This window comes from Pseudomonas sp. P1.8, from assembly GCF_001269805.1.
GTDB lineage: Bacteria > Pseudomonadota > Gammaproteobacteria > Pseudomonadales > Pseudomonadaceae > Aquipseudomonas.
Genome location: NZ_LHVM01000014.1, coordinates 57672 through 114847, shown reverse-complemented (window position 1 = coordinate 114847; position 57176 = coordinate 57672). Strand labels below are relative to the sequence as shown.

General features: G+C 57.7%; 55 protein-coding genes and 3 pseudogenes (2 of these 58 cut by a window edge). 35 read left to right on the top strand and 23 right to left on the bottom strand.

Translation table 11 applies throughout. The features are described from left to right. The 3 genes from AD668_RS15050 to AD668_RS15040 form a co-directional block, all read left to right on the top strand. Positions 1 to 325 carry the 3' portion of a lipopolysaccharide assembly protein LapB gene (locus tag AD668_RS15050; RefSeq protein WP_053160090.1) on the top strand. It extends 731 nt beyond the left edge of the window, so 325 of the gene's 1056 nt are visible here — the last part of the coding sequence; the start codon falls outside the window, past its left edge; its stop codon occupies positions 323 to 325. Between the two features lie 104 nt (positions 326 to 429). After that, positions 430 to 1932, top strand: coding sequence for an ATPase domain-containing protein (locus AD668_RS15045; RefSeq protein ID WP_053160088.1), 1503 nt, complete (start codon positions 430 to 432; stop codon positions 1930 to 1932). After that, a complete protein-coding gene (locus AD668_RS15040; RefSeq protein ID WP_053160086.1) occupies positions 1929 to 3599 on the top strand; it encodes a response regulator in 1671 nt (556 codons plus the stop codon). The genes AD668_RS15045 and AD668_RS15040 overlap by 4 nt, the downstream gene beginning before the upstream one ends. 3 nt (positions 3600 to 3602) lie before the next feature. Here the strand turns inward: AD668_RS15040 and AD668_RS15035 are convergent, their stop codons facing one another. The 5 genes from AD668_RS15035 to AD668_RS15015 all read right to left on the bottom strand — a co-directional run bounded on the left by AD668_RS15035 (position 3603) and on the right by AD668_RS15015 (position 10131). Further along, complete coding sequence (locus AD668_RS15035; protein ID WP_053160081.1) at positions 3603 to 3980, bottom strand: response regulator; 378 nt, start codon at positions 3978 to 3980, stop codon at positions 3603 to 3605. Between the two features lie 78 nt (positions 3981 to 4058). Continuing rightward, positions 4059 to 5240 (bottom strand): hybrid sensor histidine kinase/response regulator, encoded by a 1182-nt coding sequence (locus AD668_RS15030; protein WP_053160079.1) that lies wholly within the window; start codon positions 5238 to 5240, stop codon positions 4059 to 4061. Further along, positions 5234 to 5827 (bottom strand): chemotaxis protein CheB, encoded by a 594-nt coding sequence (locus tag AD668_RS15025; RefSeq protein ID WP_053160078.1) that lies wholly within the window; start codon positions 5825 to 5827, stop codon positions 5234 to 5236. Before AD668_RS15025 ends, AD668_RS15030 begins: the two co-directional genes overlap by 7 nt. Further along, positions 5824 to 6639: a protein-glutamate O-methyltransferase CheR gene (locus tag AD668_RS15020; protein ID WP_053160076.1), complete on the bottom strand. Its 816-nt coding sequence runs from the start codon at positions 6637 to 6639 to the stop codon at positions 5824 to 5826. Before AD668_RS15020 ends, AD668_RS15025 begins: the two co-directional genes overlap by 4 nt. After that, positions 6640 to 10131 (bottom strand): response regulator, encoded by a 3492-nt coding sequence (locus AD668_RS15015; protein ID WP_053160074.1) that lies wholly within the window; start codon positions 10129 to 10131, stop codon positions 6640 to 6642. Positions 10132 to 10388: 257 nt separating this feature from the next. On the opposite strand from AD668_RS15015, the gene AD668_RS15010 reads away from it, so the two are divergent. From AD668_RS15010 to AD668_RS14990, 5 genes are all read left to right on the top strand, one after another. Further along, complete coding sequence (locus tag AD668_RS15010) at positions 10389 to 10748, top strand: response regulator (RefSeq protein WP_053160072.1); 360 nt, start codon at positions 10389 to 10391, stop codon at positions 10746 to 10748. A 73-nt stretch (positions 10749 to 10821) separates the two neighbouring features. Beyond that, positions 10822 to 12117 carry a glycosyltransferase gene (locus tag AD668_RS15005; RefSeq protein WP_053160070.1) on the top strand — a complete coding sequence of 432 codons (1296 nt, stop codon included), beginning with the start codon at positions 10822 to 10824 and terminating at the stop codon, positions 12115 to 12117. A 145-nt stretch (positions 12118 to 12262) separates the two neighbouring features. Continuing rightward, positions 12263 to 13126, top strand: a complete 864-nt coding sequence (locus AD668_RS15000; RefSeq protein WP_053160068.1) for a phospholipase — start codon at positions 12263 to 12265, stop codon at positions 13124 to 13126. A 163-nt stretch (positions 13127 to 13289) separates the two neighbouring features. After that, positions 13290 to 14234: a carbohydrate kinase gene (locus AD668_RS14995; protein WP_053160066.1), complete on the top strand. Its 945-nt coding sequence runs from the start codon at positions 13290 to 13292 to the stop codon at positions 14232 to 14234. 191 nt (positions 14235 to 14425) lie between these two features. Next, positions 14426 to 14692 carry a DUF2790 domain-containing protein gene (locus AD668_RS14990; protein WP_053160063.1) on the top strand — a complete coding sequence of 89 codons (267 nt, stop codon included), beginning with the start codon at positions 14426 to 14428 and terminating at the stop codon, positions 14690 to 14692. A gap of 90 nt (positions 14693 to 14782) precedes the next feature. Here the strand turns inward: AD668_RS14990 and AD668_RS14985 are convergent, their stop codons facing one another. Beyond that, entirely contained in the window at positions 14783 to 15049 is a 267-nt protein-coding gene (locus tag AD668_RS14985) for a DUF1652 domain-containing protein (RefSeq protein ID WP_053160062.1), read from the bottom strand. Positions 15050 to 15329: 280 nt separating this feature from the next. Between AD668_RS14985 and eco the strand changes: the two genes are divergently transcribed. After that, positions 15330 to 15812, top strand: a complete 483-nt coding sequence (gene eco / locus AD668_RS14980) for a serine protease inhibitor ecotin (RefSeq protein WP_053160060.1) — start codon at positions 15330 to 15332, stop codon at positions 15810 to 15812. Between the two features lie 37 nt (positions 15813 to 15849). On the opposite strand, the gene ilvA is transcribed toward eco, so the two are convergent. Continuing rightward, positions 15850 to 16863: a threonine ammonia-lyase, biosynthetic gene (ilvA, locus tag AD668_RS14975; RefSeq protein ID WP_082344482.1), complete on the bottom strand. Its 1014-nt coding sequence runs from the start codon at positions 16861 to 16863 to the stop codon at positions 15850 to 15852. 221 nt (positions 16864 to 17084) lie between these two features. On the opposite strand from ilvA, the gene AD668_RS14970 reads away from it, so the two are divergent. Next, a complete protein-coding gene (locus AD668_RS14970) occupies positions 17085 to 17447 on the top strand; it encodes an abscisic acid-deficient protein Aba4 family protein (protein WP_371259805.1) in 363 nt (120 codons plus the stop codon). A gap of 28 nt (positions 17448 to 17475) precedes the next feature. On the opposite strand, the gene AD668_RS14965 is transcribed toward AD668_RS14970, so the two are convergent. Both AD668_RS14965 and AD668_RS14960 read right to left on the bottom strand, forming a co-directional pair. Beyond that, positions 17476 to 18630, bottom strand: a complete 1155-nt coding sequence (locus AD668_RS14965) for a PQQ-dependent sugar dehydrogenase (protein ID WP_053160056.1) — start codon at positions 18628 to 18630, stop codon at positions 17476 to 17478. A 51-nt stretch (positions 18631 to 18681) separates the two neighbouring features. Then, on the bottom strand, positions 18682 to 19026 hold the full coding sequence (locus tag AD668_RS14960; RefSeq protein ID WP_053160054.1) for a hypothetical protein: 345 nt from the start codon (positions 19024 to 19026) through the stop codon (positions 18682 to 18684). 194 nt (positions 19027 to 19220) lie between these two features. On the opposite strand from AD668_RS14960, the gene AD668_RS14955 reads away from it, so the two are divergent. Then, the gene (locus AD668_RS14955) at positions 19221 to 20081 is read left to right on the top strand and encodes a Ku protein (RefSeq protein WP_053160052.1); all 861 of its coding nucleotides are present in this window, start codon (positions 19221 to 19223) and stop codon (positions 20079 to 20081) included. Positions 20082 to 20132: 51 nt separating this feature from the next. Here AD668_RS14955 and lpxO read toward each other — a convergent pair whose 3' ends face one another. After that, positions 20133 to 21032: a lipid A hydroxylase LpxO gene (gene lpxO / locus AD668_RS14950; RefSeq protein WP_053160050.1), complete on the bottom strand. Its 900-nt coding sequence runs from the start codon at positions 21030 to 21032 to the stop codon at positions 20133 to 20135. Positions 21033 to 21522: 490 nt separating this feature from the next. On the opposite strand from lpxO, the gene AD668_RS14945 reads away from it, so the two are divergent. Then, positions 21523 to 23109: an ABC-F family ATPase gene (locus AD668_RS14945; protein WP_053160048.1), complete on the top strand. Its 1587-nt coding sequence runs from the start codon at positions 21523 to 21525 to the stop codon at positions 23107 to 23109. A 404-nt stretch (positions 23110 to 23513) separates the two neighbouring features. Further along, entirely contained in the window at positions 23514 to 24701 is a 1188-nt protein-coding gene (locus AD668_RS14940) for an MFS transporter (RefSeq protein ID WP_053160046.1), read from the top strand. 82 nt (positions 24702 to 24783) lie between these two features. On the opposite strand, the gene AD668_RS14935 is transcribed toward AD668_RS14940, so the two are convergent. Next, entirely contained in the window at positions 24784 to 25821 is a 1038-nt protein-coding gene (locus AD668_RS14935; RefSeq protein WP_053160044.1) for a dienelactone hydrolase, read from the bottom strand. Between the two features lie 169 nt (positions 25822 to 25990). After that, the gene (locus AD668_RS14930) at positions 25991 to 26602 is read right to left on the bottom strand and encodes an FMN-dependent NADH-azoreductase (RefSeq protein WP_053160042.1); all 612 of its coding nucleotides are present in this window, start codon (positions 26600 to 26602) and stop codon (positions 25991 to 25993) included. A 129-nt stretch (positions 26603 to 26731) separates the two neighbouring features. Here AD668_RS14930 and AD668_RS14925 point away from each other — a divergent pair, with 129 nt between their 5' ends. Together AD668_RS14925 and AD668_RS14920 are read left to right on the top strand one after the other, a co-directional pair. Continuing rightward, a complete protein-coding gene (locus AD668_RS14925; protein WP_053160041.1) occupies positions 26732 to 27640 on the top strand; it encodes a LysR substrate-binding domain-containing protein in 909 nt (302 codons plus the stop codon). After that, a complete protein-coding gene (locus tag AD668_RS14920) occupies positions 27637 to 27999 on the top strand; it encodes an MmcQ/YjbR family DNA-binding protein (RefSeq protein WP_053160039.1) in 363 nt (120 codons plus the stop codon). Before AD668_RS14925 ends, AD668_RS14920 begins: the two co-directional genes overlap by 4 nt. Here AD668_RS14920 and AD668_RS14915 read toward each other — a convergent pair whose 3' ends face one another. After that, positions 28000 to 28428 (bottom strand): DUF1294 domain-containing protein, encoded by a 429-nt coding sequence (locus tag AD668_RS14915; protein WP_053160036.1) that lies wholly within the window; start codon positions 28426 to 28428, stop codon positions 28000 to 28002. Next, positions 28425 to 29255 (bottom strand): undecaprenyl-diphosphate phosphatase, encoded by an 831-nt coding sequence (locus tag AD668_RS14910; RefSeq protein ID WP_053160035.1) that lies wholly within the window; start codon positions 29253 to 29255, stop codon positions 28425 to 28427. The genes AD668_RS14915 and AD668_RS14910 overlap by 4 nt, the downstream gene beginning before the upstream one ends. Positions 29256 to 29535: 280 nt before the next feature. Between AD668_RS14910 and AD668_RS30370 the strand changes: the two are divergent. The 10 genes and pseudogenes from AD668_RS30370 to AD668_RS14865 form a co-directional block, all read left to right on the top strand. After that, positions 29536 to 30264: pseudogene (locus tag AD668_RS30370) on the top strand (cache domain-containing protein); the annotation flags it as partial. Positions 30265 to 30435: 171 nt separating this feature from the next. Further along, on the top strand, positions 30436 to 31170 hold the full coding sequence (locus AD668_RS30365; protein WP_371259806.1) for a methyl-accepting chemotaxis protein: 735 nt from the start codon (positions 30436 to 30438) through the stop codon (positions 31168 to 31170). Between the two features lie 199 nt (positions 31171 to 31369). Further along, a complete protein-coding gene (gene pnuC, locus AD668_RS14900) occupies positions 31370 to 31933 on the top strand; it encodes a nicotinamide riboside transporter PnuC (RefSeq protein WP_053160031.1) in 564 nt (187 codons plus the stop codon). Continuing rightward, positions 31930 to 32454, top strand: coding sequence for an AAA family ATPase (locus tag AD668_RS14895; RefSeq protein ID WP_053160029.1), 525 nt, complete (start codon positions 31930 to 31932; stop codon positions 32452 to 32454). The genes pnuC and AD668_RS14895 overlap by 4 nt, the downstream gene beginning before the upstream one ends. Positions 32455 to 32783: 329 nt before the next feature. Then, entirely contained in the window at positions 32784 to 33221 is a 438-nt protein-coding gene (locus tag AD668_RS14890; protein WP_053160027.1) for a hypothetical protein, read from the top strand. Between the two features lies 1 nt (position 33222). Next, a complete protein-coding gene (locus AD668_RS14885; RefSeq protein ID WP_053160026.1) occupies positions 33223 to 33795 on the top strand; it encodes a hypothetical protein in 573 nt (190 codons plus the stop codon). Between the two features lie 51 nt (positions 33796 to 33846). Continuing rightward, positions 33847 to 35436, top strand: a complete 1590-nt coding sequence (locus tag AD668_RS14880; protein WP_053160024.1) for a hypothetical protein — start codon at positions 33847 to 33849, stop codon at positions 35434 to 35436. Between the two features lie 62 nt (positions 35437 to 35498). Beyond that, positions 35499 to 36179, top strand: a complete 681-nt coding sequence (locus AD668_RS14875; RefSeq protein ID WP_053160022.1) for a C39 family peptidase — start codon at positions 35499 to 35501, stop codon at positions 36177 to 36179. Between the two features lie 32 nt (positions 36180 to 36211). Beyond that, positions 36212 to 36964 carry a hypothetical protein gene (locus AD668_RS14870; RefSeq protein ID WP_053160020.1) on the top strand — a complete coding sequence of 251 codons (753 nt, stop codon included), beginning with the start codon at positions 36212 to 36214 and terminating at the stop codon, positions 36962 to 36964. A gap of 46 nt (positions 36965 to 37010) precedes the next feature. Continuing rightward, on the top strand, positions 37011 to 38291 hold the full coding sequence (locus AD668_RS14865) for a hypothetical protein (RefSeq protein WP_053160018.1): 1281 nt from the start codon (positions 37011 to 37013) through the stop codon (positions 38289 to 38291). A gap of 55 nt (positions 38292 to 38346) precedes the next feature. Here the strand turns inward: AD668_RS14865 and AD668_RS14860 are convergent, their stop codons facing one another. After that, positions 38347 to 39672, bottom strand: a complete 1326-nt coding sequence (locus tag AD668_RS14860; RefSeq protein WP_053160016.1) for a sigma-54 dependent transcriptional regulator — start codon at positions 39670 to 39672, stop codon at positions 38347 to 38349. Between the two features lie 344 nt (positions 39673 to 40016). Here AD668_RS14860 and AD668_RS14855 point away from each other — a divergent pair, with 344 nt between their 5' ends. The 3 genes from AD668_RS14855 (at position 40017) to nhaB (ending at position 43426) form a co-directional block, all read left to right on the top strand. Then, a complete protein-coding gene (locus AD668_RS14855) occupies positions 40017 to 40283 on the top strand; it encodes a hypothetical protein (RefSeq protein ID WP_053160014.1) in 267 nt (88 codons plus the stop codon). Between the two features lie 273 nt (positions 40284 to 40556). Further along, a complete protein-coding gene (locus tag AD668_RS14850) occupies positions 40557 to 41846 on the top strand; it encodes a hypothetical protein (protein ID WP_053160012.1) in 1290 nt (429 codons plus the stop codon). 77 nt (positions 41847 to 41923) lie between these two features. Beyond that, positions 41924 to 43426, top strand: coding sequence for a sodium/proton antiporter NhaB (nhaB, locus tag AD668_RS14845; RefSeq protein ID WP_053160010.1), 1503 nt, complete (start codon positions 41924 to 41926; stop codon positions 43424 to 43426). Between the two features lie 118 nt (positions 43427 to 43544). Here the strand turns inward: nhaB and zwf are convergent, their stop codons facing one another. Both zwf and gnd read right to left on the bottom strand, forming a co-directional pair. Next, positions 43545 to 45068: a glucose-6-phosphate dehydrogenase gene (gene zwf, locus AD668_RS14840; protein WP_053160008.1), complete on the bottom strand. Its 1524-nt coding sequence runs from the start codon at positions 45066 to 45068 to the stop codon at positions 43545 to 43547. Continuing rightward, positions 45065 to 46045 (bottom strand): phosphogluconate dehydrogenase (NAD(+)-dependent, decarboxylating), encoded by a 981-nt coding sequence (gene gnd / locus AD668_RS14835; protein ID WP_053160006.1) that lies wholly within the window; start codon positions 46043 to 46045, stop codon positions 45065 to 45067. Before gnd ends, zwf begins: the two co-directional genes overlap by 4 nt. A gap of 273 nt (positions 46046 to 46318) precedes the next feature. On the opposite strand from gnd, the gene AD668_RS14830 reads away from it, so the two are divergent. The 3 genes from AD668_RS14830 (at position 46319) to AD668_RS14820 (ending at position 48884) form a co-directional block, all read left to right on the top strand. After that, a complete protein-coding gene (locus AD668_RS14830) occupies positions 46319 to 46501 on the top strand; it encodes a DUF6026 family protein (RefSeq protein ID WP_053160003.1) in 183 nt (60 codons plus the stop codon). Positions 46502 to 46700: 199 nt separating this feature from the next. Next, a complete protein-coding gene (locus AD668_RS14825) occupies positions 46701 to 48437 on the top strand; it encodes a phosphoethanolamine transferase CptA (RefSeq protein WP_053160001.1) in 1737 nt (578 codons plus the stop codon). A gap of 237 nt (positions 48438 to 48674) precedes the next feature. Further along, positions 48675 to 48884, top strand: coding sequence for a hypothetical protein (locus AD668_RS14820; protein WP_053159999.1), 210 nt, complete (start codon positions 48675 to 48677; stop codon positions 48882 to 48884). A gap of 129 nt (positions 48885 to 49013) precedes the next feature. On the opposite strand, the gene AD668_RS14815 is transcribed toward AD668_RS14820, so the two are convergent. The 3 genes from AD668_RS14815 to zapE all read right to left on the bottom strand — a co-directional run bounded on the left by AD668_RS14815 (position 49014) and on the right by zapE (position 51339). After that, positions 49014 to 49505, bottom strand: a complete 492-nt coding sequence (locus AD668_RS14815) for a GNAT family N-acetyltransferase (protein ID WP_053160413.1) — start codon at positions 49503 to 49505, stop codon at positions 49014 to 49016. A 118-nt stretch (positions 49506 to 49623) separates the two neighbouring features. Continuing rightward, positions 49624 to 50205 (bottom strand): DinB family protein, encoded by a 582-nt coding sequence (locus tag AD668_RS14810; RefSeq protein ID WP_053159997.1) that lies wholly within the window; start codon positions 50203 to 50205, stop codon positions 49624 to 49626. Between the two features lie 15 nt (positions 50206 to 50220). Continuing rightward, entirely contained in the window at positions 50221 to 51339 is a 1119-nt protein-coding gene (zapE, locus tag AD668_RS14805) for a cell division protein ZapE (RefSeq protein WP_053160411.1), read from the bottom strand. Positions 51340 to 51514: 175 nt separating this feature from the next. On the opposite strand from zapE, the gene AD668_RS14800 reads away from it, so the two are divergent. Then, a complete protein-coding gene (locus tag AD668_RS14800) occupies positions 51515 to 52567 on the top strand; it encodes an aldo/keto reductase (RefSeq protein ID WP_053159995.1) in 1053 nt (350 codons plus the stop codon). Between the two features lie 54 nt (positions 52568 to 52621). On the opposite strand, the pseudogene AD668_RS28810 reads toward AD668_RS14800, so the two are convergent. Next, positions 52622 to 52799 (bottom strand): annotated as a pseudogene (locus AD668_RS28810) (agmatinase); the annotation flags it as partial. A gap of 2 nt (positions 52800 to 52801) precedes the next feature. On the opposite strand from AD668_RS28810, the pseudogene AD668_RS29490 reads away from it, so the two are divergent. The 3 genes and pseudogenes from AD668_RS29490 to AD668_RS14790 all read left to right on the top strand — a co-directional run. Continuing rightward, positions 52802 to 52945 (top strand): annotated as a pseudogene (locus AD668_RS29490) (LysR family transcriptional regulator); the annotation flags it as partial. Between the two features lie 157 nt (positions 52946 to 53102). Beyond that, complete coding sequence (locus tag AD668_RS14795; protein WP_053159993.1) at positions 53103 to 54209, top strand: enoyl-CoA hydratase/isomerase family protein; 1107 nt, start codon at positions 53103 to 53105, stop codon at positions 54207 to 54209. A 3-nt stretch (positions 54210 to 54212) separates the two neighbouring features. After that, positions 54213 to 55364, top strand: a complete 1152-nt coding sequence (locus AD668_RS14790; protein ID WP_053159990.1) for an acyl-CoA dehydrogenase family protein — start codon at positions 54213 to 54215, stop codon at positions 55362 to 55364. Between the two features lie 92 nt (positions 55365 to 55456). On the opposite strand, the gene AD668_RS14785 is transcribed toward AD668_RS14790, so the two are convergent. Then, on the bottom strand, positions 55457 to 56230 hold the full coding sequence (locus AD668_RS14785) for an enoyl-CoA hydratase (RefSeq protein ID WP_053159988.1): 774 nt from the start codon (positions 56228 to 56230) through the stop codon (positions 55457 to 55459). Between the two features lie 120 nt (positions 56231 to 56350). Then, positions 56351 to 57176: the 3' portion of an acyl-CoA dehydrogenase gene (locus AD668_RS14780; RefSeq protein WP_053159986.1), read on the bottom strand. It continues 302 nt past the right edge of the window; the window shows 826 of its 1128 coding nt (coding positions 303-1128); its start codon lies beyond the right edge, outside the window; it ends in the stop codon at positions 56351 to 56353.

The following is a 57176-nucleotide window of genomic DNA, read 5'->3' as shown; positions in this document are numbered from 1 at the left end:
TCTGCAACATGCGCTGGGGCTTTGGTTGCTGCATCACGGCCAAAGCGAATTCGCCCTCCTCGGCCTGTCCAAAGCCGTTGAGCTGGAGCCGGACAACAAGGATTACCGCTACGACCTGGCCACCACGCTGCATGGCGAACAGGAGCTGGAAGCTGCACAAAAGCAGTTGCAGGAAATCGTTCAGCGCCACCCTAACGACCGCAAGGCGCGGGTTCTGCTGATCAACTACTGGAAGGAAAGCGGCCAACTGCAAAACGTGCAGATACTCCTGGCGCAACTCGAACAGCTCAATCCCGATGATCCGGCCCTTCAGCAAGGGCTTTGATACTGCGTAAATTTCGTTGAACCGTCGTCTCGGCCAACGGTCAAGAGAACAGGCAGCCACTCAGTTTGGCTGCCTCGTTTCCCCTGGTCATGAGAGGGCAGTACTTGTCTACATTCAACGAGTTGACTCGTGTAAAAGCGGCCACCGGTATCGAAGGCCTTGACGATATCCTTGATGGCGGCCTGTCGCGCAGTCATGTGTTTTTGCTGGAGGGTGAGCCGGGTACCGGCAAGACCACCGTCGCGCTGCAGTTCCTGATGGCCGGTGCGCGAGCCGGCGAGCGGTGTTTGTACATCACACTGTCCGAAACCGAGCGCGAGTTGCGCCAGGGCGCCCGCTCCCATGGCTGGGAGCTGGACGAAAATGTCCACATCTTCGAACTGACGCCCCCGGAAAGCCTGCTCAACGCCGAGCAGCAACAGACGCTGCTTTACTCCTCCGACCTGGAACTGGGAGAAGCCACCCGCCAGATCTTCGAAGTGGTCGAACGGGTCAAGCCGACGCGCGTGGTCCTCGACAGCCTTTCCGAAATTCGCCTGCTGGCCCAGAGCTCACTGCGCTATCGCCGGCAGATTCTGGCGATCAAGCACTATTTCGTGCGCTACGACGCCACGGTGTTGCTGCTCGATGACCTGACCGCCGAATCCCTGGACAAGACCGTACACAGCGTCGCCCACGGGGTCATTCGCCTGGAAGAACTGACGCCCAATTACGGCGCGGAACGGCGCCGGATCCGCGTGGTGAAGTACCGGGGCCAGAAATACCGGGGCGGTTATCATGATTTCACTATCATGAGCGACGGCGTGCATGTGTTCCCGCGCCTGGTCGCGGCCGAGCACCGCGGGACTTACATCCGCCAACAGTTGACCAGCGGCATCCGCGAGATGGACGCCCTGCTCGGCGGCGGCATCGAAACCGGCTCCAGCACACTGATCCTCGGCCCGGCGGGCACCGGCAAATCCTTGATCTCGATGGTCTTCGCCGCCGCAGCCGTCGCACGAGGCGAAAAAGCCGCTTTGTTTATCTTCGATGAAGAGCTGGGGCTGCTGTTCGAGCGCATGAAAAACATCGGCATCGACCTCAAGGCATTGCAAGACACCGGTAACCTGCTGATCGAACAAGTGGACGCTGCGGAGCTGTCACCCGGCGAATTTTCCCATCGGGTCCGACGTTGCGTGGACGAAGGCAAAATCAAGACCGTGGTGATCGACAGCATCAATGGATATCAAGCCGCGATGCCGGAGGAAAATGCCCTGGTGCTGCACATGCATGAGCTGTTGCTGTACCTCAACCGTCAAGGCGCGGCGACGTTCATGACCGTTGCCCAGCACGGACTGGTTGGCGATATGCAAGCTCCGGTGGATATCACCTACCTGGCCGACACGGTCATCCTGCTGCGTTACTTTGAGGCGTTGGGCAAGGTTCGCCGGGCGATTTCGATCATCAAGAAACGCACCGGCAGCCATGAATCGACTATTCGCGAATACCGCATCAGCGCGCAAGGCATGACCATCGGTGAACCACTGGAAGCCTTCCAGGGCGTCTTGCGTGGTGTGCCCACGTATCTGGGCGCGAGCAATCCATTGCTCGAGGATGAAACCCGGTGACGGCTGTGCAAGCAACGTCCGAGCGCGCCATCATTCTCGCGCCGCTGGGTCGTGACAGCCAGATAGCCTTGATGATGCTCAAGGAAGCGGGTTTCGACGGGGTAATCAGTGGCGACCTGCTCGGCCTGTGCGCCGAACTGGAATACGGTGCCGGTCTGCTGCTGATCTCGTCCGAAGCCTTGCTGGGCCGTGATGTCGAACCACTGGTGCGACTGATCGAACAACAACCGGCCTGGTCGGATCTGCCAATCGTACTGATGACCCACCACGGCGGTCCGGAGAACAACCCTGCGTCCCGTTTTGGCCCGCAATTGGGCAACGTCACCTTTCTCGAACGCCCTTTTCATCCGGTCACCCTGATCAGCCTGATCACTACCGCCCTGCGCGGACGACGACGACAGTACGAAGCCAGGGACCGGCTGATCGACCTGAGCCAAAGCGAGCTGCGCTTGCAAAACACGCTTGAAACCCTTGAGCAGCAGGTGGAAGAGCGCACGGCTCAATTGCGGCATAACGAAGAAGTATTGCGCCAGTCGCAGAAAATGGAAGCGGTCGGACAATTGACCGGCGGCATCGCCCACGACTTCAACAACATGCTGACCGGCATCATCGGCAGCCTGGAACTGCTGCGTCGCCGCCTGGCCCGTGGACGCACTGAAGACCTGGACAGCCTCATCGATCTGGGCGTGACTTCAGCCAACCGCGCAGCCGGCTTGACCCATCGCCTGTTGGCGTTTTCTCGTCGCCAGTCGCTCGACTCCAAACCGGTAGAGATGAACACCCTGGTGATCGCCATGGACGAACTGCTGCAACGCAGTATCAACGAGAGCATTCGTCTGGACATGCAGCTCAACGATCAGCTGTGGGTTGCCGAAGCCGATCCCAATCAACTGGAAAGCGCCCTGCTCAACCTGGTGATCAACGCCCGTGATGCCATGCCCAATGGTGGAAATCTGCTGGTCAAGACCTGGAACCAGCAACTGGACAGTCAGTTCACCGAAGCCCACAGCAATCTCGAACCGGGGGATTACGTCGTGCTCAGCGTCACCGACACGGGATGCGGCATGCCGCAAAGCATCATCAACCGTGCCTTCGACCCCTTCTTCACCACCAAGCCAATTGGCCAGGGCACCGGCCTCGGGTTATCGATGATCTACGGCTTCAGCAAACAATCGGGTGGTCACGTCGCCATTCAGAGCGCGGTTGGAGAAGGCACTACGGTGAATCTGTATCTGCCGCGCTTTGGAGGCGACCTGCCCCAGGATAACCCGATCAATATCCAGCACGCCCCCTACGCGCAAAATGGCGAAACCGTGTTGATCGTCGAGGACGATCCGGCGGTGCGCGTGCTGGTGGGAAGTGTGTTGAGTGACCTGGGTTACGCCTTTGTAGAGGCCAGCGATGCCGACAGCGCGGTGCCGATCCTGGATTCGACCCAGCGCATCGATCTGCTGATCAGCGACGTCGGCCTGCCGGGCATGAATGGCCGGCAACTGGCGGAGATTGGCCGCCAGCTGCGTCCTGACCTGCGGGTGTTGTTCATCACCGGCTATGCCGAACATGCGGCGGTACGCGGTGGGTTCCTCGATCCGGGCATGCAGATGATCACCAAGCCCTTTACCTTCGATTTATTGACGGCGAAGGTGAGGGAGATGATCAGAGTTTGATGCTTACGAAAGCATGTCGTGCATCAGCTCTTGCAGCTTGTCCAGATCAAATGGTTTGTCGAGAATCGGCGCCTTGCGCGTGATCGGGCTGTCGGTCTCGCGGATTTCCTGGGCGTAGCCGCTGATGAAAATCACCTTGAGTTCCGGTCGTAGCTTCACGGCAGGCTCGGCGATCTGCACGCCGGAGATTCCACCCGGCAGGCGGAAGTCGGTGATCATCATGTCCAGGTGCGGTTTGCTCGCGAGGATTTCAAACGCCTGTTCACCGTTTTCGGCCTGCAGGACGCGGTAGCCCTCGCCCGATAGATAAGCCGACAACACCATCAGAATCGACGGATCGTCCTCGACAACGAGTACTACATCTTGCGCATCTTCACTCATGGGGAAGCCTTTGTTCAGTCAATTGCTGCTGATACGACCCTGCGGGCGCTCAGAGGTTGCGTTTATCGGGCTGTTTTCCTACAGCGGCAGACAAACGCGAAACAAGGCGCCTTCGCCAATCCTGCTCTGGACGGTAATAGTACCGCCATGGGCGGTCACAATCTGTTCTGAAATAAACAAACCCAGCCCCAGCCCGACGACGGCATGTTTGGCCGACACTCGCTCGAACTGCTGGAAAATCCGCTTCTGGTTGTCTTCGCTGATGCCGATGCCTTGATCCTGCACGTCCACCACCGCCTGCCCCCCTGCACTGTACACCCGCACCGCGATCGGGCTCTTGGCCCCGTAACGCAACGCATTGGTCAACAGATTGGAAATCACTTGTTCGATCCGGAATTCATCCCAGCTGCCGATTACCGCTTGCGCGGCGTCAAGGCTGACCGAGGCTTCAGCGGCTTCAATCTGCTGGGCGAAATTCTGCAACAGATCGCGAACCAGCACTGCAAGATCAAAGTGTGTGGGCCGGATCGACAACTTGCCGGTGCGAATGCGCGACACGTCGAGCATGTCCTCGATCAAGCGGATCAGGCTTTTGATCTGCCGCTCGTCGCGGTCGACCATGGCGTGCATTTTGTCCAGGGTGAACGCGTCGGCATTGTCCCGGGCGAGGTGCATTTTGCGCAGCTGGGTCTCGAGGATCAGACCATTGAGCGGGGTGCGCACTTCGTGGGCGACGATAGACATGAAGTCATCGCGCATACGCACCGCCTGCTCCAGTTCCAGTTGAGTGTTCTGCAACTTGACCAGTAACGCTTCCTGCTCGCGGCGGCTTTGCTCCAGGGCGAGGACCTGCTCTTTCATCGCCTTGCTCTGGCGATAAAGTTCGACGAACACGTTGACCTTGCTCTTGACCGCCTGGATATCCAGCGGTTTGTGCAAAAAGTCCACGGCGCCACTTTCGTACCCCTTGAAGGCGTAGTTCAACTCACGGCCGGCCGCGCTGACGAACACAATCGGGATGTTTTTGGTCTTTTCGGTACCGCGCATCAACTCGGCCAGCTCGAAGCCGTTCATGCCGGGCATCTGCACGTCGAGAATGGCCATGGCAAACTCGTGCTGCAACAGCAGCGACAAGGCTTCATCGGCAGACAACGCCTTGAACACCGTACGGTCTTCACGCTTGATCAGCGCTTCAAGCGCCAGGAGATTCTCCGGCAGATCGTCAACGATCAGCAGTTTGGCCTGGATAGTACTTAGCATGCGATTTGTTCCAGCTCGACAAGCAGACGGCCGATGCCGCGTATAGGGAGAATGTGGTCCGGCTGATGCATATCCAGCGCCGCCAGCGGCATGGTGGCGACATGCGCCTCTTGAGGGTCTTGCACAATGGTCAGCCCTCCATGCTGTTTGACGTGCGCCAGCCCGCTCGCGCCGTCGCGGTTGGCGCCGGTCAGCAGCACGGCAGCCAGGTGCACACCGTAGACATCGGCAGCCGATTCGAACAGGTAATCGATGGCCGGGCGCGAGTGATGCAGCCGGGGCTCCAGGCTCAGGGAAAAACTGCGATCCTGCTCCACCGACAAGTGATAACCGGGCGCTGCGAAATACAAGGTGCCGGCGTCGACCGGCGTTTTGTCGCACGCCTCCAACACCGGCAAGGCGACCCTCCTGGCGAACACTTCGGCCAATTGGCTGCGGCGCTCATCGGGCAAGTGCAGAACCACGATGATCGGCAAAGTGAAGCCTTCGCGAAGCGGGCCGAGAATGCTCAGCAGCGCTTCGACGCCCCCGGCGGAGGCGCCGATCACGATGGCTTCGATAGCAGGTAGCCCTGATGCGCTGTTCATGATTTACGGTAGATCCGTTCCTGTTTGACCAAGGGCTCGAACTGATCGCCGAAGGCCGAAAAATCCGGAGTTTCCTTGCTTCCCAACACCAGGAATCCGCGATGGCAAAGGGATTCATGGAACAAGCCGAATGCCCGATCCTGAAGCTTTTTATTAAAATAAATCAATACGTTACGACACGATATTAATTGTGTTTCTGAAAATACGCTGTCGGTTGCCAGGCTGTGATCGGCGAAAGTCACGTTCTCACACAATGACTTGTCGAAAATCGCGTACCCGTACGCGGCGGTGTAGTAGTCGGCAAACGAATGCTGGCCACCGGCCTGCTGATAGTTAGCAGTGTAGGCACGGACGTTCTCCATGGAGAAAATCCCTTGCTTGGCTTTTTCCAGTGAGCGCGGATTGATGTCGGTGGCATAGATGATGGTGCGGTCCAGCAACCCCTCTTCACGCAGGAGGATCGCCATCGAATAGACCTCTTCTCCCGTACTGCAACCGGCGATCCAGACCTTGATCGAGGGATAGGTGCGCAGCAGCGGCACCACTTCCTTGCGGATCGCCAGGAAGTGCGATGGGTCTCGGAACATTTCGCTGACCGGGATCGTCAGCAATTGCAGTAACTGCATGAAGGCTGTGGGGTCGTGCAGGACTTTTTCCTGCAACGCCGAGATGGTGTTGCACTCGAACTGGCTCAACGCATGAGTGACCCGGCGCTTGATCGACGCGCCGGAGTAATCACGAAAGTCATAGCTGTATTTGAGGTAGATTGCCTCGATCAACAACCGCAATTCGATTTCGCTATTTCTCTGCACTTAGATTCGTTCCATTTTCGGTAACCACACGCGTATCAAGGAAAACAGCCGATCCAGGTCGATGGGCTTGGCCAGGTAATCGTTGGCGCCGGCCTGCAGGCAGCGCTCCTGATCATCCTTCATCGCCTTGGCCGTCACGGCAATGATCGGCAGCTTGCGCCAGCGCGGATCCTTGCGGATCTCGAGAGTGGCCTCGAAGCCATCCATCTCCGGCATCATCACGTCCATCAACACCAGATCGATGTCTTCGACTTCATTCAATTTATCGATCGCTTCGCGGCCGTTTCGACCAATCACCACCACCGCCCCCTTGTGCTCCAGCGCACTGGTCAGGGCAAAGATATTGCGCACATCGTCATCGACCAGCAGTACCTTGCGCCCTTCGAACACTTTGTCGCGACTGCGTGCGACCTTGAGCATCGTCTGCCGCTCATGGGACAGCCGCGATTCGACTTTGTGCAGAAAAAGTGTCACTTCATCAAGCAGACGCTCGGGTGAGCGTGCGCCCTTGATGATGATCGAGCGCGAGTACTTGCGCAGTTCGGCCTCTTCGTCCCGGGTGAGATTGCGTCCGGTATAGACAATCACTGGCGGAAACGAGCAAATGTCCTCGGTCGACATGCGCTTGAGCAAATCGTTGCCGAGCATGTCCGGTAACTTGAGGTCGATGATCATGCAATCGAAAACCGACGCACGCAGGAGGTCAAGCGCCTCTTGTGCAAGACCAACGGCGGTGATTTCGATGTCATCGTCGCCGATCAGGCGGGCAATGCTGTCGCGTTGCAAATCGTCGTCCTCAACCAGCAGCACACGTTTGACCTTCTGGGTCAGCTTGGCCTCCAGTCGGGCAAACACGTCCTTGAGTTCGTCGCGAGTGGTCGGCTTGACCGCATAGCCAATGGCGCCCATGTGCATTGCGGCTTCGACACGGTCCTCGACCGAGATCACATGCACCGGGATGTGCCGGGTTTCCGCGTGTTCTTTCAAGCGTTGCAGCACGGTCAAACCGGAATGGTCAGGCAGGCGCATGTCCAGCAGGATGGCGTCGGGAATGAACGCCCTGGCCAGGTCGTAGCCCTCATCGGCACCATGGGCTACCAGGCAGTGGTAACCCAGTTCGTGGGCCAGGTCATAAAGGATATGGGCGAAATTCGATTCATCTTCCACCACCAGAATGCAGCGGCTGGAAAACGGCCCCTTGTGTCGATCATCATCAAAACGCGGAATGTCGACCTCGGCAATCAGCGGTGATAGCACTATCGGTGTAACGCTTACCGGCGCCGCGACCGCAGCAAGTCGCATGGGCTCGACCGGCACTTCCCCCGGCTCCAGATATTGTTGCGGCAACACCAGCGTAAACACACTGCCCTGGCCCGGTGCGCTGCTGACGCTGATCGAACCGCCCAGCAAAGTCGCCAGGTCACGGGAGATCGACAGGCCCAACCCGGTGCCGCCGTAACGGCGGTTGGTGGTGCCATCGGCCTGGCGGAATGCTTCGAAAATGCTTTCTTGCTGGTCCCCGGCAATGCCGATTCCGGAATCACGGATATTGAACGCAATACCCTCGTTTGGCGCCCGGTCGACCGTCAGGCTGACGCTGCCTTTTTCAGTAAATTTCACCGCGTTGGACAGCAGGTTCTTGAGCACCTGCTCCAGACGTTGGCGATCGGTGAACATCATCTGCGGCGCACCGTCCTGCAAAATGATCTGGAAATCCAGCTGTTTGTCCGTGGCCAATGGCTGGAACATCCCGCGCAAGCCATCCACCAGACGCGCCACGCTGGTATTTTCCGGACGAATCTCCAGCTTGCCAGCCTCGACCTTGGAAATATCGAGAATGTCGTTGATCAGGTTGAGCAGATCATTACCCGCGGAGTAGATCGACTCGGCGAACTTGACCTGCTCGGCGCTGAGGTTTTCCTGTGGGTTTTCCGCCAGTAACTTGGCCAGGATCAACGAGCTGTTTAGCGGCGTGCGCAGTTCGTGGGACATGTTGGCGAGGAATTCGGACTTGTACTTGCTCGAACGCTGCAATTCGTCGGCGCGGTCTTCGAGCTGGAGCTGCACCTGATTGAGTTCGGTGTTCTTCTGGTCCATGGCGTCGCGTTGTGCGGCCAGAACCTCGGCCTGCTCGGCGAGTTGTTCGTTGGTTTGCTCCAGCTCCACTTGCTGGGTTTCCAGGTGCGCCTGGGATTCCTTGAGAATCCGCGACTGCTCTTCAAGTTCTTCGTTGGCGGTCTTGAGCTCTTCCTGTTGTACCTGCAACTCTTCGTTGAGTTGCTGGGTCTGGGCCAGCACTTCCTGCAAGCGCTGACGGTAACGTGCGGCCTCGATGGACGTGCCGATGTTACCGGCAATCAGCTCCAGCAACTCGATGTCACGGTCGCCCAGAGCACGCAGGAACCCCAGTTCGATGACGCCGTTGACCCGATCGTCGTCGCTGGTCGGCACCACCAGCACACTGCGTGGCAAGCCTTCGCCGAGACCCGAGCTGACTTTGAAGTAATCGCCTGGAACCTCGTCCAGACGCACCAGGCGTGCCTGCTGCGCCACTTGCCCGATAATGCCCTCGTTGCTGTCAATCTGTTGGTCGAGGGCCTCTTGCTCACGGGAAAAACCGTAGCATGCAACGCGCTTGAGGTCGCCGTGCTCTTCGCGCACGTAGATTGCACCCACGGCCATGCCAAGGTACTGCGCGCAAAACTGCAGAATGTTGCGTCCCAACAGGTTCAGGCTCAGTTGTCCCAGCACTTGCTCGGCCAGTTCGGTCTGGCCATTACGCAGCCATGCCTGCTGCTCCAGACGCAAGGCGCTGGCTTTTTGCGCGGCGAGGTTGGTGCTGTAGCTTTGCGAAAGGTTGAGCAAATCCCGGCGTCCGATGTAGGACAACAAGCCACTGACCCCGGCGATAAACAGCAGATAAAGGCTGATGCTCATGATGGTGGTGCGACGGACTTCCTCGTTGCGTGCGGTGCGCAACTGCTGCTCGGTGCCGATGACGTCTTCATACTGCTTGCGAATTTCATCGGTCAGCCGCTTACCGCGTCCCGACCTGACCGCGCTGCGATAATCGCCGCTGGCGCGCTGCAGATCGATCATGGTTTGCGCGTAGTCCGTCCATTCCTGCTGCAACGCCTTCAAACGGCGCAAACGGTCGGTCTGCACCGGATTGTCAGCGGTCAGTTCGAACAGCGTATCCAGGGCAACGTTGATGCGCGGCTTGGCAGTCTCGTAAGGATCGAGGAAATGCTCGTCGCCGCTGAGCAGGAAACCGCGCATGCCGGTCTCCAGGTCGACGGTCAGCTTGACCGCTTCGTTGGCGTTATTGATCACCCGATCGGTATGTTCTACCCATTGAATCGTCGTTAACAGATAGGTAATCAGCGAAACGAAGAACACGGCGCTGATGACGCCCAGGCCCAACGGCAGGCTGATGTTGCGGCTCAGGAGTTTACGAAATCGTTGCTCATCAACCGAAGAACCGGAGGTCATGGGGCAGGCCTTGTCGAACTGTCAGAATGCAGCGAGTTTGCCCCAAAAACGGCCTCGGGATCCAATTTTCTGACATGTTTTCGCGCAAAGTCCTACGTTACAGTGCTACCGCTCAAAGCGACGGGTTATCCTTGAGAGCCCTGTACCGCTGTTCTTTTTTTACGCCGTAGGGAACTTGTCGGGATGCGCCACTTACTGATGCAAGAGGCCGGCGATTTCGACCGGACCGACCAGCCATTTTTTCAGGAATGCCCACTATGCCCTCCTCCCCGTCCACTATCCTTGTCGTCGAAGACGACAACATCGTGCGCATGCTGATTGTCGACGTACTGGAGGAGTTGGAGTTCAGGGTGCTTGAGGCGGACGGCAGCGAGCAGGCGCTGGAAACTCTCGAGGATAAAGACCGGGTCATCGACCTTATGATGACCGATGTCGGGTTGCCTGGGATGGATGGCCGCGAGTTGGCTAACCGGGCGCGGGCACTACGCCCCACGCTGCCCATTTTGTTCGCCAGCGGTTATGCCGAGAGCATCGATGTACCCGCTGACATGCACGTGATCGGCAAACCGTTTTCCATTGATCAGTTACGCGACAAGGTAAAAAGTATCCTCGACTGACCCACCTGCCTGATGTGGTTAAATGACGCCTTTTTTCAGGCCTGCCCTGTGCCCGCGTCAAGGAACCCTTTTCATGAGTCAACCCCACCCTACCAAAGTCCTGGTCATTGGTTACGTCTGGCCCGAGCCTCGCTCCTCGGCCGCCGGTGGGCACATGATGCAAATCCTCGACATTTTCCTGCGCCAGGGTTGGGACATCACGTTCAGTAGTCCGGCTGGCGACGGTGAACACCCGGCCGATCTGTCCGCTGTGGGCATTCGCCAGGTTCCCATCGAGCTCAATAGCAGCAGCTTCGATACGTTTGTCGCTGAACTGGCCCCGGATATTGTTCTGTTCGATCGTTTCATGATGGAAGAACAGTTCGGCTGGCGTGTAGAAAAACACTGCCCGGATGCGTTGCGGGTGCTTGAAACGTCGGACCTGCAATGCCTGCGCGACGCTCGGCATCACCGGCTCAAGGAGCGGCTGAAGGCCAGCGACGACGTAAACGACTTCACGGACCTTTTTGCACCCGCGTTACGCGAAGAGTTTCAGTTGATGGCCGATACCGACGTGGCCAAACGGGAAATCGCGGCGATCTATCGTTGCGACTTGAACCTGATGATCTCTGAAGTGGAAATCGAACTGCTGGTAGAACACTTCAAGGTGCCGCGCGAGTTGTTGCACTGGAACCCCTTGATGGTGGACTTGCCGACAGTGCCACCTGCAACGTTCGAAGATCGGGCGCACTTTCTGCATATTGGCAATTTCCGCCATGCCCCTAACTGGGATGCCGTGCTCTGGCTGAAAACCACGATATGGCCAATGATCCGGGAGCAAATTGCGGGGGCCCAATTACATATCTACGGCGCCTACACACCACCAAAGGCGACGGCGTTGCATAACCCGGCCCAAGGCTTCCATGTCATGAACTGGGCAGAAGACGCGCTGCAAGTCATGTCCGCCGCGCGGATTTGCCTGGCGCCCTTGCGTTTTGGTGCCGGCATCAAAGGCAAGATCGTCGATGCGATGCTGTGCGGTACGCCGAATGTCACGACCCCGATCGGTGCTGAAGCGATGCATGCTCAAGAGCCATGGCCAGGTGCCATCGCTCTTACAGCCAGGGAGTTCGCCGACCGCGCCGTACAGCTTTATACCGACAAATCGCAATGGCTCAGCGCTCAGACACAGGGGCAGGCGCTACTGGCCGGTCGTTACCTGCAAGCCGCCCACGGCCCGGCATTGATCGAAAGGCTGGTTGACTGCCAACAACACCTGCCGCAACTCAGACGAAACAACTTTACCGGTAGCATGTTGCGTCACCATCATCACAAAAGTACCCAGTACATGGCGCAGTGGATTGAAGCGAAAAACCGCCATCAAACCTGAGTTCGCCGCAGGCTATGCCGTTAACACAGGCAGTGCCCAGACACGCGATATATAACTACCGCCTCTCGCCGAATCTGTCCGAATAACCTCGCCCACTTCAATCAACCCTCTCACGAGTGAGGGGTAATAAGAGAAGGAAAAGGCGATGGCAGACAATGAAATCAGGCAGTTCGACAACAGTGCATGGATGAGCAGCGTTCCGGGCATTGACAATCTAAAACTCATAGACATCGTCTGGCCCGGCGCCCATAACGCCGGGATGGATAAAAAAGCCCCCAATCATGATGCGGCAGTCGGCATTTGGACGAACTGTCAAAACGACTCTTTCTCCTGGCAGCTGGTCAATGGTGCGCGTGCCTTCGACATTCGACTGGGATATGCAGCAAACCGTAAGCAGCCCTTTTACTTTCATCACAACGGTTTTCGGTCCCCTCGCGAGCTCAATGAACTGATCGACGCAGTCATCATGTTTCTGGCTCGAAACCCGGATGAATTCATCGTGCTGGATTTTCATCAATTAGGCGATGGCGCTAAAGATTTCGACTACAAGGCACTCAGTGAACTGTTGGTACACCGACTTGGACCTCGTGTCCTGCGCCGGTCCGATGCCGCAAAAACACTTGGAGAAATCAAACGATCAAGTACCCTTCGCCGAATTATCATGGCCGCACTCGTCCAACCGGAAATGGACATTGATTACTTCTGGCCACCCATTCCGCACAAGTGGCACAAAAGCACCTTCAGCAGTGTTGCCGAGGTTCGGCGGCTCGTCGCTAAAACGGTAGAAGAAGCACCCTATCGAACACCTTTTCTATGGTCACTTTCGGTGACCAGCTATTCCGTGATTGGTCCGGTTCGCATCCCGAGCGTTATCGATAACTGGTTTAGTCGCACACAAGACGTAACGTCGCGCTGCAGCATCATCAATACAGACTTTTTCGACGAGTCAGACATCGTTCGCCATTGCGCGGATGCCACCCGCATCAAGGCCGCTCGAGATGATGACTGAACAGGTAAAAAACCTGGCTGGTCTACCTGACATGAAAGCGGCATGATCAACCGCGATAACAGTAAAGGAAGCGCCTCGTCAGGATCTGGACAGCCAGAGTGGCCGATTCATTTTGCGATACGCTATGAGCAACCTGTCGCGACCCTTTGAAGAGCGAGCAATTATGTATCTGGTGTGTGGCGAAGCGCTGTTCGATTTCTTCAGTGAAAACGACCCCGGCGACCTGGCTTCAACAGTGAATTTCAAGGCCATTGCCGGCGGATCGCCATTCAATGTGGCGGTGGGCTTGCGACGTTTGGGCGTGGATGCAGCGTTACTTGCCGGATTGTCGACCGACTATCTCGGGCGTCGCTTGCTGCAAGTATTGCAAGATGAGGGTGTACGCACCGACTATTTGATCGACTTCGATGTGCCGAGCACCCTGGCCATGGTTGCGGTTGGGGCCAACGGTTCGCCGCACTACAGTTTCCGGGGCGAAGGCTGCGCGGATCGACAGTTGCAACTACAACATCTGCCGACGCTGGGGCCTGAGGTGAGAGGACTGCACATCGGGTCATTTTCCCTGGTAGTCCAGCCCATTGCCGACACATTACTGACGCTGGTGCGTCGGGAAAGCGGTAAACGCCTGATCAGCCTCGACCCGAACGTTCGACTCAACCCTGAGCCGAACATCGAGTTATGGCGCTCGCGCATTGCGACGCTGGTGGAGTTGGCCGACCTGATCAAAGTCAGTGACGAGGACCTGGATTTTTTGTACCCCGGACAGGACCCGGCGGGTGTCATCGAAGGCTGGATGCAGCACCGCTGTCAGTTGGTATTCCTGACGCGTGGCGGCGACGGTGCAACCGTGTTCAGCCGGGCTCACGGGTCATGGTCGGCTCCCGCCCTTTCGGTGAAGATTGCCGACACCGTAGGCGCTGGTGATACCTTTCAGGCTGCGCTGATTGCCTGGTTGACCGAGCATCAGATGGATTCGGTGGAAGGCATGATGCAGCTCAGTTGCGATCAGATCGACACGATGCTTGGGTTCGCGATCCAGGCAGCGGCGCTGACGTGCAGCAAGACTGGACCGGATTTGCCCCATCGGCATCAAATAGATTTGCGTTGACCCTGTGAGAGCCGGCTAGTCAGAGAAAGCGGTCTGACCAGCCGACAGGCGGCGTTCAGGCGGGTTAACCATTTCTTAACTTTGCGGTCCAACACTTCACTGGACCGCACGCCTTCAGTTTTCTCTGACGCCCAGTGCGGCAGGTTCGACTACACGTCGAACTGTATTTCCGACCGCACCGGAGATCGTTCATGAACACGCACTCATTGCTGCTGGCCTTTGCGTTCACTTGCACCGCGTTTGCCGGCCTGGCTCAGGCTGACGACACCTCAACCTCACAAGCCGTGCCCTATCACTACGGCATGCCATTGCACGTCAGCAAGGTTATCTCGCTGACAGAGCCCTCTACCCTGGAGTGCAAAGTGGTAAAGGCCGACATGAAGTATCTCGATGAAAACGGCAGACCTGCGGAAATTTCCTACCGCAAGCTTTCCGACGCCTGCGAGAACCAAGGCTGACCGAGCTTTCGACTGTGGATCAGCCGCTGACGTGCGATGGGTCTGGACTTTTTCAGCCCCATCGCACTTCAGTGGCGTTTGAAAACCGCGTTAAAGTGCCTTATCCAGCGACGAATAGCGTTCGACTTCGACGGGATGCTGTTGAGAGCGCAAACCAGCAATCAGATCATTGATTTCCCTACAGCCATTTAGCTGCGAAGCATCGATACCTGTCACCGAGAAATCCAGTTGATCGGTTCGCCCGTCGGCAAATACCTTGATGGTCAGCTTGAGGTCAGGAGATAGCGAACACTGGCAGCGTTTGGGCAAAAAACTGCTTTCGATGATGTTGCGAAGTTCCAAGGCAGATAAAAACATGGCGACCGGCTCCTTTGTTTGATTGCCAATGATTAATAACGCCCGCTCGTGTGAAATTGCGGCGAACTTAAGAACAGCTACAGCATAAAACATGCCCGGATTTTCGCCGTGCAGCTCATCGTTAAATCAAAGGTTTAGACGAAACGCCCGCGGTTTCGGCCGTGCAATTTGCAAGAACGGCCTGTCTGGGTCCGGTACTTTGCACGCTGACCGCGCAAGATTTGCATTCGCTGCTCACCGCGGTAAGAATGCGCCCATTCATCACCAGCAAGGAGGCAACATGGGTTCTTTGACCTTGAACGCAACAATCGGGTTGCTCGCTGCGGGGCTGACCAGCCTGGTGCAAGCGGCGAAACTGGAAACAGTCGCGCCCTTCCCCAAAGCCGAAAGCGGTTTCACCCGTCAAGTCATTCACCTGGCCCCGCAAACACGAGAAGACGATTTCCAGGTTGAAATCCTCGCCGGCAAGACAATGACCGTGGATTGCAATCGACCACGTTTGGGCGGAATGCTTGAAGAAAAAAACCTCGAAGGCTGGGGCTATCCGTTCTACCGTCTGGAAAAAGTCATTGGACCGATGAGCACTCTGATGGCCTGCCCCGCCGGCACCAGCCAACAGGGCTTCGTCCCGGTGGTCGGCGACGGTTTCCTGCTGCGCTACAACAGCAAACTGCCGATCGTGCTCTACGTTCCCAAAGACATCGAAGTGCACTATCGAATCTGGTCGGCGTCGAGCAAGGTCGAGAAGGCCGTTCAGGAATAACCGGCCATTGTGCAACGCCGACACCCGCCACCTGCCCTCACGCCAGAGCGCCGCATAATGCGGCGCGCTCGGCCACATATCCCAGACTATCGAAATTGATGTTGGCACCCGAGTCGATGGCCACCAGCGTCTGACCTCTGACCCCGGTCCGGTCCACGTATTTTTTAATGCCTGCAACTGCCAATGCGCCGGACGGCTCGGTGATCGAGCGGGTATCGTCGTAGATGTTCTTGATCGCCGCGCAGAGTTCGTCGTTACTGACGGTTACCACTTCATCGACACAGAACCGGCAAACCTCAAACCCATAAGCACCGATTTGAGCGACGGCCACACCGTCGGCAAAGGTTCCTACGCCGGGCAGGACGACCCGCTCGTCCGCCAGCAACGCCGCGTAAAGGCATGCAGAGTGTTCCGACTCAACGCCAATGATCCGCACTTCAGGCCTCAGGTACTTAACGTAGGCCGCGATTCCCGCGATCAAACCGCCGCCGCCTACCGGCACAAAGATCGCGTCCAGTGAACCTTGGTGCTGACGCAGGATTTCCATGGCGACTGTTCCCTGGCCTGCGATGACATCCGGATCATCAAAAGGCGAAACAAAAGTACGACCGGTTTCCCGGGCGAGGTCCAGCGCATAGGCCAGCGCAAACGGGAAACTCTCGCCATGCAACACCGCGTCGGCGCCTCGGCTGCGAACCCCGGTCACTTTCAATTGCGGCGTCGTACACGGCATGACGATGCAGGCATCGATTCCTAATTCCCGTGCGGCCAGTGCCACGCCCTGAGCATGGTTGCCGGCAGATGCGGTGACCACGCCACAGGCCTTTTGCGCATCGCTCAATTGCACGAGCTTGTTATAGGCCCCACGGATCTTGAAGGAAAAGGTGGGCTGCAAATCTTCGCGCTTGAGCAAAATGTGGTTACCCAGGATTTGCGACAATGCATGGGCAGGTTGCAGCGGCGTGCGCACGGCCAGTTCGTACACCGGCGCGGCGAGGATCTTTTTGACGTAGTGCTCCAGCAAGGCCTGTTGTTCGGATGTGCAATTCATCGTCGTCTCCTGACTTTTATCGGGACCCAGGAGACAGAAAATGAAAACCCGCCTCCAGGGCGGGTTGGGTGCTGCAGATGTGAGCTAGCCCGCCAAATGAGGAATGGCGGTAATAATGCTTGGCTGGCAGCGCAATACGTGAGTAGTCATGGCACGAAATTAGCCGGACGCTGATAGCAAGTCAATGGCAAGTTTTTCGTGGCGCCAGTAGGCTGGTCGTCATGATCATCACCCCAAGGACGGAAACCATGAAAACCATTGCCCTGCCGTTGATTGCCCTGATTGCCTTTGGCGCCTACACCGTTTCGGTAATGCTTCAAGCCGAACAATCGCTGATCGACTTCGGCATCAGCCTTATGTCGAGTCCGGATACGGCGCAAGTGGTCATAGACCTGTATGTGCTGGCCACAATGGCGGGCATTTGGATGTACCAGGATGCGCGCAAACGTGGGCAGTCGGCGTTATCGGTCGCGCCCTATTTGCTGATCACCGCCATTTTTGTGTCCATTGGGCCGTTGTTGTACCTGGTGGTCCGTGGGATTCACAACCACAAACAACGGGTGAGTGCGCCTCAGCAAAGCTGATCCGCAGGCCCACCGATTGTTGAGTCGCTTACTGTTTCAGACCGACTTTATAGAGCCCGCCCTTCTCTTCATCGGTGAGCACATACAAATACCCGTCCTGCCCTTGGCGTACATCGCGGATGCGCTTGTTCAGATCGCCGAGCAAGCGCTCCTCGTGCACCACCTTGTCACCCTCAAATTCCAGGCGGATCAGCTCCTGGCTGACCAGCGCGCCGATAAATACGCTGTGTTGCCACTCCTTGAATCGGTCGGCGTCGTAGAACGCCATGCCGCTCAAGCCCGGGGATTTTTCCCAGACATGGTACGGTGCAAGGGTGCCTTCGGCGGTTTGCCCTTTGGCTTCGGGTATCGGCTGGCCGGAATAGTTGATGCCGTGGGTCGCCAACGGCCAGCCGTAGTTTTTCCCGCGTTCGATGATATTGATCTCGTCTCCACCGCGCGGGCCATGTTCGTTTTCCCATAGCGTACCGTTCCAGGGATTCACTGCAGCACCTTGCGGGTTGCGTTGCCCATAGGACCAGATTTCCGGCCGCACATTGGCCTGACCGACGAAGGGATTGTCTTTAGGCACTTTGCCATCCGGGTAGATGCGCACCACCTTGCCTTGCAGCTTGTCCAGATCCTGAGCAGTCGATCGGTCGTTGTTTTCCCCGAAGGTCACGAACAGGTACCCGTCGCGGTCGAACACCAGCCGCGAACCGAAATGGTTGCCCACCGACAATTTGGGTTCCTGGCGCAGGATCACGTGAAAGTCCTTGAGCGCCGTGAGGTCTTCGGACAACCGACCGCGTCCGACAGCTGTACCGGCCTTGTCGCCCGAACCGCCACCTTCGGCGTAGGACAGATAAACCATGCGGTCTTGTTTGAAGTCGGGTGACAACGCCACGTCGAGCAATCCGCCCTGGCCTTTGGCCCAGACTTCGGGCACGCCATTGAGTGGCGCTGACAGTTTGCCATCGGTCGTCACCAACCGCAGGTTCCCGGGCCGCTCAGTCACCAGCATCCCCTGGAGGTCAGGCAGAAACGCCAGTGCCCAGGGGTGTTCCAGCCCTGTCACGATCGGGGTGACCTCAAGGGTTCCCTGCTCACTTTTGAATGTTTGGACAGGCTGCGCCAACGCAGCGGATGTGACGGTGAGCAATGCGCTGCCACACAAGGTAGCCAGCAGGGTTTTACGCAACATGCACGATTCCTTTTCTCGTCAGAGTGGCAAACAAGGCATGTGCCCTGGCGTTCAACGGTTGCTGCCGGAATCTCGGGGAGGCGGATTCGGGATGAATTTCGGTGGGCTTGAGGGCGTTGTTTGAGCAGGATAACGATTGCCGATTCCGCCGTTATCCAGGGTCGGCGGGCGCGGCGCTGGCACGGTGTTAGGGCTGCGGATAGCCGGGGCGCTGGGTTGCGTACCCTGCATGCTGTTGGGGTTTGCCCGGTGAATCGGGCTGTTGTAAGGATTGTTGCTGGCAGCGCCCGGCAGATTCTGAGCCACCAACAATGACGCAGTGGCATCGGCCTGGGCTGCGGCACTCAATGCACCACACAAGACCAGCAGCATCGCAGCGGGAAGGAATGAGTTCATGGCGGCCTCTCTGCATCAGCGTGAACAAGAACTTCGATACCACGCTACGCCCGGGGTTCGGATTTGTTAACCAAAACCGCACTGGCAAGATGTAACACGAAGTTGAGCGACACCTGGTGACTTACCGAAAACAACGGAAACTTTTGTCCAGCGCGGTGGGTCACCTGAACACATCACTTTGCGAGTAAACCACCATGGCTCGGGCAATCTGGAAAGGTGCAATCAGCTTCGGATTGGTACACATTCCTGTGGCGCTGGTCTCGGCGACGTCGTCCCAAGGCGTGGATTTCGACTGGCTCGACAGCCGCAGCATGGACCCGGTGGGTTACAAGCGCGTCAACAAGGTCACCGGCAAGGAAGTCACCAAGGAGCATATCGTCAAAGGCGTCCAATACGAAAAAGGCCGGTACGTGGTGCTCAGCGAAGAGGAAATTCGCTCGGCACATCCGCTGTCGACACAGACCATCGATATTTTTGCGTTTGTCGACAGCAGTCAAATCCCGTTACAGAACATCGACACACCCTATTACCTGGCACCGGATAAACGCGGGGGCAAGGTCTATGCGCTGTTGCGCGAGACCCTCGACAAAACGGGCAAGGTCGCCCTGGCCCGAGTGGTGCTGCATACCCGTCAATACCTGGCGGCGTTGATGCCAATGGACTCGGCCATGGTGCTGGTGAAATTGCGCTGGCCGGCGGAAGTCCGCAGCCTGGACGAACTCGCTCTAGGCCCGGACGTCACCAAGGCTCAGCTGACCAAAGGAGAACTGGACATGGCCAAACGCCTGGTGGCCGACATGAGCGTCGAATGGTCGCCGGACGATTACCGCGATGAGTTTGAAGACAAGATCATGGCCCTGGTGGACAAGAAAGCCCATGAAGGCAAGATCGAAGACGTGGAAACCGCTACTGGGGAGCAAGAGCGTAAATCCGCCGATGTGATTGATCTGACGGAACTGCTCAAACGCAGTCTGGGTGGCAAGGGAGCAAGTAAGGCAACGGCCAAGCCCAAAGCGGCGAGCAAGCCGGCTGCGCGCAAAAAAGCCAGCAAGTAATGGATTGAATGTCGCCCACGTCCCGCGATGACACCGACAGCCCCGACGGCCTCAAATCAGCACGAAAACCGCGACCAACCCGGCAAAAATCGACCATTTTTGCAGGTAGTAAAGTTTGCGATTTCGCTTTTTCAATTGCTTGCCATGCAGCCGAATCTTGTAGATTTTGCCGAACAGTCGATTGATGCCCCCGACTTTGTCACCTGCCTCGTTCGGCGCACCGGCCGCCGACATCACATGGCGGCTGAACCAGCTGTTGAAGAAAGCTGCCCAGCGATACTTCATCGGTCGCTCGACATCGCAAAACAGGATGATGCGATTTTGCTGCGTGGTGTTTTCGGCGAAATGTATGAAGGTTTCGTCGAACATCACCGCCTCGCCGTCTCGCCAGTGATAATTCTCGCCATCGACATTGATGTAGCAACCGGCATCGTTGGGCGTTTCGAGGCCCAGGTGGTAGCGGTAGGACCCGGCATACGGATCGCGGTGACGCACCAGTTTGGCACCCGGTGGCAACTCGGCGAACATGGCAGCCTTGATTGAACCGATGCTTTGCACCAGTTCCGTCGTGCGTGGGCAAAGTTTCATGGCTGACGGGTGACTGTCGCCATACCACTTGAGGTAGAAACGCTTCCAGCCCGTCTTGAAGAAGGAATTGAAACCGACATCGTCATACTGGTTCGAACGCTTGATCTCCCCGGCCCGGAGCAAATGCTGACCTTCGGCGCGGATCTCTTCCCAATGCGCTTGCAATGGACTCAGATCGGGAAAATCCGCGGGATTGAGGTAGGGCTTGTTGGGGATTTTCGAGAACATATAAAGGAAGCAATTGACCGGTGCCAGAAACGTCGAGTGATCGCTTAGCTGACGCCCCAGCTTATGGCGTACTCGTCCCCGCAGATGTACATACGCAATCGATACAACGTAGATAACGGCAATGATGAGTTTCACAGAAATCGCCACACCTCAGGTGAACACACTGCGGCCCTTGTTGGCCTGAATGCCATTGGGTCATGTGCAGCGTCTGAATTCGCAAGTGCGTCCAGCGGTACACCATTGAGCCCCGCCGCTATTCGGCACCGGACTGATGGATGGCATTTTAGCCACAGTTTGTAACCAATAGTTAACCCGAAAATGTGAAAATCTGTCCATTCATACAGGCAAAGTGTCGCACAGGCCTGAACGCCCTATCGTTTAAAGAGCCAGACCAGTACAATCGCCGCCAAACTTTACGCGCACCCTTGGTTGATCGCGGGAAACAATCCCGTCTCAGCACGCTTTGACTCGGGTCAAGCGCTCCACATGCTGCTGTCCACTTGATGCCAGATGGATCTTCCGCTTCTGATCGGGATGCACATCCCATGGATCGAACAGCGGGAACGGGTACTGAATCGGTACTGCCGCAACCCTAGCTACTCTGAATGCTTCGCAGGAAAAACCTTTGATTTCTACAGCTAACATCACGATGCAGTTCGGCGCCAAGCCGCTCTTCGAAAACGTTTCGGTCAAATTCAACGGTGGCAACCGTTATGGCTTGATCGGTGCCAACGGTTGCGGCAAGTCGACCTTCATGAAGATTCTGGGCGATGACCTCGAGCCTTCCGGCGGCCAGGTCATGCTGGAGCCAAACGTGCGCCTGGGTAAATTGCGCCAGGACCAGTTCGCCTACGAAGAATTCACCGTGATCGACACCGTGATCATGGGTCACGAAGAGCTGTGGAAGGTCAAGGCCGAGCGCGACCGCATCTATTCGCTGCCGGAAATGAGCGAAGAAGACGGCATGGCCGTGGCCGAACTGGAAACCGAGTTCGCTGAAATGGACGGCTACACCGCTGAATCCCGCGCCGGCGAACTGCTGCTGGGCCTGGGTATTCCCATGGAACAGCATTTCGGACCGATGTCTGAAGTCGCTCCAGGCTGGAAACTGCGGGTGTTGCTGGCTCAAGCCCTGTTCTCCGATCCGGAAGTGCTGTTGCTCGACGAACCGACCAACCACCTGGACATCAACACCATTCGCTGGCTGGAAACCATTCTCAAGGCGCGTAACAGCACCATGATTATCATTTCCCACGACCGCCACTTCCTGAACAGCGTCTGCACCCACATGGCTGACCTGGACTACGGTGAGTTGCGCCTGTTCCCGGGCAACTACGACGAGTACATGACCGCGGCCACCCAGTCCCGCGAGCAGTTGCTGTCGGACAACGCCAAAAAGAAAGCCCAGATCTCCGAACTGCAGACGTTCGTCAGCCGCTTCTCGGCCAACGCCTCGAAAGCCAAGCAGGCCACCTCCCGCGCCAAGCAGATCGACAAGATCCAGCTGGCCGAAGTCAAGCCATCGAGCCGCGTGAGCCCGTTCATCCGATTCGAACAGACCAAGAAGCTGCACCGACAGGCCGTGACCATCGAGCAGATGTCCAAGGGCTTCGACGGCAAGACCCTGTTCAAGAACTTCAGCTTCACCGTCGAAGCCGGCGAGCGCCTGGCGATCATCGGCCCGAACGGTATCGGCAAGACCACCCTGCTGCGCACGCTCATGGGCGAACTGACCCCGGACGCCGGTTCGGTGAAGTGGACCGAAAGCGCGGAACTGGGCTACTACGCCCAGGACCACGCCCATGACTTCGAAGACGACGTCAGCCTGTTCGACTGGATGGGCCAGTGGACTCAGGGCGAGCAGATCATCCGTGGCACCCTGGGCCGCATGCTGTTCTCCAACGACGAGATCCTCAAGTCGGTCAAGGTCATCTCCGGTGGTGAGCAAGGTCGCATGCTGTTCGGCAAGCTGATTCTGCAAAAGCCGAACGTTCTGGTGATGGACGAACCGACCAACCACCTGGACATGGAATCGATCGAAGCGCTGAACCTGGCGCTGGAGAACTATCCGGGCACGCTGATCTTCGTCAGCCACGACCGCGAGTTCGTATCGTCCCTGGCCACCCGGATCATCGAGTTGAGCCCGAATGGCGTGACTGATTTCAGCGGTACTTATGACGATTACCTGCGCAGCCAAGGCGTAGTGTTCTAAGCGTCAGCTGTCATTGAAAAGCCCTGTCCATGTGACGGGGCTTTTTGCTTTCAAGATCAAAAGATCGCAGCGTTCGGCAACTCCTGCAATTGACGGTGTATACCGTCTTGAGCCTCACTGCGCAAATCGCCTTGTACATGGAATCATGCAGCTACGCGGGCTCTTCGTAGGAGTTGGCTTGCCAGCGAAAGCGGTGTGTCAGTCACCATCGATGTTGGATGTACCGACCCCTTCGCCGGCAAGCCGGCTCCTACAAGGGATACTTGTCGAGCACGGATTCTGTGTGCACTGAAGACCACTGTAGCTGCCGAAGGCGGCGATGTTTTAATCGTTAGCGTGCTTTCTTTTATTGCAACGCCGCGCCATGATGGAACTCTCCCACCGCCGCCCGCGAACGAGCCCTCATGTCTGTGCAGCAATTGCCTCCGCAAAGCTCCATGGCGATCACCCTGCAGATCGTCTCCATCGTCTTCTATACCTTTATTGCCTTCCTCTGCATCGGCTTGCCGATAGCGGTATTGCCAGGTTATGTCCACGAACAGCTCGGGTTCAGCGCCATTGTCGCGGGGCTGACCATCGGTTCCCAATACCTCGCCACTTTGCTGAGCCGCCCCATGGCAGGTCGCATGTCGGACAGTATCGGAACCAAGCGCGCCATTATTTATGGCTTGTCAGGGATCGTGTTGAGTGGCGCGCTGACATTGCTCTCGACCTTGCTGCAAAGTTTTCCCCTGCTCAGTCTGTTGATCCTCCTCGCCGGGCGCCTGCTGCTCGGGGTCGCTCAAGGGTTGATCGGCGTCGGCACCATCAGTTGGTGCATGGGCCAAGTGGGCGGGGAACACACGGCGCGGTCGATATCCTGGAACGGCATTGCTTCATACGGAGCGATTGCCATCGGCGCGCCGCTGGGCGTGGTGATGGTCGGGCAACTCGGGTTTGCCAGTCTCGGGATTGCGCTGTCGCTGCTGGCCCTGGCTGCGTTGCTACTGATTCGCAACAAACCGTCAGTGCCTGTGATTCGTGGTGAGCGCCTGCCCTTCTGGGCCGTGTTCGGGCGCATCGCGCCGTTTGGCGCGAGCTTGAGCCTGGCCTCCATCGGCTATGGCACCCTCACAACATTCATCACCCTGTATTACGTCAGTCGTGGCTGGAGCGGTGCGGCTTATTGTCTGAGCGTGTTCGGCGTGTGCTTCATTGTGTCGCGGCTGCTGTTCATTTCCAGCATCAGCCGCTTCGGCGGCTTCACATCTGCCATTGCCTGTATGTGTATCGAGACGGTTGGTCTGGTCCTGCTGTGGCTTGCACCTTCAACCGGTTACGCCTTGCTTGGCGCCGGGCTGACCGGTTTCGGCCTGTCGCTGGTGTATCCGGCACTCGGCGTCGAAGCTATCAAGCAGGTCCCCAGCGCCAGCCGCGGTGCGGGGCTGAGTGCCTATGCCGTGTTCTTTGACCTGGCACTGGCAATTGCCGGCCCGCTGATGGGCGCCGTTGCGCTGAATCTGGGGTACTCGTGGATTTTCTTCAGCGCAGCGTTGTTGTCGGTGACGGGGTTGGGTTTGACGTTGTGGCTCAAACGGCGCGCCGAAACTTGAAGAGCAGAAAATCAAAAGATCGCAGCCTTCGGCAGCTCCTACGGTAAATGTGTAGGCGCTGCCGAAGGCTGCGATCTTTTAACTACTGATCCGCCGTTTGCATCCCGGCCCGGGTCGACCGGCCCAAGGTGCGAGTGAAGAAGCTGCCGGCTTCGGAAATGAGACTGCGGTGAATGTCTTCACGGTCAACGCCATCGGCATCGGTGCACAGCGCAGGCATGATCACGATTTGCTCATCATTGCACGGCGCCATGAACACGAAGTGCCCTGCCCCGGCCAATAATTTGAAGTCTGGCGCTACAGGCAGTTTGCGCGCAAGCGCGGCGGCATTCTTATCCACCGCCACCAATTTGTCGCCATCGCCACTGTAAAGCAGCACCGGCACGTGCACGTCGGCCAGGGTTTGGCGGCCAAACTTCAGGCTCAAGGGTGCCATCAACATCAGGGCGTGGACCCGTGGATCTGCGACGGGTTGCAAGTCATCGCGATCGACAATCAGCTCGCCTTTGGTATTGCAGGCATCGCGATCATCCGGGCGCTCTTCGCAATAACGCCGCAGGCGATCCAGATCCGGCGTCGCGCCGGACAGAATCAGCGCCGTCTCGCCCCCTGCCGAATAACCAATCACGCCCACTTGATCGGCATTGACGAACGGCGCGAGCATGCGGTCTCCCAAGGTGGCGGTGATAGCTTCGGAAATCTGTATCGGCCGACCATAGAGGTTACTCAATGTACCGAGTCGGCTGTGGTCTTTGGAGTTGTCACCGGGATGGATCACCGCCACCACCACAAAGCCTTTGCGCGCCAGCGATGTCGCAAGGTCGTGCAGGGCCAACGGGGTGCCGGTGTTGCCGTGGGAGAGCATGAGCATCGGAAAGCGGCCGATGGCGACTTTGGTGTCTTCCCCGGCTTCGACGGTGTACCCCTCTAGCTTGCTGGTGTGCTCCCGGTCGCTGGAAGGATAGAACGCGATGGCGCGCATCGGTTGCAGGTCCAGCGGATCAAGAAAGCTCATTTCATGGAAGCCGACGCTCCAGCGAGGATGCGAAGCAGGTGCAGCGTGCACAGTAATCAGGCTGCCAAGCAGGCAAATCAGCAATGTTGCACAAAGACGCACCATGGGATGCCCCACCTTGTTACCGGACCGGAGACGCTAACCCTCGACTGCATAACTCGGGCCACAATCTGTAACGACCAGAAACAAAAAACTCCGCATCTGGTACTTGCGCATCCAGAATACAGAGTTTTTTGAGGCTTTACCTGAGCGGTTGAGCTTCTTTACGCAGGGCTTACGCTGCAGCGAACAACTGCTCGCTGATTCGCGTGTGAGCGTCGCTCATTGCTTTGTTGCGCACTTCATCACCATAAGCCAGGCCCTCGGCACGGACGATTTCAACGTCGGTGATGCCGATGAAACCGAACAACAGCTTCAAATATTCTTCGTGGGCAACACCAGTTGCCTGACCGGCGTGTATGCCACCGGAGGTCGAAACAATTACGACTTTCTTGCCACCGCACAGGCCTTCAGGACCCGCTTCGGTGTAACGGAAGGTCTGGCCGGCAACGGCAATGCGGTCGATCCACGCCTTCAATTGCGTCGGGATAGTGAAGTTATACATCGGAGCTGCAATCACAACGGCATCGGCGGCGAGGAATTCGGCCAGGGTCTGGGCACTCAGGTCGGCTTCGTGCTGTTGAGCGGCGTTGCGCAATTCAGCGGTAGTGCCAGCAGCAACCAGGGTTGTGGCAGAGAAATGGCTGATGGCATCAGCGGCCAGGTCGCGGTAGGTCACTACGGCGCTTGGTTCGGCGGATTGCCAGGCTTTAACGACTTCGCCGCTCAACTGACGGGAAGCCGAGTTGTCGCCAAGAATGCTCGAATCGATATGCAGCAGTTTCATGTGGGATCTCCAAGTGAGGATCGCAACCGGGCGACCTGATGGAAACAATCCTACAGATGAAACCAATGGCTGATTAGATGGCAACAATGCGATAGTTTGTCTCACACATAGAACAATCAGGTAACCCTCATGCAAGACCTGAACGACCTTTATTACTTCGCCAAGGTGGTGGAAGCCGGTGGCTTCGCGGCGGCCGGGCGTTTGCTGGGGATTCCCAAGTCGCGACTGTCGCGTCGAATCGCCGAGCTGGAGGAACGCCTGGGCGCTCGTCTACTGCAACGCACCACCCGCCAGTTGAAGCTGACGGCCGTAGGCGAACGCTATCTGCGGCACTGCCAAGCCATGCTGCTGGAAGCGGAAATGGCCGACGAGGCGGTGGCGAGCATGTCCAGCGAGCCCCGTGGACGTCTGCGGGTGTCCTGTCCGGTGGGACTGGCTCACGAAATTCTGCCGGGTGTGATCAGCGACTTCCTCGAGCGATTCCCGCAGGTGCAACTGGAAGTCATGCTGCTCAATCGCCGCGTCGACCTGGTGAACGAAGGTATAGATGTCGCATTGCGGGTGCGCGAGTTGGGTGATGAAGATCCGCTGCTGGTGACCCGACGCTTGCGTCAGGCGCAGATGTTGTTGGTTGCCAGCCCGGGGTTCCTGCTTGGCCGTGAGATCAATCACCCCGAAGACTTGAAAAGCCTTCCGGTGTTGGGCGCCCTCGAAGCCGATCGGTTGATGCATATCCGCCTGCTGGACCAGCAAGGCAAAAGCTTCGAGCTTGCGATGGAAGCTCGCCTGGGCATCGATGACTTTATCGTTCGCAAGGCCAGCACCCTCGCCGGACTCGGCTTTACAATGCTGCCGATGATGTATTGCGAACAGGAACTGGCCAGCGGTTCACTGGTGCAATTGCTGCCCGAGTGGTCGCTGCCTGGCGGCTGGTTGCAGGCGGTGTACCCTCATCGACGCGGCGTGATGCCGGCCGTACGCGCCTGGATCGATCATCTGGTCGAATCCTTCAATGCCTGTGGAGAGCGATTACTATGAAGGCTGGACGCATGAGCGAAGAGGATGTCGCGGTATTCTGCCTGACCCTGCCCGGTGCGCGGGAGGATTACAAATGGGGTGGCGTGCGAGTGTTTTCGATTGCGGGGAACAAGATGTTCGCCTTGCAGGGACTAAGGGGTTCGTCCCTGGCGTTCAAGGTCGATAAGGATCTGTTTCTTGGCCATTGCGACCGTCCGGGAATCCATCCGGCGCCTTATCTGGCACGCGCCCAATGGATCATCATGGAACTGCCCTACCCGTTGGGCCGTGAAGAGCTGCAAGGCTTGTTGCAGCGCTCCCACCAATTGGTGGTGAGCAAACTGCCCAAGCGCACCCAGGTGGGGTTGTTGCTCGATTGATCAGAACAACGCGAACAGGTGTGCGCCGAGGAACAACATGTCGATCCAGAACACCTGGTGCAACAGCACGATGATCCAGAACACCAGTTGAAACGAAACCTTGCGGGTTTTGTGCCGCAATACTTGCTGAGCCAGTAAAGCGCCCGGCCAGCCACCCGCGAATTCCAGCGCATGCAGCACGTTTTCCGGCGTGCGCCATTGATCCGCAACTGCCTTGCGCTTGTCGCTCCAGTACAGCGCTAACGTCACAACACTGATGATGCCGTAGGCTGCCAGGGGAATCAGCGAAACCCCGCGCAGCCATAACGACATCGAACCCCACAACGGCAACGCACATAGAATGACGAACACCAGCCATTTCAGCCGGGGATTGCGGATCTGGCCTCCGGGCTGACGCCCGGGATTATTGCGCGTGCGGGAGTCACTCATGGTTTGGCGGCAGTCCAGTCGACCCAGCCGAATTGCCAGGTGGCCAGGATCAGCAAGCCGAACCCGATGCGATACCAGGCAAACACCGCATAGCTGTGACTGGCAATGAATTTGAGCAAACCACGCACCGCGATCATCGCGAAGATAAACGCGGTGACGAAACCAATCGCAAACACCGGGAAATCCGCAGGCACGAACAGGTGACGGTATTTGTAACCCGAATACACCGCGGCACCGACCATGGTCGGCATCGCCAGGAAGAACGAAAACTCGGTAGCGGTCTTGCGCGACAACCCGAACAACAGGCCGCCGATGATGGTCGAGCCCGAGCGCGATGTCCCCGGAATCATCGCCAGGCACTGGGCAAAGCCGACTTTCAGCGCGTCTTTCCAAGTGATGTCATCGACCGTTTCGGCATGGACTTCATGCTGACGGCGTTCGGCCCACAGCATGATGATGCCGCCCACGACCAGTGCACTGGCCACGGTGATCGGGTTGAAAAGATACTCGTGGATCAGATCGGCAAAAATTACGCCCAATACCACGGCGGGCAGGAAGGCAATCAACAGGTTTGCGGTAAAGCGCCTGGCGCTTGGCTGGGTTGGTAAACCGATGACCACGTCGAAAATCTTTCGCCGAAACTCCCACACCACCGCCAGGATCGCCCCAAGCTGAATGATGATGTTGAAAGCCATGGCTCGCTCACCACCGAAGTCGAGCAAGTCGGCCACGATGATCTGGTGCCCGGTACTGGAAATGGGCAAAAACTCGGTCAGCCCTTCTACAACCCCAAGTATCAACGCCTGAAAGGCAGTCCAAAGATCCATCAATCCCCCAAAAAGCTATGCGCGTCGGCATGCCCCGTTAGTATTTTTCAAAACGTTGACTGCGATCAGCGTAGCTGAAGTCCCACGCGTCTTTCTCCCCGCAGAACCCTGAATATCCTGTGAAATTCAGGTTTTCGGATGCGGGGCCGAAATCCTATCAGACAAGTCCGATTAACGCTGCGGCGTTATTCGACGCAGGTCGCATAGGCCCATCGGACAAGGTGTGGTTGGATGCTGGCGTGGATTTATTACAAGAACAAGAAAAGGGAGTAAACGGGGTATGAACAGCTTGCGCAATATGTCGATCAGCCGTCGCTTGTGGGTCATCCTGATCGTGGCGGTGATGATGCTGCTGACCTTGGGCCTGTTGATGCTCAAGCAAATACACAATGACCTGTACCACGCCAAGGCGCAGAAAACCCAGCATGTGGTGCAGACCGCCAGCGGTATCCTCAGTTATTACCATAACCTCGAAACGTCCGGCACACTCAGCCGTGACGCGGCACAGAAACAAGCCCTGACTACCGTTCGCGGGCTGCGTTATGACCAGAACGATTACTTCTGGATCAACGACCTGACGCCCGTGATGATCATGCATCCGGCCAACCCTAAACTCGATGGACAGAATCTTTCGGCGATCCGTGATCCGGACGGCTTTGCCGTGTTCAACGAAATGGTCGCGGTGGCCAGGTCCAACGGGGCTGGCATCGTCAATTACCGCTGGCCGAAGCCCGGCGCTGATGCCCCGGTGGAAAAAACTTCCTACGTGAAGCTGTTCGAACCCTGGGGCTGGGTGATCGGTTCGGGCGTGTATATCGATGACATGCAGGCCGAGTTCTACGCTCAGGTCTGGAAAGCGGCGTCGATTGGCCTGGCCATTGCGCTGATCATGGCGCTGCTGGTGATCCTGATTGCCCGCAGCATTGTTCACCCCCTGCAGGAAGCCGTGAACGCCATGGCCAACATTGCCACTGGCGAAAGCGATTTGACCCGCAGTCTCGATACCCATGGTCAGGACGAAGTCACGCAATTGGCCCGGCACTTCAATGCCTTCACCGCTAAATTGCGCCGCGTGGTCAGCGAACTGCAGGAGTCCGCCAGTGCACTGGGTCAGTCATCCAGTGAGCTGGGCACCGACGCCGCCCAGGCGCAACAACGCAGCCAGCAGCAATCAGAGCAAATGGAGTTGGTGGCCACAGCGATCAATGAAGTGACCTACGGCGTGCAGGATGTGGCGAAAAACGCCGAGCACGCCGCCAGCGAAATGCGCGACGCCGAGGCACAGGCGCAACAAGGCCAGATCAATATCGATGGCAGTCTGAAGCAGATCGACACCTTGTCCTCCACCATTGACCAGGCCGTGGACGTGATTCGCACCCTGGCGACTGAAAGTACTCAGATCGGCAGTGTTCTGGAGGTCATCCGCTCGATCGCCGAACAAACCAACCTGCTGGCCTTGAACGCAGCGATTGAAGCGGCCCGGGCTGGCGAGCAAGGCCGTGGTTTCGCCGTGGTGGCCGACGAAGTCCGCTTGCTGGCCCAGCGCACGCAGAAATCCACGGCAGAGATTCAGTCGATGATTGAACGGCTGCAAAATCATTCCGAAGCAGCAGTCAAGGTGATTGGAGACAGCAGCCGTGCCTCTCAATTGACCATCGAACAGGCGGGACTGGCCGGCGCAAGCCTGAACGCCATCGGTCAGGCACTACGCAACCTCAATGGCTTGAATGCATCCATTGCCAGCGCGACCCTGCAGCAGGCCCATGTGGTCGAGGACATCAACCAGAACGTGACTCAGGCGGCCGGGTTGTCCCACAGCACCGCATTGGCCGCTGAGCAGTCAAGTGCGTCGAGCGTTCGCCTCAAGGCGTTGAGCGAACAGTTGAACGGCTTGCTCAAGCAATTCCGGGTGTAACTCCTCTCTGTACTGTAGGAGCGAGCTCGCTCGCGATGGTCGTCAACGATAACGCGTGTTTGCAGGCTAAACGCAGCGCGCTTGAGGCCTTCGCGAGCAGGTTCGCTCCTATAAAAATCCGATATCCCCCCCGCCCAGCCATCCCCACGTCATTTTGGGTACAATCCGCCCCCCTCTTCAATTTCACCAAGGAACCTCCATGTCCGGGCTTGAACTGTTTGCCGCCACTCTCGGCGTCATTGCCGTCTGGTTGACGGTCAAACAGAACCCCTGGTGCTGGCCGATCGGCCTGGTGATGGTGCTGATCTACAGTTGGATCTTTTTTGAGGTGAAGTTGTATTCCGACATGCTGCTGCAAGTGATCTACGCCGCGTTACAGCTCTACGGCTGGTGGCAGTGGACCCGCGCAGGCGAGGCGCACCAAGGGCGGGAGGTCAGCCGTCTGGGTGGACAGGCCGTCGCATCGGGGCTCGCACTTGGCGCGATTGCCAGCCTGTTGTTGGGCGCTGCCATGGCGCACTGGACCGACGCGGCCCAGCCCTGGCTCGATGCCGCCCTCACCGCCTTCAGCCTCGTCGCACAAGGGTGGATGGCACAAAAACGCGTGCAGTGCTGGCCGTTGTGGATCGTTTTGGACGTTATTTTCGTCGGCCTGTTTTTGTACAAAGGGATGTACCTGACCGCTGCCTTGTATGGTTTGTTCGCCCTGCTTGCCGTAAAGGGCTGGCGTACCTGGCGCAGCGATCCGGTGTTTTGCCCATGAAGGTATTGGTATTGGCAGGGCCGGAATCCAGCGGTAAAAGCTGGATCTCGAGTGAGATTCACGCCAAATTTGGCGGCATATTGATCGGCGAGTATGTTCGGCACTTCATCGAACGTGAAGCCCGACTAACCTGCCTCGACGACATTCCGTCCATCGCACAGGGGCAGTTGGCCTGGGAAGATGAAGCACGCGCCAAACAGCCACCACTGCTGATTCTCGATACGCACCTCTTGAGCAATATTTTGTGGAGTCGCACGCTGTTTGGTGCTTGCCCGGCGTGGATCGAACAAGCATTGCTGGCACGGCACTACGACCTTCACTTGCTGCTGAGCCCTGAAAACGTGCCTTGGCATGACGATGGCCAGCGCTGCCAACCGCAACTGTCAGAACGCCTGGCGTTTTTCGAGGCAAGCCAACACTGGCTTGAACTGCACCACCAGTCATATCGGGTACTGCAAGGTGACTGGGTACAGCGCAAGGACGCAGCCTTCAAGGCAGTGAAGCAATTGCTGGAAGCCTGACAGGGCGCCCACTCCAGCAAAAATGTCCATTTCTGATACATCCACCTCTACGCAAACCCTCGATTTAGAGCCTCCCAAACGCTCCCGCACGAAACTGTTAAGTCACTGAAACACCCTGCCTTCCCCCCTCTTAACGAGCAACGCCGCCAGCATGGAGGGGTTTTTTGCGTGGCTCTGTCTCAGCGACGTTACAAGACTTTTTTGATCAGCCTGGCACTTGAAGGCAACCCACTGTTTTTACAAGAAAAACAAAAAGCGGCACACCTTCTGCTCTCTTATCCGCAGCGCTGATAAGGGCCAGCGTTTCACTTACAGAAGGAATTGCCGTCGTGGGGAAACTTGATAACAGCATCTTTAGCCTCTTGCTGACCGGATGCGCACTGGGCTCGGTTGTCTCGCTGCCCGTACAGGCTGACAACGGCATCATCACCATCAAACGGGATGTCCAGACGCGCAACGCAGTAGTCCCGCCGCTCATTCCCGACCCTAGCCCAACCACCGTCAACGCCAACCCCTCGAAACAGATCCTCGCTCAGACGAACGAGTTGAGCGACGGTGATTTTGCCAATGTCGCCAGTGGCGCAGGCATCAGTCGACTGGTCACCCAAGGCACCAACAACCTGGGCGGCAATATCACCAACCAGACCCAGCTTTCCAACATGCCAGCCGGACGTTCGGGAAATTCCGGCGGCGGCATTGCGAACATGGTCAACTCAAACATCCAGCAAGGCCTGGGTGCGCTGAAACTCATAACGGGAGACCGTTAGGATGAATCGCAAGTTACTTATTGTCGCCATGTTCTGCAGTGCACCGTCCTTTGCCCAATCTCCCGTCATCAACAACGCCGACATCGACGGTTCGGGCACCCAGTACCAGGGCAACCTCTCGGTCAACCAGGCTGCCGGCGATCAGCAGCAACAGGCAAACGCCAGGGCGATTGCGATTGGCCAGGGCGCCAGCGCAACCACACAGATTCGCCAACGGCTGCGCACCCCTGGCGATCCCGCGAACGATGCCCGGACCAGTATCCAGGGCGACTCCTTCAGCAACGGCAACGGCATTCTGGGCGTCAACCAGAGTGCAGGTGCCAACAACCAGCAGGCCAACGCACTGCGCATCAGTGTCGGTAGCCAGCCGCAAAGTCTCGACGACAGCGTCCTCATGCAACAGAACGTGGCGCTGCTCAACAACTCCGATCCAACTGCCTCAGCACCCGGCTATCGCCAGGTCACTACCAGTGATCAGGCTTTCACAGGTAGCCGTGGGGTGATTCAGTTGAATCAGAGCGCCGGGGTAGGAAACCGAACTGCCAACACCCTGAGCGTACGGGTCGTGGATTGACCCATATAGGTAACAACAACACTTAACCTAAAATAAGTACGGAGAATCACCATGAAACCTTCGATGGCAATCAAGCCTCTGGTTTTCGCAATTGCTGCGGTCATGGCTGTTGCTGTACAAGCTGGGCAAAACGATAGGCGCGACCATGGCCACCATAATGGCAATGGAAATGGCAATGGCAATGGCAATGGCGGTGGGCAACAACAAACCCCTCCTCCTCCAACAAGAATCAACGTCAACGCAACGGCCAATGCGAACGATACGCAACGCAACACCGGCAATACCATCCGCAACGAAGGCACTCAGAACTCAGCCGAGATGAGTAGCTCTGCGACTGGCACCAGCGGCAACGTCGGCGTCAACGTGGCTGCAGGCGCGGGCAACCAACAGGACAACGCCGCTGCCATTGCGAACGCTGGCTCCGATCCTAGTCAGGATAATGCCTTCGTGTTTGGCACGGCCAACGCCACCTCCCAAGTAACGCAATTCAGCAACAGAAACCGGGTCGACAACTTCGGCAGCACTAACTCTGCCGTGATGAGTGGTTCGGGCAACAGCGGCAGCGGCAACATGGGTGTCAACATTGCTGGCGGTGACCTGAACCAGCAGAAAAACACCATGGCGATTGCCAACTCCAATGCGCCACTGGGTAGCGCAACGGCGACCGCCTCTGCCAACCAAAATGGCCCTGGCCTGGTCGTCAATAACAACGCCGATCGCACCTATCGTGTAGATACGATCACCGTTACCAACACCGCCACCGGTAACTTCTCTCGCGAAAGTGCGTTTGAACTCAGCGGCAGTCAAAGCGCTTCTTCGGGCTGGAACGCCGCGGGCGCCAAAAACTCCAGTGCCAGCGGATCCGCTAGCCTTGCTGTAAGCGGCGCCAACAGCAGCAGTGCGAGCGGTTCCAACAATAGTGCCTCGAGCAACACTCACAGCAGCAGTGCCAGCGGTTCTAACAGCAGTGCTTCGAGCGGCACCAACAGCAGCAGTGCCAGCGGTTCCAACAGCAGCAGTGCAAGCGGTTCTTCGAATGCTGCTTTGAACGCTTCGTTGAACGCTAGCCTGGACGCTTCGGCGGCGACTGCCAACTCCAATACCTTTGGCAATCGCACCCGCAGCAGCAGTTCCGAGGCATCTTTGAACGCTTCGCTGGGCGCAACGCTTGACGCATCGGTAAGCACTTCGTTTGATCGGGCCAACGACTCCGCGTTCGACAGAGCACGTGATTCCTCGTTCGACAGATCGCGCGAATCCTCGTACGACAGAAGCCGCGACTCCGCTTCCAGCAATACGCACGAATCGTCGTACGACCGCTCGAAAGACTCGTCCTTCGAAAAATCGCTCGATGCATCGTACGAGAAAGCGAATGCCTCCGCGTACGAAAAATCGGGCAGCAAATCGTCCGAGTCTGAGTTCGCCAAAGCAGGAGGCTTCAGTGAAAGCAGCGCTTATGATTTGAGCACCAGCTACTCTTATCAAGTGCTGACTCCAACTGGCTGGGCCAACCCTGTGACCAACACTGCAACCCTCAGCGGTTCGGTGAATGGCGGCAGTGGCAACCTGGGTGTCAACGTAGCGGCTGGTGTGGGCAACCAACAAAGCAACTCGCTGGCCATTTCCAATCAGTCGTTCTAATGCTGTCTGTGGAGGCCCCCTTCCTGGGGGCCTTTTTCAACACAAACAAAAGGCATCCGCCCATGCGCATCATCGCCTTGGCATTTTTGCTTTGCGTGGCCAGTGTGGTCGAGGCTGCACAAATGCCACTGTCCGTCCTGCCGGGCGGCGCTGTGGTGTACAAGCCGATCCAGAGCATACGCGAGCGTAAATTTTCCGACCTGGTGCAACAGAAAACCGACTTCAGTTGCGGCGCGGCTGCGCTGGCGACCGTATTGCGCCAAGCCTATTGGCTTGACGTCGACGAAGAACAGATCATTGAAGGCATGCTGGCACACTCAGATCATGATCTGGTCCGTGTCCAGGGCTTTTCCATGCTCGACATGAAGCGTTATGTGGAAAGCATCGGCATGCGTGCCCGTGGCTACCGGGTAGCGCCACAAACGTTGAACGAAATCAAAATTCCGGTCGTGGTACTTCTGGACATCCGTGGCTACAAACATTTTGTAGTCATGCAAAGAGTCCATAACGACTGGGTCTACATCGGGGATCCGGTCCTCGGTCATAAACGCTACAAAGTCCAAGACTTTGTCAAAGGCTGGAACGGTATCGTCTTTGCCGTCATCGGCCAGGGCTACGACAAGAACAATGCGTTGCTCGACCCGCCCCTGCCACTGACCGCCAGGAACCGCGTCAACGCTTTCAGCCCGGTGCAAGACTCAGAGTTGATGGACTTCGGATTCATCCAAAGCGACTTTTTCTAATAATAAGGAGCACGACGCTCCGGGAGCATTCAATGAAGACTCCAATCTGGCTAGCCTTAATCTGCGCGGCCGCCAGCCTGCCGATCCATGCAGAAACGTTGAAACCCATTGAGCTGAACGATCAGGAACTGTCACTCCTGCGCGGCCGCTATGTCATGCCGGGACGGATTATCAGCTTCGGCATCGCCATGACCAGCACCTGGCAAAATGCCAACGGTGAAGTGATCGGGGCTACGTCCTCGATGCAAATTCAACAATCGACCATCAAGCCCCAGTTCTATGTGTCGATGATCGACGAAAAAACCAATGGCTCAGCGCGCTCGCAAGGTCCCGTTACGGGCACAGGTACCGTTACTGGCGGCAGCGGCCTCAATACCACCGAAGGCGTCACACAAGTGGTGCGCGCTGCCGGTGACAACAACATTGCCTACAACGATGTTGATATCAACGTCACAAAGGCCAGCCAAGCGCCAGCGGTACAACCGCAGGGTCAGGCATTGACCTCAAACTCGACGCTGGTCGGCGCCAATGGCGCGGGCTCGCTGAGCGTTTCTTCGACCGGTACCGGCGTGCAACTCAACATCGTCGCCAACAACAATCAGGGCAGCACCGTACAACGCCTGGCCCAGGGTGGGCTGATGCAGAACACGACGTTGCTCGGCGGTGGCAACCAGGTCCGCAACCTTACGTCCCTCAACGTCGTGCTGCGTGACAACGTGCCGACCGGCGGATCGCTGAACGGCAATCTGGACCAGCTTAGAGGTCTTCGCACTTCCGGATTCTGATCTACGCTCAGTCTCATCATATGTAGTCAGAAGGGACGGCTAACACATGCACCGATCTTTTACGTTCAGAGCTATCGTTTGTTTGAGTAGCCTGGCCCCGGCCACATTGCTTTACGCAGCAACGGACCCCCAGGTCGAAGCACTAAAACAAGAACTCATGGAGTTGAAACAGCGTTACGAAGCACAACAGAACGCGCTGATGGTACTTGAACAGCGCGTTCGGCAAGTCGAAGAGACACCTGCGACACCCGCTCCCAAACGCCTGACCAAATCCCCTGCCGAAACAACCGGAGGGGGCCAGGCGGTGGCCGCCGGTGCGCCGGGAACCACCGGCAGTTCATACGGCCAGTCGCTCAAGGATGATTCGGAACCGGCGCAAAGCGTTTCCAACCTGTACGACGAAGCGAGCGGCTTCTTCGGTGGCGGCAAGTTCAGCGTCGAAACCGGCCTGACCTACACGCATTACGATACTCGCGCGCTGACGCTCAATGGCTTCCTGGCGCTGGACTCTATTTTTCTGGGCAACATCAACCTCGACCGCATCAAGGCCGACAACTGGACGCTGGACCTGACCGCTCGCTACAACGTGGCGCAGCGTTGGCAGTTCGACATAAACGTCCCTGTGGTGTATCGCGAATCGACGTATTCCTCCGGCGGTGCCGGTGGTGCCGGTCCGGTCACGTCAGACGCAAGCGTTACCCGCGACCCGACCATCGGCGATGTGAACGTTGGCGTTGCCTACAAGTTCATGGATGAGTCGACCAATTGGCCCGACGCGGTCGCGACCCTGCGCGTCAAGGCGCCGACCGGTGATGACCCTTACGGCATCAAACTGGTGAGTGACCCGACCAACGACAACCTCGCGGTGCCCGAAGATTTGCCTACCGGCAATGGTGTCTGGGCGATCACCCCAGGTATCTCGCTGGTCAAGACCTTTGACCCTGCCGTGCTGTTCGGCAGCCTGGCCTACACCTTCAACATGGAAGACTCTTTCAGCGACATCAGCCCGCAGGTCAACTCCAAAGTGCCCGGGGACGTGAAGCTCGGCGACTCATGGCAGGTCGGCGCCGGCATTGCGTTCGCCTTGAACGAGAAGATGAGTATGTCGTTCTCGTTCACCGACCAGTTCGCCCGCAAGAGCAAGATCAAGCCGGACGGTGGCGAGTGGCAATCGATTTCCAACAGCGATTACAACTCGGCCAACTTCAACATCGGCATGACCCTGGCGGCCACCGACAACCTGACCATCGTTCCCAACCTGGCCATCGGCCTGACCGACGATTCGCCGGACTTTTCCTTCAGCCTGAAATTTCCATACTACTTCTAGTTCGGAACCCCAAAAAAAACCCGCTTTTGAGCGGGTTTTTTTATCCTCCAATCGTTCAACGTATCTGATGCTTGTGCAACAAACGGTAGAAGGTAGGCCGGGAAATCCCGAGCACTTTGGCCGCGATGCTCAAATTATCACTATGACGGTTGAGTACATCGCACAAAGCCTGCCTCTCTGCCCGGTGTTTATAGTCTTCCAGCGTACCAATCGGCGTGGCAACCGCCTGATGGCTGATCAGCCCCAAGTCTCGTGCTTCGATCTGACGGCCTTCGGCCAGCACCAACCCCCGACGGACGCGGTTGGCCAGCTCGCGAACATTACCCGGCCACTCTTGCTTGGCCATGGCAAGCAACGCGTCCTCACTGAAGCTGCGCGGACGGCGCCCGGTTTCATGACTGTAGAAATGGGAAAAATGGTTGGCCAGCATTAACAGATCACCATTGCGCTCACGCAGGGGTGCGGTCGCAACCTGCAACACGTTCAGGCGATAGTACAGATCTTCGCGGAAGCATTTTTTCGCGATCGCGGCCTCCAGATCAACGTGAGTCGCGGCCAACACCCGCACATCCACGGGAATCGGTTGACTGCCACCCACCCGCTCGATGTGCTTGTCCTGGAGGAAACGCAGAAGATTGGCCTGCAGTTCCAGCGGCAGGTCGCCGATTTCATCGAGAAACAGTGTGCCGCCATTGGCCGCTTCAATCCGCCCGACCTTGCGCTGGTGCGCGCCGGTAAAAGCGCCTTTTTCATGACCAAACAGCTCGGACTGAATCAGATGTTCGGGAATCGCGCCGCAGTTGATCGCGACAAATGGTTTGTTGTGACGCTGGGACTGACGATGCAAGGTTCGCGCGACCAGTTCTTTACCGGTGCCGCTCTCACCCCGAATCAATACCGGAGATTCAGTGGGCGCCAGCTTGCTCAGCAGTTTACGCAATTCACGGATAGGCTTGCTGTCGCCCAACAACTCGTGCTCTGGCTGATCGATGTGAACCGTACCCTGCCCCCGCAACCGCGCCATCCCGAAGGCCCGGCCCAGTGTGACCTGTACCCGGGAGACATCGAATGGCAAGGTATGAAAATCGAAAAACCACTCGCAAACGAAATCCCCGACATTTTGCAGGCGCAAGACTTCCTGGTTAAGTACAGCGATCCACTCGGTATTACTCCGACTGATCAATTCTTTGACGGCATCCGGATGCTCGAGATGAAAGGGTTGCAGACGTAACAACCCTACGTCGCATGTGCGGTCGGCCGCGTGTTCCAGCGTACAGCTATCTACATCCCAACCCACCGAGCGTAATCCCGGTAACAAACGATGGCAGTCGTCGCAGGGATCCACTACTAACAAACGTCGTAATGCAGGCGCGTCGCTCATGACTGTTCCTTGGCGCCAAATTTTCGAAAATATATAAAAAACAGTCATTTGGCGGACCTGGCTGTAACGTTAGCAAGAATTTGACGGCGTCTTGTACCGTTTGACTATAGAGGTCTTACAAAAACAGTTATAAGAAATCAAAAAATGTTAGTTAGCTAAGTAGGTCCTTCCTTTCGTTTAGCTTTCACTATCAGCCCAATACCCTGATTAACGAAAGAAAGATGAAATTTCTTTAAATTATGTGTGACCCGCCCCCCGGTTGCGGGCATCAGTACAAGTAACCAGCCGAACGGTAAGCCCAACCGACGGCGCGGCACTGATTGGGCATACAGAGAGAAGACCCTATGAACGCCCCGCTCCGTATCAACGAAGCTCTTTTGATTGCCGACCGCGCATTTAAACCATTCAAATGCGTAGCCTGGGCTCCCCAGGACGGGAATGGCGAACTCACGCTAACGGTTATCGACCGCACGAGCACCAGCATCGGCCGCAAGCAGATCCCTAGTAGCGCCTACACCGATCCTGCGCAACTGGAGCACCTGCTGGAACAGGCTCGCGCCGAGTTAAGCGAAGAAGGATATACACTGCTGTCCTGGTCAATGCCGCACTAACTTGTCTTGCGGATTACTTTGGAGTAATCCGCAGCTTCCCTCTTCATTTATTAGCTGAGTTTTCAGCTATTGGTTCCCGTCTGATCGAAGTTTCGCAAACCTGCTTTCTTGGCAAGCTTGGCATTGGTTCGCAAAGACATTGTTGTGGCACACAACGACTCTCCGTCTGTTTGTTTCGACAGTTGTGCATCCGGTCATTCAAGGATTGAATGTTTTCCTTATAAGTCGCCACCAAACTTCCGGAACCTGGACGACTCGCAAGGAGATGCGTGCATGTCAATCCAGTCTGCTATTGCACTTCCGATCACACTTCAGAATGCCGGGCAACTCGATACAACCTTTGCCGGCAACGGCAGAACCCAGGTCTATTTCGCCGGCAGTCTATCCAGCATCGCCAATGGGGTCGCGATTGATGCACAAGGACGCCTGCTGGTGGCCGCGAAGGTCGGCATGCGGAACGGAAGCCATTTCGGCCTGGCCCGCTTGCTCGACGATGGTTCGGCGGATCTGTCGTTTGGCAAGCAAGGCAGTGTCATAGGGCAGTTCGAGGCGGGCTTCGAAGCCATGGGCGCCAAGGTTCATGTACTGCCTGACGGAAACCTTCTATTGGCCGGCCTGCAGTACGAAAACGCCCACCGTACACTCCCGGCCCTGGCATTGATCGATCAGCAGGGGTGCCTGGTACAGCGTTTTGGTGACAACGGCCGCCGTGTCGTGCGTTTGCCTGGCGGTCTTTCCCTGGGCATGCGCGATGCCTGGCTGCCACCAGGTGTACCTGGCGCAGAAGCCTGTGATGTTGGCGTTCAGGAAGACGGTCGAATCCTGCTGCTGGCCAACCATCACTTCGAATTGGCCGACCACGTCGGTCTGTTGATACGGCTCGACGTCGAAGGCTCGCTGGACAGTTCGTTCAATGGGCACGGGTTTGTCATCGTCAGGCACTTGTTGATGAATACCTGGCTCAGCAGTTTGCGGGTACAACACGACGGCCGAATTCTGGTCGCAGGTTCAATCAACTTTCCCCAGGAAGGCCTGCTGGCGCGTTACGACGCAGAGGGTCGCCTGGATGAGAGTTTCTCGGTGGATGGTTTCCTGACCTTCGAGGCGCAAGGTCACAGCGCGCAAGTCAGTCAGGTGGTGCAGCAGGATAACGGTGATGTGTTGTGTTTTGGCAGTAGCCGTGACCCGATGCACTGCCTCACGTTTAAAATTCACAGTAACGGTCGTGCTGACAACCATTGCAACGCCGGCCAGCCTCAGCGCCTGGAAATCGGCCACAGCGGCTGCCAGTGGACCTGCGCCCAAGTGCAACCGGACGGCACCGTATTGACGGCGGGATCCACCATTGGCGGTGTCGAGGCCGATTTCATTGTTGGTCGATACCTGCCCGACGGATTGCTCGATGGCGACTTTGGCGACGGCCGCGGCTGGACACGGACCCGTTTGGGCCGCAGCCTGGACACGGCCACCGCCATCACTGCGCAGGCCGACTCAAACATCGTGGTGGCCGGTTATTCCCTCGATGGCACCTACAAAGCTGTCATCGCACGTTTTTTTGGATAAATACCGACACTGCACGTTCGCTTGATCTTCTGAGCCGCTTGCGGCAACTTGCGCGCTTCTTAAACAAGGAGCAACCGATGTCCGGTTCAATGGCCCAGGCGTTCGCGCACAATTTTCTCGGGAACTCACCGCGCTGGTACAAGGCCTGTATCGTCGGCTTCCTGATCCTCAACGCCCTGGTACTGTGGACCGTTGGCCCGGTTGCTGCAGGTTGGCTGCTGGTGCTGGAGTTTATTTTCACCTTGGCCATGGCGCTCAAGTGTTATCCGTTGATGCCTGGCGGTCTGCTGTTGATTGAAGCCCTGCTGCTGAAGATGACGACGCCCCAGGCACTGTATGACGAACTGCTGCACAACTTTCCAGTGATCCTGCTGCTGATGTTCATGGTGGCCGGCATTTACTTCATGAAAGACCTGCTGCTGTACCTGTTTTCGCGTCTGCTGCTCGGGGTTCGCTCCAAGACGCTGCTGGCATTGATGTTCTGTTTCCTGTCCGCGTTCCTGTCGGCGTTTCTCGATGCCTTGACCGTAACCGCCGTAATCATCAGCGCCGGCGTGGGCTTCTACTCGGTGTATCACCGGGTCGCTTCGGGCAACGATCCGCGCCAGGACAGCGAGTACAGCGACGACCAGGAATTACCCACGCTGCATCATGGCGACCTCGAACAGTTCCGGGCATTCCTGCGCAGCCTGCTCATGCATGGCGCGGTAGGTACCGCGCTGGGCGGTGTCTGCACGTTGGTTGGCGAACCCCAAAACCTGCTGATCGGCCATGAGATGGGCTGGCACTTCTCCGAGTTCTTTTCCCAGGTTGCACCGGTTTCCCTTCCCGTACTCGCCGCCGGCCTGGTGACTTGCATCCTGCTGGAAAAATTGCGTTGGTTCGGTTACGGCACACTACTGCCTGACAACGTGCGGACAGTGCTGGGCAACTACGCGGCCGAAGACAATGCCGAACGCACTACACGCCAGCGAGCAGCGCTGATCGTGCAAGGTCTGGCGGCGTTGATACTGATTGCCTGCCTGGCGTTTCACATCGCTGAAGTAGGCCTGATCGGATTGATGGTGATCGTCCTCATCACCGCCTTCACCGGCATCACCGACGAACACCGCCTGGGCTCTGCATTCAAGGACGCCATGCCGTTCACTGCCTTGTTGGTGGTGTTTTTCGCCGTGGTGGCAGTCATTCACGATCAGCAACTGTTCACGCCCTTGATCCAGTGGGTACTGGCACTGCCGGCGGACCAGCAACCGGGCATGCTGTTTATCGCTAACGGCTTGCTGTCGGCCATCAGCGACAACGTGTTCGTGGCAACCATTTACATCACCGAAGTCAAGCGCGCCTTCCTGGCAGGTGAAATGACCCGCGAGCATTTCGAGACCCTGGCCATCGCCATCAATACCGGCACCAACCTGCCGAGCGTGGCGACGCCCAATGGTCAGGCGGCATTTCTGTTTTTGCTGACGTCGGCGATTGCACCACTGGTGCGTCTGTCTTATGGGCGGATGGTGTGGATGGCGCTGCCGTACACCGTGGTGATGGGTACATTGGGCTGGTATGCAGTGAGTTACTGGTTGTAACCCCCTCTAATTCAACGGTAGGAGCAAGCTTGCTCGCGATGGCGGCGGCACATTCAACATCATCGTTGACTGTCATTGCCACATCGCGAGCAAGCTCGCTTCTACAGGGGGATGGGTGTTATCCGAGCCGATGCCAGGCACGACCGTCACGAGCCAGCAACTCCTCACCGGCCCGGGGACCGTTTTCACCCGCCGCATAGCCCTGCACGCTGGAGTCCTGCTGCCAGGCGTCGAGAAACGGCTGAACGGCGCGCCAGCCGTTCTCGATGTTGTCGGCACGCTGGAACAGCGTCTGATCGCCCGTGAGGCAGTCGTAGATGAGGGTTTCGTAGCCGGTGGACGGCTGCATTTCGAAGAAGTCCTTGTAGGCAAAACCCAATTCGATGTTGTCCATCTTCAGGGCCTGGCCCGGCCGCTTGGCCAGCAGGTCAAACCACATGCCTTCGTTCGGCTGGATCTGGATGCGCAGATAGGTCGGTTGCAACTCATCCACCTCGGTATCGCGGAACTGCGCATACGGTGCCGGCTTGAAACAGATGACGATCTCGGTATCGCGCACACTCATGCGCTTGCCCGTGCGCAGGTAGAACGGTACGCCGACCCAGCGCCAGTTATCGATCATGACCTTCAGGGCCACATAGGTTTCGGTATTGCTGTCAGGCGCCACGTTGTTTTCCTGGCGATAGCCCGCCAGAGTTTTGCCATCGAGCCCTGCGGCGGTGTATTGCCCGCGCACTGAATTGGCCTTGGCCTCCTCGACCGACCAGGGACGAATCGCACCCACCACCTTGGCTTTTTCGCCACGCACCGCATCGGCGCCGAAAGCGGCAGGCGGCTCCATGGCCACCATCGCCAGCAACTGGAACAGGTGATTGGGCACCATGTCCCGCAATGCACCGGTGTGTTCGTAAAAACTGCCACGGGTTTCCACACCGACGGTTTCGGCGGCGGTGATCTGCACGTGGTCGATGTAATGGTTGTTCCAGAACGCCTCGAAAAGGCTGTTGGAAAACCGGCTGACCAAAATGTTCTGCACGGTTTCCTTGCCCAGATAGTGGTCGATTCGGTAGATCTGTTTCTCCGTCATTACCTTTAGCAAACAAGCATTCAAGGCTTCGGCCGTGTGCAGATCGGAGCCAAATGGTTTTTCGATCACCACCCTTCTGAAGGCTTCTGGGGTTTCCTCCAGCAAGCCTGCGCTGCCGAGACGGCGCACCACTTCACTGAAGAAACGCGGCGCGGTGGCCAGGTAGAACACCGCGTTACCGGTTCCGCTGTCGGCGATTTTTGCCGCCAGCGCTTGATAAGTGCTGTCGTCCAGAAAGTCGCCCTGGACGTAGCTGATACCCTTGGCGAGCTTGGCCCACACCGCCGGATCAAGGGCTTGATCGCCCTTGCCGGTCTTGGTGGCCACCTCGTTGCGAATGAAGTCTTCGAGCTTTTTCGCAAAGCCTTCATCACTGATGGCGTTGTGGTCAACGCCGATGATCCGCAGTCCATCCCCCAGCAAACCGTCGCGACTCAGGTTATACAGCGCCGGCATCAGCAAGCGCTTGACCAGGTCACCATGGGCGCCGAACAGGAACAGCGTGGTCGGCGGCGCGGGTTCAGGCCTGGATTTTCTGCGGATCGGGTGGGTCATTTTTTCGCGGTCTCCACGTGGCCGCCGAAGCCGAAGCGCTGGGCCGAGAGCACCTTGTCGCCAAAGGAGCCTTGGCCACGCGAACGGTAGCGGGAGAACAGCGAGTTAGACAGTACCGGCACCGGCACCGCTTGCTCCATGGCGGCTTCGATGGTCCATTGACCTTCACCGCTATCGGCCACGGAACCGGAGAAACCGTCTAGTTTCGGATCGCTGGCCAAGGCATCGGCCGTCAGGTCGAGCAACCACGAAGACACCACGCTGCCACGACGCCAGACTTCGGCGATGTCAGCCACGTTCAGGTCAAAACGCTGGTCTTGCGGCAGCTTTTCGCTGTTTTTGGTCTTGAGGATGTCGAAGCCCTCAGCGAAGGCCTGCATCATTCCGTACTCGATGCCGTTGTGGATCATCTTCACAAAATGCCCGGCGCCCGCTGGACCGGCATGGATGTAGCCACGCTCGGCACGATCGTCGTCGGATTTGCGGTCCTTGGTTCGAGGGATGTCGCCCATGCCCGGGGCCAGACTTTCAAACAGCGGGTCCAGACGCTTGACCGTCCCGGCGTCACCGCCAATCATCATGCAATAACCACGCTCCAGACCCCAGACGCCGCCGGACGTACCGACGTCGATGTAGTGCAGACCTTTTTCCGCGAGGGTTTTCGCCCGGCGAATGTCGTCCTTATAAAACGTGTTGCCACCGTCGATGATGGTGTCGCCGGCTTCGAGCAAAGTGCTCAAGGTGTCGATGGTCTCTTCCGTCGGCGCGCCGGCCGGCAGCATGACCCAGACAGCCCGCGGTGCGGTCAGACCGGCGACCAGGGCTGGCAGGTCTGGCGCACCGGTTGCGCCCTCGGCGGTCAGGGTTTCGATGAAGGCGGTATTGCGGTCATAAACAACGGTCGTGTGTCCGTTGAGCATCAGGCGCCGCGCAATATTGCCGCCCATACGGCCCAGTCCAATAATCCCGAGTTGCATGTGCTGATGCTCCCTACTACAAATAAAAGTGTGTCAAAAGGTATAGCCCAACGCGACTAATGAAGCTTAGTCCAGAGCGCCGGGATGAAGTTTCCGGGCATTGTGCCCGATTCAGACTGATAACGTCGGGAATCAAGCCCAAGACACAACGACATTGAAAAATAAAAAAGTTCCCTTCAGGGGCAAAAGAAATCAAAATTGGCGCCGATAGTAGTTCAACCGCTGATTTCGAGGCGGTTCTACAGTTGAGACACGCCATTTGCGAGGTGAGCAATGGGCACAGTACACACCGCACTGCCAGCACAAACCCTTTACGTCACCATCCGTCGCGATGAACTGCGCCAGTTGAAAGACGAGCGCGACCAGTTGAAGCAGGAACTGGCGCAATTGCGATTGCTGCTGCAAGGCAACCAAAACCAACCTGTAATTGTGATTCAAAGCGCCCCGCACGCCTGATCCCGCCGATTGATCCGGAAGCAGCCTACGCTGCTTCCCTCCTGCACCTGCGCTGCCGCTTACGGCAACTCACGAAATTTTTACATCTGTTTTCCGATACTTACGTGTTTATGGTCGTTCGTCTATCGTACGACCCCTATTCCTCGTCCGCGAATTTTAACGTCCGGCGGCGGAAGTATTTTCTCGGCTGGAGCGCTGAATGAATGTGTTTAAACGCAGCAAGACGACTGCGAAAGGTTTCGATTGGGCCGGATTAATCTGGTTGTTCGTGTTCTTCTGGTATTTCTCCGGGATCACCCAACTGCTGATTCAACTGACGGGCACTTCCGGTTTCACCGGCTTCCGCCAGGCCTTCGTGATGAGCGCCATCTGGCTGGCACCGATGCTGCTGTTCCCCAATAAAACCCGTGTCATGGCGGCTGTCATCGGGGTCGTGCTGTGGGCCTGTTCGATGGCCAGCCTGGGTTACTTCTTCATCTATCAGCAGGAATTCTCCCAGAGCGTCATCTTCATCATGTTCGAGTCGAATGTGTCTGAAGCTGGCGAGTACATGACCCAGTACTTTGCCTGGTGGATGGTGTTCGCGTTCCTCGCCCACACCGCATTTGCATGGTTCCTGTGGACTCGCCTGCGCCCGGTTTACCTCCCACGAGGCAAAGCGCTGCTGGCTGCGACAGCTATCGTGGTGGGCGTGGTCGGTTACCCGCTGGTCAAGCACACGATGCGTACAGGCAGTCTTGCCGAGGGTTTCGAGAAGTTCGAAACACGTATCGAACCGGCCGTGCCTTGGCAGATGGCCGTGGCGTATCACCGCTACCTCGACACACTGGCCAACATGCAGGACATGCTCGCCAGTGCCAGCAAGATTGCCCCCTTGCACAACCTCAAAAATGCGATGGCCAACCAGCCCGCAACCCTGGTGCTGGTGATCGGTGAATCCACCAACCGTCAGCGCATGAGCTTGTACGGCTATCCACGTCAAACCACGCCGGAACTGGACAAGCTCAAAGGGCAGCTGGACGTTTTCGACAATGTCATTACCCCGCGCCCGTACACCATCGAGGCGCTGCAGCAGGTTCTGACCTTTGCCGACGAGGAAAAGCCGGACCTCTACCTGTCGACGCCGTCGCTGGTCAGCATGATGAAACAGGCCGGTTACAAGACCTTCTGGATCACCAACCAGCAGACCATGACCAAGCGCAACACCATGCTCACCACCTTCTCCGAACAAGCCGACGAGCAGGTGTACCTGAACAACAATCGCAACCAGAACGCGGCCCAGTATGATGGCGACGTGATCGAGCCCTTCAACAAGGCCCTGGCCGATGCCGCACCGCGCAAGCTGATCGTCGTGCATCTGCTGGGTACGCACATGAGCTATCAGTACCGCTATCCTTCGAGCTTCGACAAGTTCACGGACCGCACGGGTGTACCGGCCGGTGTGCGTGACGACCAGGTGCCGACGTACAACAGCTACGACAATGCCGTGTTGTACAACGACTTCGTGGTGTCCAGCCTGATCAAGGATTACGCCAAGTCCGATCCGAACGGCTTTTTGCTGTACCTCTCGGACCACGGCGAAGACGTGTTCGATTCCGTTGGCCACAGCACCCTGGGTCGTAACGAGAGCAAGCCGACAGCGCCGATGTACACCATTCCATTCATCACCTGGGCCTCGCCGAAATGGCGTGAAACCCACGGCTGGAACGTCACCGGCGATGTTTCACGCCCTTACAGCAGCTCGCACCTGATCCATACATGGGCAGACCTGGCAGGCCTGAGCTTCGATGAACTTGATCGCAGCAAGAGTCTGGTCAGCGATAGCTTCAAGGTACGGCCGTTGCTGATCGGCAACCCTTATGAGCGCCAGCAGCGAGACTTGATCGACTTCAGCCTGATGAAGCCCAAAGTTGCACCTGCGGTAGTTCAGCAGTAATCCTTTCAGGGGCCGGTTCCGGCCCCTTTTTCATGCTGTCTGCAGGCGCTGGCTTACCAGCGAAGGCATCAGCCATATCGATGCAGGACTTAAAGGTGCCTTCGCCGGCAAGCCGGCTCCTACGGAGGACTTTGTCAATTAATTCCCATTTCACGGAATCGGCGGATAATGCCTTTTCGACACTGATCATTGGTTCATGGACGAAAGGCATCCGACACCTGTAGTGGGAGGCAAACCATGAAACGCACCACATTGATTCTCGCCGGCCTGATGGCCTTGAGTTCAACCAGCGCTTTTGCCGAAGGTGGCGCAGAACGCATGCGTTATTACTTCGAAAGCCTGCGACTCGCCCAGCAGCAAGCCCTGGGCCATCCCGTCCAAAGCAATGAACTGAAGGTCCCGGACGATCAAACCGCGCAAATGACTGAAACCTATCGGCCGAAGTGAACCTGGGGCCTTGTGTAGGAGCGAGCTTGCTCGCGATGGACGAAAGAACGATGTGTTTAATCAATAAGCACGCGTAATCATTAATAACCATCGCGAGCAAGCTCGCTCCTGCAGACGCCGGGCGCTAATTCAGAGGGCCTTGGTCCAAAACAGCATCCGGCCATGGGTCGGGTCGAACATGCCTGCTGCAAAACCGGCTTTTTCGTAGGAGGCCTGGGCCACAGCATTGCCTTCCAGCACTTCCAGGGTGAGCTTGCAGCAACCGCGTTGACGGGCAATTTCCTCGACCTTTTGCAGCATGCGCTGGCTCAAGCCCAGGCCACGAAACTTCTTCACCACCGACACATCGTGCACGTTCACCAATGGGCGACAGGCAAACGTCGAAAAACCTTCGAAGCAATTGACCAGTCCGGCCGGCTCACCACCGACAAACGCCAACACACTGAAGGCATGGGGTCGTCGGGCTAGCTCGCCAGGCAACTGCTCCAACACATCGGCCGGCAAGGCTTGGCCGCCGCCCATCGGATCCTCGGCGTAGTGGTTCAATACCAGGCAAATCGCTTCGGCGTGCACAGGATTTGTGTAGCTGGCCTGAAGCACAAGAATTTCTGCGCAATCCATTTCCATCCTCGACAACACATGAAGTAGCCCCCGACGCGCAGGTCGTGCCGGAGTGCCGCGCGACCATAACGCGAGCGCGGTATGGCCGACAATCAGCTGCGCTGAAAATAATTGACGCTCAAGCGCCCCAGATCAATGTTTCGGTCCAGCCCAGTTCGGCAAAGTCAGCCGCCCGCAGGTGCGATTCACCGGCACAGAAAAACTCATCGAGTTGTGGCGGTTTCACCGAAGTACCGCTGAGCATGGCGTGAACCTGACCACGATGATGGATCTGGTGTTCGAATAGGTGCGACAACAGGCGCAAACGGCTGTCGTGTTGCGGATTATCACGGGCGATCGTCACAATTTTGCCGAGGTCGGCATCGCGCATTTGTTCACAGTAGGCAATCAGGCGACGATCAACCTGGGCCTGTTCACGCGCAAGGTCCGAGGCCTGGGTAAACGGCTCGTCTTCCCTGAAAAACACGTAGCAATCAGGATGCGGATCGTCCCCGCGCAATTCACGCTCCAGCGCGTCCACATAAAACCAGTCGCAGGAAAGGATGTGATTGAGGGTGGCGCGGATGCTGGGGAAGAAGCTGACCCTGGGCGCTGCAAGCTCCTGGGCACTCAACGGTTTCCAGGCCTTGGCCAGACGATGATTGGCCCAGGCGTTCTGATAGGCCATGGTCAGCAAATGGTGCGACAGAGGCTGATTCATCTTCCCTCCCGCGGATCACGCTTGGGCGAACCGTTGCAGTTGCATTTCCTGTAGCCGACTCAGGGTGCGGCGGAACGGAAACTCCAGATAACCCTCGGTGTAGAGCGAGGCCATCGGCACCTGGGCTTCCAGGTACAACGGCACCTTGCGGTCATAGCACTCGTCTACCAGGGCAATGAAGCGCCGCACACCGTCGTCATGCACCGACAACTGCGGCAACTCGCGATCCCCCGCCTCCACTCGTTCGACACCGTCCTCAGTCCCACGGGCAATGCGTCCGGCACGTTTTTGCGCACTGAGATTGGGAACCTCACTCAACAGGATAGCGCTGTAGGTGTCGCACAGGGCCATGAAATCCATGGCGGCGAAAGGTTGCTCGCAGAGATCGGAGTATCGGGTCCATAGAACACTGGGGCTGGCCTTGATTACATCGAGCGAGCGATAACCAACCTTGATCGGCTCGCTGGACAACGTCTGGCCGATGGTCAGCGCCGCGAACACCTCCTCCAGAGCGCAATCCTGCCCAGGCTCTGCCACCCAGTAACGTTGCGAACCGGCGCCAGGGTGCAGGCGATGGTCTTCCCCGCCGTCCACCGCGATCACCTGCATGTGCTGCTTGATCGCGGTGATCGCGGGCATGAAGCGGTCGCGGTTGAAACCGTCGGCGTACAACTGATCCGGCGGCAGGTTCGAGGTGCAGACCACTACCACACCCTGCTCGAACATCACCTGAAACAAGCGCCCGAGAATGATTGCGTCGCCAATGTCATTGACGAACAGTTCGTCGAAGCACAACACGCGCACATCTTCACTCAATTCCCGGGCCAGTGCCTTCAGGGGGTCGGCGATGCCGGTCAGCTGGAACGAGCGTCGATGCACCCAACCCATGAAATGGTGAAAGTGCTGTCGCCGGGCCGAGACCCGCAGGCTTTGGTAGAACTGATCCATCAGCCAGGTCTTACCGCGCCCGACCGGGCCCCAGAGGTAAACGCCAGCGATAGGCGAGTGTCCGGCATGCAAGGCTTCGTGGCATTTGTGCAGCGCCCAGACGGCGTGTTCCTGAGCTTCGTCCTGGACGAAGCCGTTCTGTTCGATGGCCTGCTGCCAGGCGCTGAGGGGGGAGTCGATAGTCATGGGCGGCAGTATGCCATCGCCCATCAACACAAGTGCAACACCGTGCCGGTTGTACCTCTGTCAGCGCCAGTGGTCGGGTGCGTGACGAAGCGTCTTGACGGAATATATTATACGCATAATATTTAATACGTGTCGCTAGGCATCTAAATCAATCCCTATCCCCAGGAGCCATCCCATGCATTACAAAGTGTTCGGCCGTAAGACCGGTTTGCGTGTTTCCGAACTGGCGCTGGGCGCCGGTAACTTCGGCACCGGTTGGGGCCACGGTGCCGAGCGCGACGAAGCCAGGCGCATTTTTGAGGGTTATCTGGAAGCAGGAGGCAACTTCATTGACACCGCCAACGGCTATCAAGGCGGGCAATCGGAGACCATGCTCAGCGAGTTCATCGCAGAAGAACGGGATAGCCTGGTGATAGCTACCAAATACACCCTCGGGACGACTCCCGCAGCCGGTATTTCCCACACAGGCAATAATCGCAAGAATATGATTCGCGCCGTCGAAGAAAGCCTCAGACGTCTGAAAACTGATCACATCGACTTGTTCTGGGCGCACATGAGCGACGGCGTTACGCCGATGGACGAGATCCTGCGCGGTTTCGACGATCTGGTACGCGCCGGCAAGATTCATTACGCCGGGCTGTCGAACTTCCCGGCCTGGCGCATCGCTCGCGCCGACTTGCTGGCCGAAGTCAAAAGCTTTGCGCCGATTGCCGCCATCCAGGTTGAGTACAGCCTCGCCGAGCGGACCGCCGAACGGGAGCAACTGCCGATGGCCGAAGCCCTGGGTCTGGCCGCCACGTTGTGGTCACCACTGGGTGGTGGCTTTCTCACCGGCAAGTATCGCAACAGCGAAGGCGATAACCGCGCGACGAAACTCGGAATGCTGATCCACGCCGAAAAAGGCGCCCGTGAAACCGCCCTGCTCGACACCTTGCTCGGCGTCGCCGCCGAACTGGACGCCAGCCCGACCCACGTCGCCATCGCCTGGCTTCGAGAAAAGGCCAAACGCTCGACCACGGCACTGATTCCGATCCTGGGTTCGCGCACCCGCGAGCAACTTGACGCGACGTTGGGTGCGCTGGATGTACAGATGAGTATTGAGCAATTGGCGCGGCTGGATGCGGTCAGTGATGTGGACCAAGGTGTACCGCATGAATCCATCGCGGGTTCGGCGGCGCGATTCAGTGGAGGGGTCACTCTCGATTTGCCGTTGATTCCAGTGGCCTGACAACCATCAATCCTGTGGGAGCGACTGTGCTCGCTCCCACATGTAGACCGAGTCTTACCGATCGACCTTGTGTTTAGCCGCGTACAAACACAGCATCTCCATCGCCAAAGTTGCTGCTGCAAGTGACGTGATCTCCGCGCTGTCGTAAGCGGGCGCTACTTATATCAAACGTCAGATACACCGGGTTGTCCCCGACCCGCGCCCGAATCGCCTCGACAATCGCATCGACACCGCAAGCTGTGTTCGGCGCGCTCGGAACAGGTCGAAGGCACCCTCGCATTCATTCTTTCCGGCAAGCATGTCGGCTACGTGCCCAGTCACTTCCCAGGGGATGCGCAGAAGGCATTCGAAGAGGATTTGCTGGCGGCGTTTATCTGAAGACACCGCGGTCCAGGCTGAACCCGTGCCGGAATTAGCCATGCATAAATGCACAGACAACCTGCACTTATCCGGGTTGTACAAGGCAAATTTGCACTGATACGATCCGCTATCGCTCGCGCGCGGGCTTAAAAACAACAAAAGCAGGGAGTTAGTGATGACTGCTCAGGTTCTATCGAAGGGGGCGCAGTCCATGGATGCCACGCAAAATGAAGTGCTGGCCGAAGTTCGCAACCACATAGGTCATCTGACCCTCAACCGCCCCGCCGGTCTCAACGCCCTGACCCTCGACATGGTGCGCAACCTGCACCGTCAACTCGACACCTGGGCTCAGGATTCGCAGGTGCATGCAGTGGTTCTGCGCGGCGCAGGTGAAAAAGCCTTTTGCGCTGGCGGCGATATCCGTTCGCTGTACGACAGCTTCAAAAGCGGCGACACCCTGCACGAAGATTTCTTCGTCGAGGAATACGCCCTCGATCTCGCTATCCATCACTACCGCAAACCCGTGGTCGCCTTGATGGACGGTTTTGTCCTCGGCGGTGGCATGGGTCTGGTCCAGGGCGCGGACTTGCGGGTGGTTACCGAGAAAAGCCGCCTGGCGATGCCGGAAGTCGGCATCGGCTATTTCCCGGACGTCGGCGGCAGCTATTTCCTGCCGCGCATCCCCGGTGAGTTGGGGATTTACCTGGGCGTCAGCGGCGTGCAAATCCGTGCGGCCGATGCGCTGTATTGCGGCCTGGCCGACTGGTATCTGGAAAGTGACAAACTGGGCACGCTGGACGAGCTCCTCGATCAACTGCAATGGCACGACACGCCGCTCAAGGACCTGCAAGGCCTGCTGGCCAAGCTCGCCGTACAACAACTGCCCGATGCACCGCTGAGTGCGTTGCGTCCGGCCATCGACCACTTCTTCGCCCAGCCCGACATGCCGAGTATTGTGGATCAATTGCGCCAGGTCACGGTAGCCGACAGCCGTGAATGGGCGATCACCACCGTCGAACTGCTGGCCACCCGTTCGCCGTTGGCCATGGGCGTGACCCTGGAAATGCTCCGTCGCGGACGCGAGCTGTCCCTTGAACAGTGCTTCGCCCTTGAGCTGCACCTGGACCGCCAGTGGTTCGAGCGCGGCGACCTGATCGAAGGTGTGCGCGCCTTGCTGATCGACAAAGACAAGCAGCCACGCTGGAACCCGCCGACCCTCGACGCGCTGGACGCCGAGCACGTGGCGAGTTTTTTCAGCGGGTTTGACCAGAGCGGGAGCTGAGGCATGCACGATATCGAATTGAGCGAAGAGCAAGTCATGATCCGCGACATGGCCCGGGACTTTGCCCGTGGCGAAATCGCACCCCATGCCCAAGCCTGGGAAAAAGCCGGCTGGATCGACGACGCGCTCGTGGCAAAAATGGGCGAACTGGGTCTGCTGGGCATGGTGGTGCCCGAGGAATGGGGCGGCACTTACGTCGACTACGTCGCCTATGCCCTGGCGGTGGAAGAGATTTCCGCCGGCGACGGCGCAACGGGCGCGTTCATGAGCATCCACAACTCCGTCGGCTGCGGGCCGGTGATGAACTACGGCAGCGAAGAACAGAAAAAGACCTGGTTGGCGGATCTGGCCAGCGGTCAGGTCATCGGCTGCTTCTGCCTGACTGAACCCCAGGCCGGTTCCGAGGCGCACAATCTGCGTACCCGCGCCGAACTGCGCGACGGGCAGTGGGTGATCAACGGCGCCAAACAATTCGTCAGCAACGGCAAGCGGGCGAAATTGGCGATTGTGTTTGCCGTGACCGACCCGGATCTGGGCAAACGCGGTATCTCGGCGTTTCTAGTGCCGACGGACACCGCCGGTTTCATTGTCGATCGTACCGAACACAAAATGGGTATCCGCGCTTCCGATACCTGCGCCGTGACCCTGAATAACTGCACTATTGCCGAGGCCAACCTGCTCGGCGAGCGGGGTAAAGGCCTGGCCATCGCACTGTCCAACCTTGAAGGTGGCCGCATCGGCATCGCCGCACAAGCGCTGGGCATCGCACGGGCGGCATTTGAAGCGGCGCTGGCCTACTCTCGCGACCGCGTGCAGTTTGGCAAACCGATCAACGAACACCAGAGCATCGCCAACCTGTTGGCCGACATGCACATGCAATTGAACGCTGCACGGTTGATGATCCTGCACGCCGCGCGCCTGCGCACGGCCGGCAAACCATGCCTGTCGGAAGCCTCACAAGCCAAGCTGTTTGCTTCGGAAATGGCCGAGAAGGTGTGTTCGTCCGCCATTCAGATTCATGGCGGATACGGCTATCTGGAAGATTATCCAGTGGAGAAGTACTACCGGGATGCGCGGATCACGCAGATTTATGAAGGGTCGAGCGAGATTCAACGGATGGTGATTGCCCGCGAACTGAAGAATTATCTGGTGTAAACGCAAAAGATCGCAGCCTTCGGCAGCTCCTACAGAGTTACGCGTTCTCCTGTAGGAGCTGCCGAAGGCTGCGATCTTTTGATGTAATCCTATTACTTGCCTTGGAACTCCGCCTCGCGCTTGGCAATAAACGCCGCCATCCCTTCTTTCTGATCCTGCGTCGCAAACGCCGCATGGAACACCCGGCGTTCGAAACGCACGCCTTCGGAAAGGCTCACTTCGAATGCACGGTTGACGCTTTCCTTGACCATCATCGCAATCGGCAACGATTTTTTGGCGATCAATGCCGCGACTTTCAGGGCTTCGTCCAGCAGCTCATCGCTCGGCACGATACGCGCGACGATGCCGCAGCGTTCCGCTTCCACCGCATCGATCAAACGTCCGCTCAGGCACATTTCCATGGCCTTGGCCTTGCCCACAGCGCGGGTCAGACGTTGAGTGCCGCCCATGCCTGGCAGCACGCCAAGGTTGATTTCAGGCTGACCGAACCTGGCGTTGTCGCCGGCCAGAATGAAATCGCACATCAGCGCCAGTTCACAGCCCCCACCCAAGGCAAAACCGTTGACCGCCGCGATGATCGGTTTGCGGCGGTTGGCCACGCGATCGCTGTCGCTGAACAGGTCATCGAGGTAGATCTGCGGGTAAGTCAGTTCAGCCATTTCCTTGATGTCGGCGCCGGCGGCGAAGGCTTTCTTCGAACCGGTGAGCACGATGCAGCCGATGTTCGAGTCGGCTTCCAGGCCATCAAGAGCGTGGTTCAGTTCGCCGATGATCTGCGCGTTCAACGCGTTCAGCGCTTGCGGACGGTTGAGCGTGATCAGGCCGACGCGGCCATGGGTTTCCAGCAAAATCGTTTCGTAGCTCATATAAATGACTCCTGATAAACATTCAATCCCCGTAGGAGCTGCCGCAGGCTGCGACCTTTTGATCTTGAAAGCCAAAGTCAAAAGATCGCAGCCTGCGACAGCTCCTACGGGTGTTCCAATTTAGAGATTGCGCGAAATGACCATGCGCTGAATGTCGCTGGTGCCTTCATAGATCTGGCAGACCCGGACGTCGCGGTAGATCCGCTCCAACGGGAAGTCGTTGAGGTAACCGTAGCCGCCGAGGGTCTGCAGCGCCGAAGAGCATACCTTCTCCGCCATTTCCGAGGCGAACAACTTGGCCATGGAGGCTTCGACCAGTGCCGGTTTGCCGCTGTCACGCAGCGCTGCCGCGTAATGCACCATTTGCCGCGCCACGGCGATCTGGGTCGCCATGTCGGCCAGGCGGAACGCTACAGCCTGATGCTCGATGATCGGCTTGCCGAAGCTCTCGCGTTCACGGGCGTAATCGCGGGCTGCTTCGAACGCGGCGCGGGCCATACCCACCGACTGCGAAGCGATGCCTACGCGTCCGCCTTCGAGGTTGGCCAGGGCGATCTTGTAGCCTTCGCCCTCCTCACCCAAACGGTTGACCACCGGCACTTTTACGTCTTCGAAGAGGATCTGGCAGGTGTCGGAAGCGTGCTGGCCGAGTTTGTCTTCGATCCGCGCAACTTTGTAGCCCGGCGAATCGGTCGGTACGATGAAAGCACTGATCCCGCGTTTCCCCGCACTCGGATCAGTCACCGCAAACACGATCACCACCCCGGCGTTTTGGCCGGACGTGATGAATTGCTTGCAGCCGTTGAGCACGTAGTGGTCGCCGTTCAGTCTGGCTCGGGTTTTCAAACCACTGGCGTCGGAACCGGCCTGGGGCTCGGTCAGGGCGAACGCGCCGAGCATCGCACCGCTGGCCAGCGGCCTGAGGAAGCGTTCCTTCTGATCGTCG

Excerpts from the sequence above, each read along its gene's own strand:
- AD668_RS14855 (WP_053160014.1), top strand. The coding sequence starts at position 40,017 with ATGAACGCCCCGCTCCGTATCAACGAAGCTCTTTTGATTGCCGACCGC.
- AD668_RS14875 (WP_053160022.1), top strand. The coding sequence starts at position 35,499 with ATGCGCATCATCGCCTTGGCATTTTTGCTTTGCGTGGCCAGTGTGGTC.
- zapE (WP_053160411.1), bottom strand. The coding sequence starts at position 51,339 with ATGACTATCGACTCCCCCCTCAGCGCCTGGCAGCAGGCCATCGAACAG.
- AD668_RS14820 (WP_053159999.1), top strand. The coding sequence starts at position 48,675 with ATGAAACGCACCACATTGATTCTCGCCGGCCTGATGGCCTTGAGTTCA.
- AD668_RS30365 (WP_371259806.1), top strand. The coding sequence starts at position 30,436 with ATGGAGTTGGTGGCCACAGCGATCAATGAAGTGACCTACGGCGTGCAG.
- zwf (WP_053160008.1), bottom strand. The coding sequence starts at position 45,068 with ATGACCCACCCGATCCGCAGAAAATCCAGGCCTGAACCCGCGCCGCCG.
- AD668_RS15015 (WP_053160074.1), bottom strand. The coding sequence starts at position 10,131 with ATGACCTCCGGTTCTTCGGTTGATGAGCAACGATTTCGTAAACTCCTG.
- AD668_RS14865 (WP_053160018.1), top strand. The coding sequence starts at position 37,011 with ATGCACCGATCTTTTACGTTCAGAGCTATCGTTTGTTTGAGTAGCCTG.
- AD668_RS14870 (WP_053160020.1), top strand. The coding sequence starts at position 36,212 with ATGAAGACTCCAATCTGGCTAGCCTTAATCTGCGCGGCCGCCAGCCTG.
- AD668_RS15000 (WP_053160068.1), top strand. The coding sequence starts at position 12,263 with ATGGCAGACAATGAAATCAGGCAGTTCGACAACAGTGCATGGATGAGC.
- AD668_RS14790 (WP_053159990.1), top strand. The coding sequence starts at position 54,213 with ATGCACGATATCGAATTGAGCGAAGAGCAAGTCATGATCCGCGACATG.
- AD668_RS15030 (WP_053160079.1), bottom strand. The coding sequence starts at position 5,240 with ATGCTAAGTACTATCCAGGCCAAACTGCTGATCGTTGACGATCTGCCG.
- AD668_RS14960 (WP_053160054.1), bottom strand. The coding sequence starts at position 19,026 with ATGAACTCATTCCTTCCCGCTGCGATGCTGCTGGTCTTGTGTGGTGCA.
- gnd (WP_053160006.1), bottom strand. The coding sequence starts at position 46,045 with ATGCAACTCGGGATTATTGGACTGGGCCGTATGGGCGGCAATATTGCG.
- AD668_RS14785 (WP_053159988.1), bottom strand. The coding sequence starts at position 56,230 with ATGAGCTACGAAACGATTTTGCTGGAAACCCATGGCCGCGTCGGCCTG.
- AD668_RS14850 (WP_053160012.1), top strand. The coding sequence starts at position 40,557 with ATGTCAATCCAGTCTGCTATTGCACTTCCGATCACACTTCAGAATGCC.
- AD668_RS14995 (WP_053160066.1), top strand. The coding sequence starts at position 13,290 with ATGTATCTGGTGTGTGGCGAAGCGCTGTTCGATTTCTTCAGTGAAAAC.
- AD668_RS14895 (WP_053160029.1), top strand. The coding sequence starts at position 31,930 with ATGAAGGTATTGGTATTGGCAGGGCCGGAATCCAGCGGTAAAAGCTGG.
- AD668_RS15025 (WP_053160078.1), bottom strand. The coding sequence starts at position 5,827 with ATGAACAGCGCATCAGGGCTACCTGCTATCGAAGCCATCGTGATCGGC.
- AD668_RS14970 (WP_371259805.1), top strand. The coding sequence starts at position 17,085 with ATGATCATCACCCCAAGGACGGAAACCATGAAAACCATTGCCCTGCCG.
- AD668_RS14920 (WP_053160039.1), top strand. The coding sequence starts at position 27,637 with ATGAAGGCTGGACGCATGAGCGAAGAGGATGTCGCGGTATTCTGCCTG.
- AD668_RS14825 (WP_053160001.1), top strand. The coding sequence starts at position 46,701 with ATGAATGTGTTTAAACGCAGCAAGACGACTGCGAAAGGTTTCGATTGG.
- AD668_RS15035 (WP_053160081.1), bottom strand. The coding sequence starts at position 3,980 with ATGAGTGAAGATGCGCAAGATGTAGTACTCGTTGTCGAGGACGATCCG.
- ilvA (WP_082344482.1), bottom strand. The coding sequence starts at position 16,863 with ATGAATTGCACATCCGAACAACAGGCCTTGCTGGAGCACTACGTCAAA.
- AD668_RS15005 (WP_053160070.1), top strand. The coding sequence starts at position 10,822 with ATGAGTCAACCCCACCCTACCAAAGTCCTGGTCATTGGTTACGTCTGG.
- AD668_RS14965 (WP_053160056.1), bottom strand. The coding sequence starts at position 18,630 with ATGTTGCGTAAAACCCTGCTGGCTACCTTGTGTGGCAGCGCATTGCTC.
- eco (WP_053160060.1), top strand. The coding sequence starts at position 15,330 with ATGGGTTCTTTGACCTTGAACGCAACAATCGGGTTGCTCGCTGCGGGG.
- pnuC (WP_053160031.1), top strand. The coding sequence starts at position 31,370 with ATGTCCGGGCTTGAACTGTTTGCCGCCACTCTCGGCGTCATTGCCGTC.
- AD668_RS14955 (WP_053160052.1), top strand. The coding sequence starts at position 19,221 with ATGGCTCGGGCAATCTGGAAAGGTGCAATCAGCTTCGGATTGGTACAC.
- AD668_RS14880 (WP_053160024.1), top strand. The coding sequence starts at position 33,847 with ATGAAACCTTCGATGGCAATCAAGCCTCTGGTTTTCGCAATTGCTGCG.
- AD668_RS14925 (WP_053160041.1), top strand. The coding sequence starts at position 26,732 with ATGCAAGACCTGAACGACCTTTATTACTTCGCCAAGGTGGTGGAAGCC.
- AD668_RS14985 (WP_053160062.1), bottom strand. The coding sequence starts at position 15,049 with ATGTTTTTATCTGCCTTGGAACTTCGCAACATCATCGAAAGCAGTTTT.
- AD668_RS15010 (WP_053160072.1), top strand. The coding sequence starts at position 10,389 with ATGCCCTCCTCCCCGTCCACTATCCTTGTCGTCGAAGACGACAACATC.
- AD668_RS14915 (WP_053160036.1), bottom strand. The coding sequence starts at position 28,428 with ATGAGTGACTCCCGCACGCGCAATAATCCCGGGCGTCAGCCCGGAGGC.
- AD668_RS14990 (WP_053160063.1), top strand. The coding sequence starts at position 14,426 with ATGAACACGCACTCATTGCTGCTGGCCTTTGCGTTCACTTGCACCGCG.
- AD668_RS14860 (WP_053160016.1), bottom strand. The coding sequence starts at position 39,672 with ATGAGCGACGCGCCTGCATTACGACGTTTGTTAGTAGTGGATCCCTGC.
- AD668_RS14815 (WP_053160413.1), bottom strand. The coding sequence starts at position 49,505 with ATGGATTGCGCAGAAATTCTTGTGCTTCAGGCCAGCTACACAAATCCT.
- nhaB (WP_053160010.1), top strand. The coding sequence starts at position 41,924 with ATGTCCGGTTCAATGGCCCAGGCGTTCGCGCACAATTTTCTCGGGAAC.
- AD668_RS14910 (WP_053160035.1), bottom strand. The coding sequence starts at position 29,255 with ATGGATCTTTGGACTGCCTTTCAGGCGTTGATACTTGGGGTTGTAGAA.
- AD668_RS14885 (WP_053160026.1), top strand. The coding sequence starts at position 33,223 with ATGAATCGCAAGTTACTTATTGTCGCCATGTTCTGCAGTGCACCGTCC.
- AD668_RS14940 (WP_053160046.1), top strand. The coding sequence starts at position 23,514 with ATGTCTGTGCAGCAATTGCCTCCGCAAAGCTCCATGGCGATCACCCTG.
- AD668_RS14800 (WP_053159995.1), top strand. The coding sequence starts at position 51,515 with ATGCATTACAAAGTGTTCGGCCGTAAGACCGGTTTGCGTGTTTCCGAA.
- AD668_RS14930 (WP_053160042.1), bottom strand. The coding sequence starts at position 26,602 with ATGAAACTGCTGCATATCGATTCGAGCATTCTTGGCGACAACTCGGCT.
- AD668_RS14830 (WP_053160003.1), top strand. The coding sequence starts at position 46,319 with ATGGGCACAGTACACACCGCACTGCCAGCACAAACCCTTTACGTCACC.
- AD668_RS14795 (WP_053159993.1), top strand. The coding sequence starts at position 53,103 with ATGACTGCTCAGGTTCTATCGAAGGGGGCGCAGTCCATGGATGCCACG.
- AD668_RS14810 (WP_053159997.1), bottom strand. The coding sequence starts at position 50,205 with ATGAATCAGCCTCTGTCGCACCATTTGCTGACCATGGCCTATCAGAAC.
- AD668_RS14935 (WP_053160044.1), bottom strand. The coding sequence starts at position 25,821 with ATGGTGCGTCTTTGTGCAACATTGCTGATTTGCCTGCTTGGCAGCCTG.